General features: G+C 37.6%; 37 protein-coding genes (2 of these 37 running past the window's edge). 19 read left to right on the forward strand and 18 right to left on the reverse strand.

Translation table 11 applies throughout. The annotated features are described in order from the left end of the window. The 5 genes from BHE19_RS18575 to BHE19_RS18595 all read left to right on the forward strand — a co-directional run. Positions 1-604, forward strand: the final stretch of a protein-coding gene (locus BHE19_RS18575; RefSeq protein ID WP_070908324.1) for a TonB-dependent receptor. The gene continues 2,273 nt to the left of window position 1, outside the view; the window shows 604 of its 2,877 coding nt (coding positions 2,274-2,877); the start codon falls outside the window, past its left edge; its stop codon occupies positions 602-604. 146 nt (positions 605-750) lie between these two features. Continuing rightward, positions 751-2,034 carry a DUF5690 family protein gene (locus BHE19_RS18580; RefSeq protein WP_165607936.1) on the forward strand — a complete coding sequence of 428 codons (1,284 nt, stop codon included), beginning with the start codon at positions 751-753 and terminating at the stop codon, positions 2,032-2,034. A gap of 179 nt (positions 2,035-2,213) precedes the next feature. After that, positions 2,214-3,371 (forward strand): TIGR03364 family FAD-dependent oxidoreductase, encoded by a 1,158-nt coding sequence (locus BHE19_RS18585; protein ID WP_070908326.1) that lies wholly within the window; start codon positions 2,214-2,216, stop codon positions 3,369-3,371. Positions 3,372-3,528: 157 nt separating this feature from the next. Then, on the forward strand, positions 3,529-4,209 hold the full coding sequence (locus tag BHE19_RS18590; protein ID WP_070908327.1) for a phosphonatase-like hydrolase: 681 nt from the start codon (positions 3,529-3,531) through the stop codon (positions 4,207-4,209). 164 nt (positions 4,210-4,373) lie between these two features. Next, entirely contained in the window at positions 4,374-6,056 is a 1,683-nt protein-coding gene (locus BHE19_RS18595) for a DUF4983 domain-containing protein (RefSeq protein WP_070908328.1), read from the forward strand. Positions 6,057-6,279: 223 nt separating this feature from the next. On the opposite strand, the gene BHE19_RS18600 is transcribed toward BHE19_RS18595, so the two are convergent. From BHE19_RS18600 to BHE19_RS18610, 3 genes are all read right to left on the reverse strand, one after another. Beyond that, positions 6,280-6,864 carry a helix-turn-helix domain-containing protein gene (locus BHE19_RS18600; RefSeq protein WP_017495688.1) on the reverse strand — a complete coding sequence of 195 codons (585 nt, stop codon included), beginning with the start codon at positions 6,862-6,864 and terminating at the stop codon, positions 6,280-6,282. A 323-nt stretch (positions 6,865-7,187) separates the two neighbouring features. Further along, positions 7,188-7,748, reverse strand: coding sequence for a tetratricopeptide repeat protein (locus BHE19_RS18605; RefSeq protein ID WP_070908329.1), 561 nt, complete (start codon positions 7,746-7,748; stop codon positions 7,188-7,190). A gap of 211 nt (positions 7,749-7,959) precedes the next feature. Continuing rightward, positions 7,960-9,066 carry a PepSY-associated TM helix domain-containing protein gene (locus BHE19_RS18610; protein ID WP_070908330.1) on the reverse strand — a complete coding sequence of 369 codons (1,107 nt, stop codon included), beginning with the start codon at positions 9,064-9,066 and terminating at the stop codon, positions 7,960-7,962. 456 nt (positions 9,067-9,522) lie between these two features. On the opposite strand from BHE19_RS18610, the gene BHE19_RS18615 reads away from it, so the two are divergent. Beyond that, the gene (locus BHE19_RS18615; protein ID WP_070908331.1) at positions 9,523-11,910 is read left to right on the forward strand and encodes a TonB-dependent receptor; all 2,388 of its coding nucleotides are present in this window, start codon (positions 9,523-9,525) and stop codon (positions 11,908-11,910) included. Positions 11,911-12,095: 185 nt separating this feature from the next. Here BHE19_RS18615 and BHE19_RS18620 read toward each other — a convergent pair whose 3' ends face one another. The 8 genes from BHE19_RS18620 to BHE19_RS18655 all read right to left on the reverse strand — a co-directional run bounded on the left by BHE19_RS18620 (position 12,096) and on the right by BHE19_RS18655 (position 23,383). After that, on the reverse strand, positions 12,096-13,484 hold the full coding sequence (locus tag BHE19_RS18620) for an AMP-binding protein (RefSeq protein ID WP_017495692.1): 1,389 nt from the start codon (positions 13,482-13,484) through the stop codon (positions 12,096-12,098). 17 nt (positions 13,485-13,501) lie between these two features. Beyond that, positions 13,502-13,744 (reverse strand): acyl carrier protein, encoded by a 243-nt coding sequence (locus BHE19_RS18625; RefSeq protein ID WP_017495693.1) that lies wholly within the window; start codon positions 13,742-13,744, stop codon positions 13,502-13,504. Between the two features lie 161 nt (positions 13,745-13,905). Next, positions 13,906-15,312, reverse strand: a complete 1,407-nt coding sequence (locus tag BHE19_RS18630) for an MATE family efflux transporter (RefSeq protein WP_070908332.1) — start codon at positions 15,310-15,312, stop codon at positions 13,906-13,908. After that, positions 15,312-17,144 carry an IucA/IucC family protein gene (locus BHE19_RS18635; protein ID WP_070908333.1) on the reverse strand — a complete coding sequence of 611 codons (1,833 nt, stop codon included), beginning with the start codon at positions 17,142-17,144 and terminating at the stop codon, positions 15,312-15,314. The genes BHE19_RS18630 and BHE19_RS18635 overlap by 1 nt, the downstream gene beginning before the upstream one ends. A 263-nt stretch (positions 17,145-17,407) precedes the next feature. Further along, on the reverse strand, positions 17,408-18,760 hold the full coding sequence (locus tag BHE19_RS18640) for a lysine N(6)-hydroxylase/L-ornithine N(5)-oxygenase family protein (protein ID WP_070908334.1): 1,353 nt from the start codon (positions 18,758-18,760) through the stop codon (positions 17,408-17,410). Positions 18,761-18,777: 17 nt separating this feature from the next. After that, entirely contained in the window at positions 18,778-21,219 is a 2,442-nt protein-coding gene (locus BHE19_RS18645) for a GNAT family N-acetyltransferase (protein WP_070908335.1), read from the reverse strand. Beyond that, positions 21,197-22,717 (reverse strand): pyridoxal phosphate-dependent decarboxylase family protein, encoded by a 1,521-nt coding sequence (locus BHE19_RS18650; RefSeq protein WP_070908336.1) that lies wholly within the window; start codon positions 22,715-22,717, stop codon positions 21,197-21,199. The genes BHE19_RS18645 and BHE19_RS18650 overlap by 23 nt, the downstream gene beginning before the upstream one ends. Before the next feature lie 33 nt (positions 22,718-22,750). Beyond that, positions 22,751-23,383, reverse strand: coding sequence for a nitroreductase family protein (locus BHE19_RS18655; protein ID WP_070908337.1), 633 nt, complete (start codon positions 23,381-23,383; stop codon positions 22,751-22,753). A gap of 694 nt (positions 23,384-24,077) precedes the next feature. Here BHE19_RS18655 and BHE19_RS18660 point away from each other — a divergent pair. From BHE19_RS18660 to BHE19_RS18695, 8 genes are all read left to right on the forward strand, one after another. Next, complete coding sequence (locus BHE19_RS18660; protein WP_070908338.1) at positions 24,078-24,455, forward strand: hypothetical protein; 378 nt, start codon at positions 24,078-24,080, stop codon at positions 24,453-24,455. 83 nt (positions 24,456-24,538) lie between these two features. Continuing rightward, positions 24,539-28,918 (forward strand): CusA/CzcA family heavy metal efflux RND transporter, encoded by a 4,380-nt coding sequence (locus tag BHE19_RS18665; RefSeq protein ID WP_070908339.1) that lies wholly within the window; start codon positions 24,539-24,541, stop codon positions 28,916-28,918. A 4-nt stretch (positions 28,919-28,922) separates the two neighbouring features. Continuing rightward, the gene (locus BHE19_RS18670) at positions 28,923-30,053 is read left to right on the forward strand and encodes an efflux RND transporter periplasmic adaptor subunit (protein WP_070908340.1); all 1,131 of its coding nucleotides are present in this window, start codon (positions 28,923-28,925) and stop codon (positions 30,051-30,053) included. Between the two features lie 179 nt (positions 30,054-30,232). Next, positions 30,233-32,221: a GAF domain-containing hybrid sensor histidine kinase/response regulator gene (locus tag BHE19_RS18675; protein WP_070908341.1), complete on the forward strand. Its 1,989-nt coding sequence runs from the start codon at positions 30,233-30,235 to the stop codon at positions 32,219-32,221. Positions 32,222-32,310: 89 nt separating this feature from the next. Continuing rightward, positions 32,311-32,676 carry a response regulator transcription factor gene (locus tag BHE19_RS18680; RefSeq protein ID WP_070908342.1) on the forward strand — a complete coding sequence of 122 codons (366 nt, stop codon included), beginning with the start codon at positions 32,311-32,313 and terminating at the stop codon, positions 32,674-32,676. After that, entirely contained in the window at positions 32,676-33,890 is a 1,215-nt protein-coding gene (locus BHE19_RS18685; RefSeq protein WP_070908343.1) for a YaiO family outer membrane beta-barrel protein, read from the forward strand. Before BHE19_RS18680 ends, BHE19_RS18685 begins: the two co-directional genes overlap by 1 nt. Position 33,891: 1 nt before the next feature. Then, positions 33,892-34,713, forward strand: a complete 822-nt coding sequence (locus tag BHE19_RS18690) for a hypothetical protein (RefSeq protein WP_070908344.1) — start codon at positions 33,892-33,894, stop codon at positions 34,711-34,713. Positions 34,714-34,725: 12 nt separating this feature from the next. Next, entirely contained in the window at positions 34,726-36,159 is a 1,434-nt protein-coding gene (locus BHE19_RS18695) for a glycosyltransferase family 2 protein (RefSeq protein ID WP_070908345.1), read from the forward strand. Positions 36,160-36,587: 428 nt separating this feature from the next. On the opposite strand, the gene BHE19_RS18700 is transcribed toward BHE19_RS18695, so the two are convergent. The 4 genes from BHE19_RS18700 to BHE19_RS18715 form a co-directional block, all read right to left on the reverse strand. Further along, positions 36,588-39,803 carry a TonB-dependent receptor gene (locus BHE19_RS18700; RefSeq protein ID WP_070908346.1) on the reverse strand — a complete coding sequence of 1,072 codons (3,216 nt, stop codon included), beginning with the start codon at positions 39,801-39,803 and terminating at the stop codon, positions 36,588-36,590. Positions 39,804-40,096: 293 nt separating this feature from the next. After that, on the reverse strand, positions 40,097-41,464 hold the full coding sequence (locus BHE19_RS18705; RefSeq protein ID WP_233431398.1) for a HAMP domain-containing sensor histidine kinase: 1,368 nt from the start codon (positions 41,462-41,464) through the stop codon (positions 40,097-40,099). Between the two features lie 146 nt (positions 41,465-41,610). Continuing rightward, entirely contained in the window at positions 41,611-42,294 is a 684-nt protein-coding gene (locus BHE19_RS18710; protein WP_070908347.1) for a response regulator transcription factor, read from the reverse strand. 31 nt (positions 42,295-42,325) lie between these two features. Beyond that, positions 42,326-43,243, reverse strand: a complete 918-nt coding sequence (locus tag BHE19_RS18715) for a bestrophin family protein (protein ID WP_070908348.1) — start codon at positions 43,241-43,243, stop codon at positions 42,326-42,328. A 424-nt stretch (positions 43,244-43,667) separates the two neighbouring features. Here BHE19_RS18715 and BHE19_RS18720 point away from each other — a divergent pair, with 424 nt between their 5' ends. Further along, positions 43,668-44,153, forward strand: coding sequence for a JAB domain-containing protein (locus BHE19_RS18720; protein WP_070908349.1), 486 nt, complete (start codon positions 43,668-43,670; stop codon positions 44,151-44,153). Between the two features lie 95 nt (positions 44,154-44,248). On the opposite strand, the gene BHE19_RS18725 is transcribed toward BHE19_RS18720, so the two are convergent. Together BHE19_RS18725 and BHE19_RS22655 are read right to left on the reverse strand one after the other, a co-directional pair. Next, positions 44,249-45,100, reverse strand: coding sequence for an outer membrane beta-barrel protein (locus BHE19_RS18725; protein WP_070908350.1), 852 nt, complete (start codon positions 45,098-45,100; stop codon positions 44,249-44,251). Positions 45,101-45,153: 53 nt separating this feature from the next. Next, on the reverse strand, positions 45,154-51,246 hold the full coding sequence (locus BHE19_RS22655) for an HYR-like domain-containing protein (RefSeq protein WP_089059930.1): 6,093 nt from the start codon (positions 51,244-51,246) through the stop codon (positions 45,154-45,156). A gap of 87 nt (positions 51,247-51,333) precedes the next feature. Here BHE19_RS22655 and BHE19_RS18735 point away from each other — a divergent pair, with 87 nt between their 5' ends. Further along, a complete protein-coding gene (locus tag BHE19_RS18735; RefSeq protein WP_017495715.1) occupies positions 51,334-52,353 on the forward strand; it encodes an SAM-dependent methyltransferase in 1,020 nt (339 codons plus the stop codon). Position 52,354: 1 nt separating this feature from the next. Here the strand turns inward: BHE19_RS18735 and BHE19_RS18740 are convergent, their stop codons facing one another. Next, the gene (locus BHE19_RS18740; protein WP_017495716.1) at positions 52,355-52,909 is read right to left on the reverse strand and encodes a phage tail protein; all 555 of its coding nucleotides are present in this window, start codon (positions 52,907-52,909) and stop codon (positions 52,355-52,357) included. 759 nt (positions 52,910-53,668) lie between these two features. Here BHE19_RS18740 and BHE19_RS18745 point away from each other — a divergent pair. The 3 genes from BHE19_RS18745 to BHE19_RS18755 form a co-directional block, all read left to right on the forward strand. Then, positions 53,669-54,226 carry an RNA polymerase sigma-70 factor gene (locus BHE19_RS18745; RefSeq protein ID WP_070908352.1) on the forward strand — a complete coding sequence of 186 codons (558 nt, stop codon included), beginning with the start codon at positions 53,669-53,671 and terminating at the stop codon, positions 54,224-54,226. A gap of 220 nt (positions 54,227-54,446) precedes the next feature. Further along, positions 54,447-55,367 carry a FecR family protein gene (locus BHE19_RS18750; RefSeq protein WP_070908353.1) on the forward strand — a complete coding sequence of 307 codons (921 nt, stop codon included), beginning with the start codon at positions 54,447-54,449 and terminating at the stop codon, positions 55,365-55,367. Between the two features lie 186 nt (positions 55,368-55,553). Further along, positions 55,554-57,671, forward strand: the 5' portion of a protein-coding gene (locus BHE19_RS18755) for a SusC/RagA family TonB-linked outer membrane protein (protein WP_070908354.1). It continues 1,272 nt past the right edge of the window; 2,118 of the gene's 3,390 nt are visible here — the first part of the coding sequence; the start codon lies at positions 55,554-55,556; the stop codon falls past the right edge of the window.

Consider the following 57,671-nt stretch of genomic DNA (forward strand, 5'->3'; position numbering starts at 1 on the left):
CGCCGGAGTATTCTACAAATCGATTACAGATCCAATATTTGACGATACTTATCAAGGGACCATTAACGGAATTCCTGATATAGAAATCAGTTCACCTGCTAATGGAGGAAATGCATGGATTGGTGGAGTTGAATTTGGAATTACCAAGAGATTCAGCTTCTTGCCGGGATTCCTGAAATATTTTGGAACTCAGATCAATGCAACTCTTATGGACTCTGAAATGACTTTAGGAAAAAATGCTAACAATCCTAACGGAAGAAAAGTATCAACACCTTATCAGGCAAAACAATTATACAATTTGCAACTGTTTTATGAGAGCGGCAAACTGAATGTGAGAGCTGCCTTCAACCACAAAGGGGCTTATGCCACAAGTTTTGATGCCAATGCTAAAAATACAGACATGAATGATATTTATTACGGTAAATACAACTCGCTTGATTTTTCTGCTTCCTATAAAATTGGAGATCATTTTACCATTTTCAGTGATGTAAATAATGTATTGAATGAGCCTTTGATGTACCATTTTGGAGAAACACCAAACCGCCCAAAACAGGTAGAATATTACGGAATGAAGTTTAACCTTGGTTTAAAATATAATTTATAAACAACTATAAGTTAACCCGTTGGATGTGCGCAGATTTTATTTTTACAGTTTATTTTTTTTTAATCTGCTGCAATCAACGGGTTTCTAAAACAACCGTACCTATTTCACATTGATCACAAACCCATCACGTTAAAACTTAAGAACTAATGTCTAAAAAAGCGTCTAATTTCAGGTTCATACTCAAAACGTCCATAGCGGCATTCGGCACTTATTTTTGTATGTACGCCTTTAGAAAACCTTTTACGGTCGCTACTTTCGATCAGTTGTCTTTTTGGGGAATAGATTATAAAATTCTGCTCATTTTAGCACAGGTTTTAGGCTATACTTTTTCTAAATTTTTAGGAATCAAAATCATATCCGAATTAAAGTCGGCCAGGAGAATTTTATACTTAATTAGTTTTATCGCCATTTCAGAACTAGCTTTGCTGGGCTTTGCTTTGGTACCGGCACCTTACAATATTCTATTTTTATTCATCAACGGATTGCCTTTGGGAATGATTTGGGGAATCGTTTTCTCTTATATCGAAGGCCGAAAGACAACTGAATTACTGGGGGTAATTTTATGCTCGAGTTTTATCGTTTCCTCAGGAGCGGCAAAATCTGTCGGAGTATTTGTTCTGAAGGTTTTGGGGTGCAATGAGTTTTGGATGCCTTTTGTTTCGGGATTACTTTTTATTGTTCCGCTAATCGTATTTTCATTGTTTTTGGAAAAAATCCCAAATCCGGATGACGAAGATCTAGTCATGAAATCCAAACGCAGACCTTTAGATAAAAAAGAACGGGCATCATTATTCCGACAATTTGCTTTTCCGTTGACCATACTGATCATTTTTTATGCCATGTTAACGGCAATGCGTGAATTCAGAGATAATTTTGCAAGAGAATTATGGGATTCTTTGGGATACAAAGAGAGTATTTCGATTTATATGTACTCCGAAATTCCGATTGCGATATCAGTTTTGGTCATTTTAGGATTTTTAGGAAGTATGAAAAACAACTACAAAGCCTTCAAAAATTATCATTTGGTATTGCTCCTGGGTTCTGTACTTATAGGGATCACAACTTTATTGTTTCAAAAGCACTTAATGTCGCCACTTCTTTGGATGATGATTTCCGGATTTGGAATGTACGTTTGCTACATTCCGTTCAACGGTTTGTTTTTTGACCGTATGATTGCCACTTATAAGATAGATGGAAATACCGGATTTTTAATTTATATCGCCGATGCTTTTGGTTACCTAGGAAGTGTATTGGTATTGTTTTTTAAAAATTTTGGCGACAAGAATATTTCGCTGTTAAGCTTTTTTACCACCTGCATTTATCTGCTCTCTTTTGTTGGGATCATCACTACCATCATGTCCTTTAACTATTTTAAAAGGAAGTTTAGAAAGACTGCTAAAATTCATGCGGCTATGAGTTATGAGTTATGAGATGTGAGTTATGAGATGCAAGATGCAAGATGTGAGATGTAAGATTTGAGATGCCGTGGGAAACCTGAAACCTGAAACCTGAAACTTGAAACTTAAAACTTGAAACCTGAAACCTGAAACAACAAACCATAAACCAAAAACAAATAAACAGTAAAACAAATAAAAACACAAACACAAACATGAAAGAGAAGTATGATTTAATAATTGTCGGGTCAGGAGTTTTGGGCACATTTCACGCTTACCATGCCCTGAAAAAAGGAATGTCGGTTGCCATTCTGGAAAAAAATAGTAAACCAGAAGGCGCGACCGTTAGAAATTTTGGACAGGTTGTACCGTCCGGAATGGATCTAAAATGGCAGAATTTTGGAAAAGAAAGTTTAAAGATTTATAAAGATATTCAATCGCAGTTTGACATTAGTATCCGTCAGAACGGAACTGTTTATCTAGCTTCAAATGAAGAAGAATTACAATTGATTGAAGAACTCCATCAGATTAATATTTCGAACGATTACGAATCTAATTTGCTGACTAAAGAGCAATGCCTGAATAAATATAACGGTTTACGTGCTGACTATTGTAAAGGAGGATTGTTTTTTCCGCAGGAAGTTACCGTTGAACCTGATACAATGATTCATAAATTGCACCAGTTTATGACAGCTAATCTTGGACTTGATTTGTTTATGAACACTACTGTCGTAGAAACCCAAGACTTAAACGATGAAGTAATAGCAAGAACTGCGGCAGGTGTAGTATATAAAGCTTCAAAAATTATTATTTGTAACGGAAGTGATTTCAAAATATTATATCCTGAGATTTACAACAACAGCGATCTGATTGTTTCTAAACTACAGATGCTGCAGACGAAACCTCAGAATAACTACAGATTAGACGGCTCTATTTTAACGGGATTGACCATCAGAAGATATGAATCGTTTGAAGAATGTAAATCGTATCAGACCATCAAAGCAAAAGAAAATCCGGATAGTTTTGAGAAGAAGTATGGCGTTCATATCCTGTTCAAGCAAGCCCTTGACGGCTCCGTGATTTTAGGAGATTCTCATGAGTATGCTCCCGCAAAAGATATTGATTCTTTGGGATTTGATCTGAATATGGATATCGATCATTTTATGATTGAAGAAGCCAAAAAGATAATCGATTTGCCTACTTATGAAATCCAGAACAGATGGTTTGGAATGTACTCACAATGCAAGACCAAAGATATTTTCGAATACACCGTTGACCAGAATATTCACATTATAACCGGAATAGGAGGAAAGGGCATGACGGGAAGTGCAGGATTTGCCAAACATAATATTGATACAATTTTTAATGCATAGGGATTGTAAGTTTTGAGTTATGAGTTATGGGAAATTATTAATCATAGTTTATAATCTACATTTATAGTGCTTTCTAGAGCAATAAACAATAGATTTTAGACCATCAACCATTAACCACCAACCAAAAACTATAAATTTTTTAAAATAAATACACAAAATGAAAATTAATGAAATTGAAATGGTTGTTTTTGATATGGCAGGAACAACAATTAATGAGCAAAATATAGTTTACAAAACATTGCATAAATCCATCAACAACTTCGGGATCGAGGTTTCTTTGGAATCGGTATTGTCATTAGGAGCAGGAAAAGAAAAACATCAGGCGATCCGGGATATTTTAGAATACAATAACATCACAGACGAGAATAAATCAGATGTAATATTCGAATATTTTAAAGAAACACTGGACAATGAATATCTTTCAGCTTCCGTTTTACCTATTGAAGGCGTTGAAAATGTTTTTGAAAATTTAAAAAAGGACGGTGTAAAAGTGGTACTAAACACTGGTTACAGCAGTCATGTTGCGAATACCTTATTAGAAAAGTTAAACTGGAAGGAAGGAAACCAATACGATGCCTTAATCACCGCCGATGATGTAGTGCTGGGACGTCCATTTCCGGATATGATATACAAAGCCATGCAATTATTTGCGATTACAGACGCTTCAAAAGTACTAAAAGCAGGAGATTCTGCGATAGATATTGAAGAAGGTAAAAATGCTAAATGCGGCGTAACAATAGGCGTTTTATCCGGCGCACAAACCAGACAGCAGCTTGAAGCAGCCCAGCCCGATTACATATTAAATTCGCTGGCATCGCTTTATAGTGTTATGAAGTGAGGTGTTTGATGTGAATAATGTTAGAAGCAAGAAGTTAGAAGCAAGAAGAAAGAAGTAACAATTAACAATTAACAATTATCAATTAACAATTAGTAAAAACAATATCCCTGCAGGAAAAGTTTCAAACAAGTAAATAAATAGTAACCATAAAACAATTCAACCCAATGAAAAAGATTTTTAGATTAAGTTACATTACAATTCTTGCAAGTGTGCTTTTAGTCACTTCCTGTACCAATGATTCAGCGCTTGTGAAAGACGAACAGGTAGTAAATGCTAAAACAAACTCTAAAACCGGCAAATCTGCTTTAAGCAGTGGCACCAGAAAATTGCTTATTATAGGAATCGACGGCTGTCGCGGGGATGCCCTAATGGGGGCCAATACTCCTAATGTTCATGGTTTATTACCGAATGCGGTTTACAGTTTAGATGCATTGACCGAAGCACCTACGTGGAGTGGAAACGGCTGGTCGACGATGCTTACCGGTGTGACCCATTTGAAACATGGCGTAACCGATAATTCATTCTCGAGTCCGAATTTTACCTCGTATCCTAGTTTTTTGAAAAGACTTGAAACGTATAATTCGGCTTTAAAAACTATGTCAATCGTGCATTGGGCACCGATCAATACCTACATTGTGGATGGGATTGATGTAGAGAAAACGTTCACTACCGATTTGGCTGTTAAAAATGAAGTGGTAGCAGCACTTACAAACGACAATCCGGATGCCTTGTTTTTGCACTTTGATGACGTGGATCATGCAGGACACAGTTACGGATTTTCGCTTAATGTGCCACAATATAAATCTTCAATCGAAACCACAGATGGTTACATAGGTGAAATTTTAACGGCTTTAAAGAGCAGACCTAATTACGCCAATGAAGACTGGCTGGTTGTGGTAGCGCCGGATCACGGAGGTATTGTTACAGGTTCCAGCGGATCTCATGGCGGAAGTTCTTACGAAGAACGAAACATCTTTACTATTTTCAACAATAAAAACTTTACTTCAACTAAAATCGAAAAACCGGTGGATCCCACTACAACGATAACGGGTAAGTTTGTCAATTTTAATTCCAATTCTATTTATGCTTCAACATCCAATGCACTTTACAATTTCGGAACTTCGAGTTTTACAGTGGAATGCCGAGTAAAAACATCAGGATATAGCAGTGATCCTTCGCTGGTTTCGAATAAAAACTGGGTGAGTGGAAAAAACCGTGGCTTTGTCATCTGTGCCAATACCGGAGGAACATGGAAGGTAAATATTGGGGACACTCAAAGTCGTGTGGATATTTCCGGTGGGACAATCAATGATGGGAAATGGCATCACTTGACACTTGTGGTAGACCGTACAGCCAAATTGGTTAAAACGTATCAGGACGGTGCTTTTGTGGGGCAGGCTGCTATTGGCGCCAGTTTTGGAAGTCTGACTTCCGGACTGCCTTTCGCGATAGGACAAGACGGAACGCTCACTTATGGTGCCAATGTAAACGGAAATATTGCTGAGGTACGTGTATGGAACAAAGCCTTATCGGAAGCTTCGATTTTAAATTATACCTGTTCTTCAGTTACTGCTTCACATCCGGATTACTCCAATCTTATTGGATATTGGAAAGGAGATAACGGATCAGGAAATAGTTTTACCGATTCAAGCGTTCAGCAGGTAAACCTTGCTTTTCCAAATACTCCAACATGGATAAGTAGTACAGCTGCCTTAAAATGTGGTACCGCAACAGGAGCAGTTCCAAAGATGGTAGATATCGCCTATTCTTCGCTACAATGGTTTGGTGTACCCATCAATACAAGCTGGTCATTAGACGGCCGTTCATGGCTTCCGACAGCGAACTAAAAAATTTGTGTTTTTTGTTTTTTAAAGGGTTATCTTCTTTTTTGAAGGTAGCCTTTTTGATTTTAACCGCAAAGAACGCTGATGATTTTAACCGCAAAGAGCGCAAAAGATGTTACGCAAGGTTCGCGAAGTCTTATTTATAAAGCTTTGCGGACTTTGCGTTTTTAAAAAGACTCAGCTTAAAAAAAACTTTGCGCTCTTTGCGGTTAAAATACGGTTAAATCTAACTATTACTCTCAGAATAAAAGTAGAGCACCAGCATTACACAGTTTTCTGTTGTTCGGTTTTGAGGCACGTGCGGATGCCTTCCGTTGAAACATAGTGAATCACCTTCATTGACAACCACTTCTGCATCATCTATAATATAAGTTACACTTCCTTTAATGATGTATTTGAACTCCCAGGCATCTGTAATTACTTTTTCGCGTTTACAGTTGGGTTCCACGTCAAGAATTACAGCTTCAAAACCAATAGAGTTAATGCTTTTACTGAAAATATGATAATAGTTAAAACCGGTAGTTTCAGCACGGTCCTCTTTTTCTATCTTTTGATAATCTTCTTTTTTAATATGAATGTACTTTGCATTCTTGGTATTTTCAACGCCTTCAAAAAAGTAACTCACATCCGTATTTAAGGATTGTATCAATTCAATTAGAACGGGTAGGGAAGGAATTGTTCTTCCGTTTTCAATTCTGGAAATCAAACCGTTGCTAACTCCGGCTCTGTTGGCTACTTCGTGTATGGTTAATGCATTTTTCTTCCTGATCTCTTTTAATCTCTTTCCAATACCAATTAAAAAATCTTCCATAATAAAAACTTCAGTTTAGTATGGTAAATATAATACAATTAGCGTGTGAGTTGCAAAAGCAGGGAAGCCTTTGCGTTAATTTTGCATTTTTTATAGTTTGGATCATGGCACATGGATGATACAGATTCGCTAGGTGAAGACGCGGATCTGCACGGATTTTTTTTGTTTTATCCGGGATAGGATTATTTTATCATGATTACGCATTTTATTCTTCTAAAAATCCGTTTTCATCCGCGTTTTTGTGAAACGAATCCGCTTCATCCGTGTACTTTTTTAGTACGAACTTTAAAACTAAAAAGAAGCTTTTTAAAATAGGACAAAAATCAATTTACAGTGACATTTCTAACCTTTGCTTTTTTAATGAGGTTGAGAGAATCCCTGATTAACGATTTTATTTCTAACGATGGAGCTTTGCGAATTTCATGTCTGTTTTGAATTGGGCCTTCGATGTCCATTTTAGCAGCCTGTAAATGGGCTTCGAACGCTCTGAGTACCTGATTTTCGATAGTTGAATGTTTCTTGTAGTAATAGATTGCATTGTGCAAATCCTCTATGTGGCCCGTAAAATCTAAGATTGCTCTTTTGGATACCGCCCGATTGTAGTAAATAGAAAACTCTAAAGGATCAGTTTCAATGGCTTTGTCGAAATCCTCAATAGCATTATAATGGTAATCCAGTTTTTGAAGACAAGTTCCTCTTAAGGCATATACCCCCTGATCAAATCCGGAATTGATCGCACAGTTTAAATGCAGCAGGGCATCCTGAAACCGATTCGACAAATAAAACTGTCTGCCCTTTTCCAGATGAAGAGAACCATCATTAGAAACGGGTTTTGAAAGTCTTTCCGTAAACTTTTTTATTACTAAAGTGTTGAACCATTTCATGCTCTTGAGATTTTAGCCAACAGATTAAACAAGTCTTAAAAAGATTTATTAGAAATGGGGGATTAAATTTAAGTAAATTTTTGAAATATAACAACTTACGATTATTTTTATTTCGAAAAACAGAGCAAAAGGACCCTGATTACCTGATAGGTAAGAAAATTTTTCCAAAGAAATACAACAACTGAATAAGGCGATTTGTTTTGTCAAAAAGCTACTTTTTCTTTCTGCCGAGCCAAATTATTAGTCCTGTAATAGGTAATGTCGCAGCAAAAAGACATACCAAAAAAGCAATTATTTTAGTAGTTAATCCATAAACACTTCCGGTATGAATAGGATACATCAAACGTTTCAGTTTGTCACCGTTTGAATAGGATTTATAAGGTCTGTTTTCAATGTTTTCCGCCGTATACTTATCAAAATAAGCCGAGCTGGATTGATGTGGAATGATTCTTTCGAGATCTTCCTTCAGAACCGTAATGCTATTGATTGTATCCACCGGCATTCTAATTTGGATATTTCCGGTATAAGGAAAAATACTGTCGGTCTTATTGTAAATACTTTGATAAAAAGCAGTATTATTGAGCTTAGGATCTATTTTTGTAGGATTCTCTACTTTTAAAGACAATTTTTTACTGGTTGTTCCATCAGCCAGTAAATAAAGACCATTTTGAAACCAGTCGAAGGCGAAGGAAAGACCGGTTAGCGAAATAATAAGTAAAGCTAAAAAGCTGTAAAAGCCAAAAGTAGAATGAAAATCCCAATTGATTCTTTTGAAGGAACCGCTCCATTTTACCTTTAGCCGTTGTTTTAAATTTTTAATTTTTTTCGGCCACCATAACACCATACCTGTGATTAGCATCAGAACAAAGATAATACAGGAAGATCCCATAATAAGCTGACCGGCATCACCCATTAGCAATTGTCTGTGGAGTGAAAGTACTACTACAAAAAATCGACTTTCCTGAGGTGTTGTGGCGAGCACTTTTCCGGTATAAGGATCAATAGAAAAAAACTGTGCCTTTTTATCAGCATCCTTTGCCAGAATTTGGAAGGTACGCGAAGGATCATTAAAGGTATAAATTCGGGTGATTTTTTTGATGCCGTATTGTTTCTGAAGAACGTCTGTACAATAATCAATCGTTTTTTTGGTAGTTCCTACAGATGAAACCTGATAGTATTGAGGATGTAAGAATGAGTCAATTTCTTTTTCAAAAACTAAAATACTGCCGGTTAAGGCCGCAATGAAAACGATTAAACCTGAGCCAAGCCCCAGCCATAAATGTATTTGTCTGATCGTTTTTTTTATTCCTTTCTTCATTTAGTAGCTTATTTGGTTTTATTGGCACTCCGGTTCACACCGTAATAGCATCATTTTCTGTTGGAATTAAACTTGAATCCACAGAAAATGCGTCGCAAATTTATACTTATTTAGACTAAATCTTTATTTTTTAAATGAAAAAAAGAACCGTAAAACCTCAAAAATGCTCATTTATTAACTTTTGAATGGAGTAGTCTTAAACTTTGAGAAGAGAAAACTTACAGATTGATTTTGAATCGTTTTGTGACATTCGTACAATTTTTTAAGCTGCCGCAGTTGCAATATTGCTTTTTTATCAAGAAACTGATTTATTTTCTGACAAAGGCGCATGAATTATTAAATATTCTATAGAATAAATCGAAATAATACTTGTTAAACAATTATTAATCTTTATTTTTGCGCTGTTTTTATTAATTCTAAATAAGAATAAAATCACTAACCAAAAAATTAAAATCAATGAAATATCTTAGTTTAAGAACATCAAAGTTTTTATTTATTATCAGCCTCTTATTTTCAGTCTTTTCTTCTTTTGCACAACAAAATGGTGGAAAAATTAAAGGACAAATCACAACCTCTGACGGAAAATCGGCTTCGGGAGTTATTATTACACTTAAAAATTCAAAATATAAAACTATTTCAAATATTGACGGCAGCTTTAGACTGAACAAAATTGCAGAGAATATTTATACACTACAAGCTTCATTATCGGGTTACGAAACGATTGAACAGGAAGTTACGGTTGCCAACAATGAAACGACCAATGTGACTTTGCAATTGAAATTTAATGGTAAAGAAACCAGAGCTTCTGAAGACAATGGTGACCAACTCGATGAAATTATCGTTTCAGCGAGCAGAAAAGTAGAAACCTTATCAAAAACACCTTCTTCGGTAACCGTAATCAACGCTAAGGATATTGAAGACTTATCAATTGTAAGTTCAAATATTGCCAATACTGTGGCATTTGCAGTTCCGGGTTTGGGATCGGGTACAAACAATACAGGGAATTACGGTCAGACACTTCGCGGAAGAAATCCCTTAGTTTTGATTGATGGGATTCCGCAATCGACACCGTTGAAATCTGCAGGACGTGAACTGCGTTCTATAGATCCTTCGGTAATTGAACGTATCGAAGTCATTAAGGGAGCAACTGCCATTTATGGGAATGGTGCTGACGGAGGTTTGATTAATTACATTACAAAATCAGGTAAAACTCAGAAGAAATTTGCCGGATACAGTGAGGCAGGAACTAACGGAAATATAAAAGGTGACAGTACATTAGGATACCGATTCAATCAGCAGTTTTACGGAAAAATCAGTAAGTTTAACTATATGGTAGGCGGAACTTATGAAAAAACGGGTGTTTTTCGTGATGGAGGAGGGAAGGTTATTTCTCCTGAATACGGATTAGGAGAAACTAAAACGTATAATGTGTTTACCAAAGTAGGTTACGATTTAACTCCTAAGCAAAGAATTGACTTTATGTACAATTACTTCAGTTCGAATCAGGATTCGGATTTTATCCTTAAAAATGGAGTATACGGAGTAAGCCCGGCAATTGGAGTATTGGGTAACAGGCCTGGTGTAGACGAAGGAAATCGTTACAATCACAACGCTAATCTTCAATATGTAAACAGAGGGATTTTTGGAAGCACTTCACTTACAGCTAACTTGTATTTTCAGGATTTCCTGACGGCATTTTCTAACTCTACTTTTTTCTACGGAAGTGGACAATCACAAACAGCATCTACCAAAAAAGGGTTAAGAGTATATTTGAATTCTCCTTTTGTAATTTCGTCAAACTTCACGGGTGATGTGACTTACGGGTTTGATTTACTGAACGATAAAACGAATCAAAAACTGGTAGACGGACGTGTTTGGGTTCCGAACATCGATATGGTCAATCTAGCACCATATGCACAATTATCGACACAGTTGTTTGGTGACTGGAATGTAAAAGCAGGTTTACGTGCAGAAAATATTAAAATCAATATCGACGATTACAATACTCTTGCTACCGGTGCAAATGGGGCGGGAAGTATTGCTGTAAAAGGTGGTGAACTTAATTATGATGCTTTTGTTTTTAATACAGGTATTCGATATTCAAGATTTAAATTCTTCAATCCGTTTGTGAGTTTTTCTCAGGCTTTTTCTGTATTTGATTTAGGAAGGGTTTTAACCAATGCAAAACAGGATGCCATCTCTAAGTTAGAGACAGAACCAATTATTGTCAACAACTATGAAGGAGGTTTTAGCAGTCAGTTAGGGAAATTCAATTTAAGTGCTTCTTATTATTTGAGTACATCAAAATTAGGAACCAATTTGATTCAGGTAGACGGGTTTTTAGTAGCAGAACGTTTGCCGGAAAGAGTTTGGGGATATGAAGTTCAGGCTGATTACCAAATTCTTAAGGAATTGACAGTAGGGGGTAACTATGCAAATGTACAGGGAAGAGGGGATAAAGATTCTGACGGGAACTTTTACGGACCAAACGATATTTATTTGAAATCAAACCGAATTCCTCCGGTTAAAATTACAGGTTACGCAAAGTATGGCGGTAAAAGATTAAATGTTGAATTGTACTGGATGTACGTTGGTGATCGTGATGTTTTCAAACCAAATGCAAAAGGAGCTTATGCCATTGGCGAAGGACCAATTCATTCGTTCAATTTATGGAATCTGGCATCTGCTTATAAAGTGACAGATAGCATCCGTGTTAAGCTTGGAATTGAGAATATATTCAATACCGATTATTATCCAACGACTTCGCAGTTTTTCGGTACAAATGCCAATTATACAAGAGGAAACGGTACCAGATTTAATTTAGCACTGGGATATAGCTTCTAAGAGATAGCTTTTCAAATAGTATTATTTTGTTTTTTTATTTAAAAGGTTCCTGACGCGGTTTTGTCAGGAGCCTTTTTTGTTTTGGAAGGATATAAAAAAGTCACAGTTTACAGTCTCAGTAATCAGTAAACACTGAAACTAGGTAATACGACTGTAAACTGCGACTGAATACTGCGATTGCAAGCCTATAAAGCCCCTTCTAATTCCAGTGACTCCTTAAGCAAAGGATAGTTTACTTTTCCGTTTGGTGTAAGCGGAACGTCTTCTATATGCATCACTTTTAAAGAACTGGCGTGAAGATTTAGTTTGGCTTTTAGCACTTTCAGAATCAATTCTTTGTTCAGATTTTCGTCGGTGTACATTACGGCCAGATGTTTATCGTTTATTCCGATACAGATAAACGTTTGTCCGCCCAATGCATCTTTCAGCAATAATTCAGTTTCGTCAAGATTGAGACGTACTCCGAACAATTTCACGATTCGTTTGATTCGGCCTACAATATAGTAGTAACCTTCTTCGTCTTGTCTGGCCTTGTCTCCGGTGTGGAGTCTTTCCTGTTCTTCATAAAACTGAAGATCCGCTCTCACATTGGCATAACCGCCGTAGACATTGGGACCAATATAAATCAATTCCTCTGTTTCGTTATCGATCTCAAAACGTCCATTTTTAACTGGTAAACCAATAGAAGTTCCTTTTCGTAGCAGATCTTTCGGAGGCAGATAAGCCATACGACCGGAGGCTTCCGTTTGACCATACTGAGCAAAGAATTGTTTGCCGAATTTCTCACTAAAATCTGAAATTGCCTCGATTAGTTTGTGATTCAGCATTCCGCCCGTATGAGTCAGGTAACGTAAAGAAGGATGATCTTTCTTGAAGAATCCGATACTGTATAACATCTCATAGAAATACGGAACTCCACCTAAGGTAGAGTATCCGTAGTTTTTGAAATCGGCCCAGAATTCTTTTTGAAAAGCATCTTTATCCGTACAAACAATTTGACTGGCTTTGATACAATTGGTGGTAAAAATCGACAAGCCATACACAAAATTAATAGGTACATTTAAAGGCACTACATCATCTGACCGGATTGGCATATACTCCATAATCGATTTTGCATTGTGCACCAGGTTTTCATCAGAAAGCCTAACAAATTTAGGCGATCCTGTAGTCCCGGAAGTACTTAGCAAAAGTTTTATTTTGGCATGTATCGGGTAAATTAAATTTACGTTTCGTTTAAACAATACTATCGTTTCTGAGGCATTTACAGCCGTGTAGCCTTCTATTTCAGTTCGCGTAGGGTCGTAGATATAATAAGGAGTATATTTCTGTTCCAGATTTTCCTTAAAATTTTCAAGTAAACCCATTCCCAACAAAGCAATCGTAAACCTGCTCTGGTAAAAATTTAGAAGCGTTTCAATAGCCGGTAACTGATTGTCATTGTAAATAAAAACAACTGAACGGATGTTTTCGATTTCCAGTGACTGATCCATTTCTGCAATAGTTTTTGAAACTCCGGTACTGGCGTCGGTAAAAGTCAGTTTTTCATTTTTTCTGATTAAATCGTATAGTTCCATAAGTTTAGTGGTCTATTCTAATTGATTTCAAATCCGTATTTTTTAAGAATGTCTTTAATTTTTGCTACACTTCCCATCTCCAGAATGTCTTCCATTTCGATTGAGATTTTATAAGTACTTTCAAGTTCTTCTACTAATACCAAATGACTCATCGAATCCCATTCGGCTATAGCCTGATATTCCAATCCGTCGTTTACTGATTCAACTGGAATTTCAAAAGCTCTTGCAAATACTCCGTGTAATTGTTCTATTGTACTCATTGTTCTATTATTTAATATTAAATTGATATTTATTATTTGTGTTACTCTTTCACACAGATTCTGCGGATTCAGGCAGATTCCGATTTGATTTAATAATCTGTGTACATCTGCTCAATCTTTTTAAAATCTGCGTGAAACAATTTTTTTGAATTTTGATTTTATTAAACCTTTGTATGTTTCCATTTTCCTTTTCGGAAGACGACGATACAAGCCACGGCCAATATAATTTCTGAAACAAGGATGGCTGTAAAAACGCCATTGGAGCCCAGGTCAAAAGAAATTCCCAGAGCATAGGCGAGCGGAATCTGTATGACATAGAACATCAGGATGTAAAGCCAGGTCACCACTTTTACTTCACCGGCCGCATTAAGAGCTCTTGAAATCACCATCGTATAACCTAATAAGATGTAGGCTATCGAAATTAGATGAATGTACATGGTACTAAAAGAGATCACCTCGGGAATATCCGTAAAGATTTTTATGACCGGAACAGCAAGGAATATCCATGAAATTCCAATTAAAACCAGAAATCCCATGTTTAACATTCCCGCTCTCCAAACCGATTTTTCGGCACGTTCGGGCTGTTTGGCTCCCAGATTTTGTCCGGTTAAAATTCCTGCTGCGTTTCCAAGACCCCAGGCCGGCATCGTAGCGATAGAAGTGACTCTTTGTGCCAGAATGTAACCTGCAAGAGCACTTTCGCCAAAATGCGACATGATTTTGATCATGAACACCCAGCTTGATGCCGGAATGATGAATTGTACGGTACCGCCAAAAGCCAGTTTCAGGACTCTTTTGAAAATAGCAAGATTAAAGACCATTTGTGCCAGACCAATTTTTAACATGGTTTTTGCCCTTATCAGATACCAGGCCTGATACAGCACTCCAATTACTCTTGCAATTAAAGTGGCCAGTCCAACTCCCAATAAACCGTATGCCGGAACAGGCCCCCAGCCATAAATAAATACCGGACACAGTATAATGTTCAACGCATTGGAAAGCCACAGTATTCTCATGGCAGTCGAGGCGTCTCCAACACCTCGGAAGATCCCATTTACGACGATTCGAAGAATCAAAAATCCGCTGGAAGCAAACATGACGATGCCGTAAGTTCTTCCTTCCTCAACCATAGCATCCGAAAGTCCCATGGCACTCATAATATCGGTAGTCCAGATGGTGCAGACAATACTAATCAGGGCGGCAATGGGTACTGTAGCATAAATCACCTGCATGGTGGTCTGACCTGCCGCTTTGAATTTTTTCTCGCCAATTCTTCTGGAAATCATCGCTGAAGCCGCTATCCCCAAACCAATGGAAACGGAGTAACAAAAAGTGATGAAAGTAGTGGTCGCTCCCGCAATTGAAATAGCATTCGTACCCAATCGGCTAACAAAGAACAGATTGGAACATACAAATAGTGATTCCATCAGAAGCTCAACCACCATTGGAACTGACAGTAAAAGAATGGTTTTGTTAATGCTGCCCGAAGTGAAGTTTTTTTCACTTCCGGCAAGAGAACGCCTTAATAAACCAAAGAAGGAGCGTGTTTTTAAAAGGGCTTCTTTCATTAGTTTTCTTTTGCTGTTACTATTTCTTCATGGATTAACTGATGTAACGGATTCGGTACAAAACCACTTTTCTTCATGTGTGGAAATCCGGCCGTTTCTTCATAACCATTATACAAACGTCGGCTATTGAAAATAAGACGTTTGAATTCAGGTATGAACATATTATACTTGTCGAAGATTTCCTGAAGCTCAGGATGTTCTGCCTGATATTCGGTGATAATATCGTAAACACAATTCCAAAATTCCTTCTCTGTATAGTTAGCGTTTGTAATCATAACGTGACTCAGGTATCTAAAGAAGGCATCAAAAATGGCGATAAGTATCGTTAACGGTGCATTTTCCGGATTTGGAGAGGCATTAAACAGGTTATCAATAAATTCCTGTGGCAATTTTTTCTTTGCTTCTTCATTAATTAAAATATCTCCCACAAAATCCTGCAAGGCAATACGTGTTGGCACATAGTCTTTTAAAATCAGAATCACATTTTGTCCATGTGGATCGATAGATAACGAATGCTGGTAATAAATCTGAAGCACAGGCTTAAGATACGCAGTCATATAAGCTTTGAGCCATTGTTCTGTAGAAAGACCTGACTTTTCTATAAGTTCTTGTACCAGACTTTTTCCGGTGTTGTCTACATATAATAATGCCGCCATTGTCATTAAATTCTCTCCTTCTCTAAGGGAATTTATAGGACTTTCGCGCCACATAGCACCCAGATATTCATTGTACTGGTAAGGAGGATTATCAATTTTACTATAACTAGGGTGGGCATAGGTAACCGAAACGACTTCGCCTAAAAGTACAACTCCCATTTTTTGCAAGTGCTCGTCTTTTTTAAGAACATTTTTCAGATACTCAGTCAAACGTGGCGCTATCAATAATTGTTTAGGAGACAAACCTCTGACATGACTGGTGTTTAAAATAGACATTGATGTTTTTACATAATGTTTATGAGGTGCACTTTCGTTGAAAAAAGTACGGATGCTTTGTTGAGGACTGTAAATGTCTTCGGTTAATTCTAATGGGATAAGATGTTTGGAAGCAATATCATTAGAAAATTGCATCACGAGTTTATTTTGCCATTGCCATACATGCACCGGAATAAAAACATAATCATACGGATCTACATTTAATGTCGCTAACTTGCTTCTAAAGGCATCCAGTTTTTCTTTTCCAATTTCATTTTCATAAAAATCCTGATCGTCCACATCGGTCTGTAAACGCAGATTAGCTCTGTTTTTATGAGCAGCAATCCAAATTAAACGTGTTCTTTGATCAGACTCGGGATTGTATTTCGTATAATCTTCCGAGTCAAAACCAATACGCCCCTTGTTTACAATTACCCACGGGTGGCCATCGAGACTGTGTTCGATCGTTTGAAAATCAGCATCGGCCAGTTCCGCGGCAGGCACACGACGGTTTGACTGAATGTAAGCATCAGCGTATAAGGTATGCAGTAACTCTTCGATATAATGGGCCAGGGTAAAAGAGTTGATACCAAAAGTTTCCTGAAGTTCGATAAAGAAATTAGGGACATCGATATGCTCTAATTTTACTTCATGCTCCACTTTACAAAGGCTGTCTTTAACGATATGCCAATAGTTAAGAAATCTCGGATAAGCCGAAAAAGTATAGTAAATACTCGTTGTGTCGGTTTCTAATCTGAAATGAGTAAGACCATCCTCATCTTTAGTAGTTATTTGTGGGTTTGCGACGTCTTCACGCATCAATTCCGAAATACTTTTGGCGAGTAAGTTTCGATTGACCTGATTCCAAATATCGGCGTTGAGGTGCTGAGCGTCTTTAAAGGTATTTTCTGGGGTTATCATCTTAGTTGATTTTTAGTATGATCTAATGGTTGACTGTAATTATTTTTTGTGACTAATGTGCCGCAAAAATGTTTTTTGCCACTGATTTTGCAGATTCATACAGATTTGATACACAATTATTATAGTAATCTGTGTGAATCTTCTAATCTGTGGCTATTTTTAGCATCATGTTAGTAGTCATGGATAGTTCTATTATTTTTTAACACATAGAAACATAGGTTCTATGTGTTAAGTGTTTTTTAATTACATCAAATGGGTTAGATCTAATGGTTTACTTGCTCGTTTACTAATTCCAAAACATTCGCTGATGAAAATTCAGGAGTTGCTCTTTGTACTCCGAATTGTTGAAAAGCAATGCGTTTTTCAACCTTATACACTTCACGATTAGCGATTTGGTTAATGATGTACGAATTTCGATAAGCACCCATTCCCAAATCCGGAGTCGAAAGTCCATGCGTATGTAATTCAGCATTCTGAACAAAAATATCTGTACCGTTTTTGTCAATAGTATAATTGCGATGTACTTTGAATAAGCCATTTTCCAGTCGGCCAATTTTGTCCTGAATTCCTGAAAGAATAGCGGGCTCTTTGTATTTGTAACCTGTTGCCAGAATCACATAATCGGTTTGATCCTCGAAAGGCTGCTCCAATTCTGTCTGTACAAAATCAAGTAAATGCGAACCATCCGTATCTTCTTTTACCGAAGTCAGACGCATGTTCGAACGCAATTCTACATTTAGTGGAGTGTCTTCTAAGCTCATCTCGTACAAGCTGTCGAAAATCTCGTTAATCAATTCGTGATCAATCCCTTTGTATAGCCCATGCTGACTGTCTAAAAGCTGTTTTCTTTTTTGTGCCGAAAGACTGTGAAAATGATCTACATATTCCGGAGAAGTCAACTCCAAAGTCAGCTTAGATTTATTGTCAAGCGGGAAGAAGTGTGACGAGCGGGTGAACCATTTCAATTGTAATCCGTCTTCCGTATCCGGTAAAAGATCACGGAATACCTCGGCAGCACTTTGTCCTGAACCAATGATTGTTACCGACGCATTTTTCTGAATCTGAGGTTTGAAATACAAATATTGAGAAGCATGAATCACATTTGGAAGAGCTTCGGTGTCAATAAAATCAGGAACATGAGGCGAAGTTCCCGTACCTAAAACTATTTTATGCGTATAATAAACAGTCGTAACACACGTCTGAGTATGGATCACCGTAACTTTGTACACATCATCAACAGGGTCAATTGAAATCACCTTGTGTGAAAATTTAAGGTTGCTTAACTGAGCAGCCGCCCATTTGCAATATTCATTGTACTCTCTTCTGTAGATAAAGAAATTTTCACGGATGTAAAATTTATAAGCACGTCCGCTTTGTTTGATGTAATTTAAGAAGCTGTATTTATTCGTAGGATCGGCCATTGTAACCAAATCGGCTAAAAACGGAACCTGTAAAGTGGCATTGTTTAACATTAAACCCGGGTGCCAGTCAAAGCCTTCCGCCTGATCAAAAAACAGTGCTGATAAATCTTCAATGGGTTCGATAAGTGCGGCAAGTCCAAGGTTGAAAGGACCAATTCCAATTCCGATTACCGAATATATTTTTTCTGTATTCATTGTGGTTATTTTGTGAATTAAACTTGTGGAGCTGAAACGATATTTTTTTGAAACTCTTCGGCAGCCGGGAATTTAGCCCAGTACCATTCTCTGTAACAAAAGTTCAGATTGGCTTTTTTATGAGGCATTTCGATTACTTTTTGAATTTTAAATCCAACGTGAGCTTTGTTCATCATCGAAGCGATAGAATCTACAGAACCTTCACCTACCATTTTGCCTACTTTTGATTCGCTCAATACAAAATCCATCATAGATTGTGTTGCCGGTGAACCGTATTTTAGTTTCGGATCTGTTGGCGCGATAAACTGATGTGTTCCATAATCAGACGGAAGTACGTCATAGTATTCTCCCACAATGTCACGGCTCGCCCAATACACTTCGATATTAAATGTAGGAACACCATTAGCCTCTCCAATGTAACTGTGAGAATGACCTCCCGGAAGTAAGGTGCGGTAAAACACCTCCAAATCGCGAATAGGCCAGTTCATCTGCCAGATTTTCAAAGCATGTTCGCGGTGAAACCACTCGTGAAGCATCTCCAAATCTTTGTCGACATCTACCGGACGCAGAGTAATCGTTACATTTTCTTTCTCAAAATAACGGCTGAAAACAGTAGTGTTTGCTTGTGGCTGAATTAATTTTTTAGAGAAAAAGTGTCTGTTTAAAGGATTTGGGAAAGTTTTGTACACTGCCGGATTGGTTCTTGGTGCACTGGCCTCATCCATATTGTTTAAACTGGTTAGTAAATTTCCTTTTACGATTAATTTGACACTTTCAGTGAAATGTGAAACTAAGCCGGTTACATCTGATTCTCCCTCTTTTTTGATCGCTTCGTAAATCAGGTTAAGCAGTGTATCTTCGTCAGCAAGTTTGTTTTTACCCAAAGCACTCACAATTCCAAGCAAGTGATTGATTAAGAAATAATACCCCCAGAAATCAATAATTCTTTTTTCGGCAATAAAAGAACGGCTGTCTTTACCAAATTCCGGAATCAAACGTTCCAGTTCTTCTACTTGTCCCTGACGGAAAAAGTATCCCTGATTGTCTCTGAAATAGAATTTTGAAGGGAAAAGATTTTCATCGAATTCGACCATTACATTCTGTTGGTGAAATTCTGAACCAAATCCGTATTTGTTAAAGATGCCAATTAACGGCGTAAGGCTAATATTCAGGTATTGTTTGAACCAGGCAATAGCAGTGTCTGCTACGGTCAAATCCTGTCTTTTGGCCGATTCTTCAATCAGAGTTACGATTCTTGGGAGTTCAGTCAAAATGTTATCCTGTGTCAAAGAAGCTACCAGTGTCACATTTTTATTAGCGTTGGCTCCATGAAAAGGATTTTGACGAATGCTGGTACTGAAACCGTCAATAATTTTATCTTCATAAACCACTGTAATGAACGCAGGATCAGTAATAAGCTGAATTTGTGGGTAATCTTTTTGAATGCCTTTTCCCCAATCCGTTTTCATCAGCTGCGCGGCATCATAACCACGGTTAAGTTCGTGTAGATAATTGACACGGAAGGAATTAGTGATTTTTACATGCAGAGAGAATTTATACATCCATTCGCTGTCGGCATTGTAAACGGTACGAACAGATGAAGTCGCCGCATAAGAAGGTCCAAATTGCCCCAAACTGAAAAGAAGCTGTTTAGACTGCATTTCTTTAACCTCTTTTTGCTCCAACAAATAAGTCGCTTCCCAAGGGTGAACCGGTACTATTTTGTATTGCGAGTAGAAATCCAGTAATTCTTTTGCATTTTTATCAGCAAATTGCGAAACCTCTTTTCTTAGATAGTCGGTAATCAAATAGTCTTCGGCACTTTTTTCGGCTACATTTTCCGGATGGATCAGGAAATAGTGGAGTGGGAATTGTCCTTGGGTTTCAGGAGAATATTGAATCAATTCGTCTTTTGTAAATCCCTCTCTGCTTTTTGGCAACGGATGCACGGTATGTCCAAGGATCAAAGATTGTTCAGAAGCTATAAAGGACTGTTCCGGATTGTTGGCTGTACGATCACTGTTTTTGTAATGTTCCAGATAAAGTGCCAGATTCTCGATGCTGTTTTGCATGCGTTTTTGCGTAGGAACAGGATCAATATCAGGGTTTTCTGTTTTAGAATAAGCCGCAACAAGTTCCGTAAATTCGATCGGATTTATTTCTCGGAATGCATCTGTTGCAATAGTGCGTGACACTACGGGAAATCCGAAAGCATGTACGCCACTTTCAGAAAAATAAATCAAAGGAGCAAAAACTTCCTGACCAATAGCAGTGAAATCAAATTTAAGAAAAGAGCTATGATCGATAGTTTTCATAAATTCGGCCAAAGCAGGGTCGTATTTCGGAACACCTTCGTATTGGATCCAATTGCTAAATTCTCTGCAATAGCAATTGAGCAGGGATTTGTAGTTTACTTGTTCTGCCAGTTGGTAAAAATTAGTTGAGTCTGTGGTATTCATCTCCGTTTTGTTTTATGAGGTTAAGAATGTTTTTAATATCATTTAGGGTGGTAAGAGGATTTAAAATGGTGAATTTCAGGTAGAATTCCCCATTTACTTTGGTGCTGGCAACCAGTACTTCTCCGCCATAGAAAAGCTTCTCTTTGATGTATTTGTTGACGTCACAAGAGTTTGATTCAACGGGTCCGTCCAGATAGCGGAACAATAAAATACCAATATCAGAGTGGCATAACAGTTCAAAATTCGGATCGGCTTCAATGTAGGCAGCAGTTTGTTGAGTGATTTCAATTAAGGCTTCAGTAAATTGTCCAAGCTTTTTCTTGCCCATATAACGAAGCGTAAACCAAAGTTTCAAAGCATCAAAACGGCGTGTGGTCTGAACAATCGATTTATTAACCTGAGCCGGAAGCACATCGTAATTTTGTTCTTTTGGATTCAAATAATCCGCGTGATGCTTGATAATGTTGAGCTGAAGTTTGTCTTTTACAATAAAAGCACTGCTGCTCACTGGCTGGAAGAACGATTTGTGGTAATCGATGGTTACAGAATCGGCAAGTTCGATACCGTTTAATAAATGCCTTTGTTTTTCTGTCAGTAATAATCCACATCCATAAGCTGCATCTACGTGAAGCCATAAATTATAGCGGTTGGCAATATCAGCAATGGTTTTTAGAGGATCAACATTACCGAAATCGGTCGTACCTGCTGTTGCGGTAATAGCAATTGGAATGTTTCCTCTTCTAATTTCGTCCGCAATCGCTTTTTCCAGTTTTTCAGGATCCATACGGTATCTTTGATCTACTCCGACGTTTACGATTGCCTGTTCTCCAAGACCTAAAACCCAGGTAGTTTTATGATTGCTGAAATGCGCCTTGTCCGAAACAAAAATTCTGTATTTGTGTGCATCCGGAGGAAGACCTTCCAATTTGATATTCCATTTCTGATACTGCAAAGCATAGTAATCTCTCGCCAATAGCAGCCCCATTAAATTACTTTGAGAGCCTCCCGCTGTAAAAACACCATCGCCCTGAGTATAGCCAATCTGCTCGCTTGTCCAGTCAATCAGTTTTCTTTCGATAAAAGTTCCACCGGCGCTTTGGTCGTAAGTATCTTGTGAGGAGTTGATGGCACTGATCAGAATTTCTGCTGCTAGTGCAGGAATAACAACGGGACAGTTTAGGTGGGCAATATATTCCGGAAGGTGGAAGGCAGTAGCATGGTTAACATATAGCTCGTCTACTTCGTTCAGCAGACTTTCGTAATCGGGTAGTGGAGTGTCAAAATCTATCTCTTCAACTTTGGCCCTGATTTCTTCAGGTTTGATTCCGCTGAAAGGTTTTTTGTTATTTTTTAGGAAATTCGAAACGCGTTCCTGTGCTAATTTCATGGCCTGAGCGTATTCTGTTCCGGAGTTTTGATGGAAAATGTCTTTATAAAAATCCTGGTCCTGCTGGACTCCTTTTTCGGTGACTTCTGTACGGATCAATGTGGTATTCATAAAATAGTTGTTTTAAGGGGTTAAAGTTATTTTTCAGTCGAGGTAGACGACTTTTTTAGATAAAGGGGTTCTCTTTTTTTTGGAAGGTTTTAAGGCTTCGGGATAATATCCCAGATAAAGAAGCCCTAGTGATTTTTCATTTTCTGAGAGACCAAATTTTGCCACATAATCTATAGCTACTCCTTTGGTACTCCAGTAACTGCCCATTTTATGAGCATGGCAGGTAAGCGCAATATTTTGTACAGCTGAAGAGACTGCAGCAATTTCTTCCCATTCGGGCAGGTCAATTTTGGTGTTTTTCACCAGGACTACTCCAATCATGCAGGCTGCATTGAGCGGATAATTTTCGAGATAAGAAAGCTTGTCTTTTTGATCTTCGGGAGATAATTCAGTATAAAAATCTTTGTAATAGTGAGCCATATATTCACCATACTTCTTCAAATATTTGCCCCTAAAAACGATAAACCTCCAGGGTTCTGTCATTTTGTGAGTAGGAGCCCAGGTGGCATTCGTCAAAATTTCTTCAAGCAATTGATCCGGTAATTCTCCCTTGATAAACTGATTGGCATAGACGCTTCTCCTGTTACGGATGTTCTTCGAAATTTTGTTTAATTTATAAGAAGAGTCTGATAGCTTGATTTTGCTGGGGTTGTTCTTAATTTTCATTTATTTTGGAAATTTTTCTAAGAAAATTCTTTTTTATTTTGGCCAAATAAAAATAAATTTGTAAGTAATTCTTATTTAGAATGAATAAGAATAGTTCGAAACAAAAGTATAAATTAATCTGACAGAAAAAAAAGTTTTTTTTAAAATTTATACGAATGAACGTACACTTGTCTTTAAGTCTTTTGGATTTTTATTATTTAATATGTTGATTTTAAGTAATTTATGTTTTAGTGTTTAAAGTCTTTTTACAGCTATTATTAAATTGTAAAAAAGAAGTTACGTGTAATTTTTACAGATAAAAAGAGAGGTGAAAACACTTGTTTTATTTTGGATTCTTACAAGAAGTTAAGTGAGGAGAGCAAACCAGCAGGGAAGTAGCATTTAGCCTGGTTTTAGGAACTTTTCAGCAAATTTTAATGGAAGTATTCTCGTCCATTTTGAAATAGAAAAGGGTTATGAATTTTTAGAATTTTGAAGCTTTTTTTGAGTTGAAATAATTTAGGATGGAGCATCTTAATTTTAAATTGAGAATAGTTGTTTTGAATTAACTTTTAAATAAGATGAAATTCTTTAAATTTTAGTTTTTAATGTGATAATTGTAATTTTTGTTGCTATAAATAAGTAAAGTCATAAAAGTTAGTAGCTTCTTGTTGTAAGTGTAAAATTATTTTGCGACATCGTTTAAATTTGTGAGGTGCGAAAAATCATTATATATCTCTTTATCTTTTTAATTGTATCCAATATTGGGTTCTTTCAGCAGTTTTATAAATTGCCGATATTGCTGGAGCATTTTAAGGAACATCAACAAAGACATGATATCAGTTTTTTTGATTTTTTAGAAATGCATTATTGGGGAGAAGATTTAAAAGACAACGATTCTGATCGTGATATGCAGCTTCCGTTTAAGAACATATCCGGACCTTACGTACAGCTGGTGTTTGTTCCGCAGGACAAACCCGTATTTTACATTCCTTTTACCGTTGGATTTTCACCATCGGGTACGACTCCTTATACCTCAGATTTGTATTCAAATCCTTCCTTGTTTTCGGTATTTCGACCTCCTGTAGCCTAATTTGATTTTATAGAATTTTTATTGTGGTTAAGACATTTTTGATGTTTTAGCCCTGGCATTACTATATTCAAATAAATTAAATTATGCTTAATAAGATCATACAGTTCTCCGTTAAAAATAAACTGGTAATTGGGATCTTCACGTTGCTATGGATTATCTATGGCGTGTTTGAAGTAACCCGTTTACCTATTGATGCGGTTCCTGACATCACCAACAATCAGGTACAAATTATTACAACAGCCCCGTCTTTGGGGGCAGAAGATGTAGAGCGTTTAATTACATTTCCAATCGAACAGGCGATTAGTAATATACCACAGCTGAAAGAAAGCCGCAGTATTTCGCGCTTTGGACTTTCGTTGGTTACGATTGTTTTTGCAGACGATACAGATGTGTACTGGGCACGTCAGCAGGTGGCAGAACGATTGCAAAAAGTAGAAATTGCAGAGAACGCGAGTATTCCTGAAATGGCACCCGCAACTACAGGTTTGGGCGAGATTTACCAGTATGTTTTGAAACCGCAACCCGGATATGAAACGAAGTATTCTTTGGAAGACCTGCGTACTATTCAGGACTGGACGATAAGAAGACAGCTTCTGGGAACTCCCGGAATTGCCGATGTCGCTACTTTTGGAGGCAAACTAAAACAATATGAGGTTGCCGTTAATCCGTCGCGACTTAAAGCGCAGAACCTGACTATTAAAGAAGTTTTTACGGCCCTGAACAGTAATAACGAAAATACGGGTGGGGCTTATATTGAAAAAGGGCCAACGGTACTTTACATCCGAAGCGTTGGACTGACCCGCAATATAAAAGACATTCAGAATATTATTGTCAAAAACACACAGGCCGGAACTCCAATTCTGATTAAAGATATTGCAGAGGTAAAAATGTCTTCTGCGATACGCTACGGAGCATTAACGACAGATGATATTGGCGAGTCGGTTGGTGGAATTGTGATGATGCTTAAAGGAGAGAACGCCAATAATGTGATCGTAAAGGTTAAAAAACGGGTTGCTGAAATTGAGAAGATTTTGCCAAAAGGTTTAAAAATAGAACCTTTTTTAGATCGGACTAAGATGGTAGATAATGCGATTGGCACGGTAGAGAAGAACCTTATTGAAGGAGCACTGATCGTGGTACTGGTGCTGGTACTTTTCCTAGGGAATTTAAGAGCAGGTTTTATTGTAGCCTCGGTAATTCCTTTGGCCATGCTGTTTGCCATTATCATGATGAATACGTTTGGTGTGAGTGGGAATTTAATGAGTCTGGGTGCGCTTGATTTTGGTTTGATAGTCGATGGTGCCGTAATTATTGTCGAAGCCATTTTGCATCATATTCATTCCTCCAAAAAATACAAAGAAATCGATTCTATTTCACAAGAAGAGATGGACAAGGAAGTCACGGGATCAGCAGGACGCATGATGAATGCTGCGGTATTTGGACAAATTATTATTCTGATTGTATACCTTCCGATATTATCACTGGAAGGCATCGAAGGAAAGATGTTCAAGCCAATGGCACAAACAGTGGCCTTTGCCATTTTAGGAGCCTTTATACTGTCGCTTACCTATGTTCCTATGGTAAGCGCTTTGTTCATTAGCAAAAAAATAAATCATAAACCGAATTTATCGGATCGAATAATGACAAATCTGGAGTCTTACTATGAAAGAGTTTTGTCACGAGCATTACAAGTTAGAAAAGGGATTGTGATTTCAGCTTTCGTTTTGTTTGGTATCGCCTTGTTGCTTTTTAGCCGAATGGGCGGTGAGTTTATCCCACAACTGGAAGAAGGCGATTTTGCCGTAGAAACTCGATTATTGTTGGGAACAAATTTGTCGACAACCACAGCTACCATTGAGAAAATTTCGACAGCATTAAAAAATTCCTATCCGGAAGTAGAAAAAGTCGTTTCGAGAATCGGGAGTGCCGAGATTCCAACAGATCCTATGCCTATAGAAGGAGGTGATATGATTATTGTCCTGAAGGATAAATCAGAATGGACCAGTGCTTCTTCGTTTCCTGAATTAGCAGATCAAATGACCCAAACCGTTAAAGAGGTTGCACCGGGAGTTACGACTGGTTTTCAGTTTCCGGTTCAGATGCGTTTTAACGAATTAATGACAGGAGCAAAGCAGGATTTGGTTTGTAAAATTTATGGCGAAGATTTGAATAAACTGGCTCAATATGCCGAGCAGTTAGGCACGATTAGCACTACTGTAGAAGGTGCTACGGATCTTTATGTGGAGAAAGTTACCGGAATGCCACAAATTGTTATTGACTATGATTGGGCAGAAATGGCGAAGTACGGTATTTATGTTTCAGACATCAATCAAACCGTAAATGCCGCATTTGCAGGAGCTGTAGCAGGCAGTATTTATGAAGGAGAAAAAAAGTTTGATATGGTGGTACGCGTGGAAGCTAATGGACGGAAAGATATTGAGGATGTTCGAAATTTACTGATTGCAACCCGTTCCGGAATGCAGATTCCGTTGTATCAGGTTGCTTCGGTAAAAGAAGTGGAAGGCCCGAACCAGATTCAGCGCGAAGATGCCAAAAGGAGAATTATTGTTGGTTTTAATGTAAGAGGACGGGATGTTGAATCTATTGTAGAGGAATTGCAGAAAAAAGTAAACAGTCAGATCAAATTTGCTCCCGGATATTACATTACCTATGGAGGGACTTTTGAAAATCTGCAACAGGCCAAATCGCGTCTTGGAATTGCGGTCCCGGCAGCTTTGTTTATGATTTTGGCGCTGTTGTATTTTGCTTTTCGATCTTTTAAAGAAGGCATTATCATTTTTACTGCCATTCCGTTATCGGCAATTGGCGGTGTTTTTGGACTGGCGTTGCGAGATATGCCGTTTAGTATTTCGGCCGGTGTTGGTTTTATTGCCTTGTTTGGCGTAGCTGTTTTAAATGGAATTGTTTTAATCTCCGAGTTCAATCGGATACAAAAACAAGGTGAAATTACCGATCCGCTTCAAATTATCATTACCGGAACCAAAAACAGGTTGCGTCCTGTATTGATGACAGCTGCTGTTGCTTCTTTAGGATTTTTACCGATGGCTTTGAGCAATGGCGCAGGAGCGGAGGTACAGCGTCCGCTGGCCACGGTCGTTATTGGCGGACTGATTACGGCTACTTTGCTTACGCTCTTTGTACTTCCTGCGATTTATTTAATGACGTATCATACCAAAGTTTTTTCTAAGAAAAATAAAAAACATAAGATGGATAAACTGACTTTACTAGTGCTGGCTTTGTTTCTTACGGCTTCGGTTCAGGCACAAGATGCATCTATTTCGCTTGAAGAATCTTTATCAATAGCGATGCAGCACAACAGAAGAATTAAATCTTCTCAATTGAATGAGAGATCAAAAGAACAATTAGAAAAATCGGCTTTTGATATTCCTAAAACAGCTTTTACTGCCGATTATGGTCAGTTTAATAGCGCTGTAAACGACACCCGTTTTGGTATTAGTCAGACTTTTGCTTTTCCAACAGTATATACGAATCAGAAAAAAGTATTGATAGAACATCACAATGCCGCAAAAGCAGAATCGCAGCTAACAGTGCAACAGGTTAAGTCGAATGTGAGGAACTTATTTTATTATTACATCTGGCTCAACAGTAAAAAGGAATTGCTGACTTATGCCGATTCGATTTACAGATTAATGGAACAGAAATCAGAGCTGCGCTATAAAACAGGAGAAGCTAATGTTTTGGAAAAAACAGCTTCTCAATCTGCACGGCAGTTTTATATGAACCAGCTTGCAATGGTGAATAAAGATATCGCCATCACGCTTAAAACGTTTAATACGGTTCTTCAGGACAGTATGGTTCATGTACCCGCTTCAGAGACTGTAAAAAATGATTTTATGGTTTCATTACATCAAAATAAAGATACTGCAGAGCTTCCTCAGGTACAACTTTCAATGTACGAAGCAGAAGCGGCAAAATGGAGATGGAGAACGGAACAGTCCAAAATACTACCTGATATTACCATTGGCTATAATAATTTAAGCATTATTGGAACACAAACAAGCACTGTAGGTCAGGAAGTTTATTACAATGGTAGTCAGAGATTTAATTACGTCAATTTTGGGTTGTCAGTCCCTCTTTTTTTGGGCAGTCAGTCCGCGCGTAATAAAGCTGCCAAAGTAGATTATGAAGCATATAAAATGCAAGCAGAAACTACAAAGATTGAATTGAAGACAGAGATTGTCAATGCGGTAAATGAAATCGAAAAATACAAAGAAAGCCTTTCCTATTATGAAAATGAAGGATTAAAAAATGCGACAATAATTATCGATACAGCCAACAGTCAATTGGAAAATGGAGATATCGATTACCTGCAATGGGTTTTAGTGGTCAATCAGGCGATCACCATAAAAAATGAATATTTAGACCGAATTAATGATTACAACAAAGCTGTAATTAATTGGCAAACCCTTAATAATTTATAAAATAATGAAAATATATAGCAGTATCATTTTTGTTTTTCTATACCTGGTTTCCTGCCAGAGCGACAAAAAAGAATCACAAAGTAAAAAAGTACTAACACCTGAAAACAGTATTCAATTAAGCGATGCACAGATCAAAAATGCAAAATTGGTTGTTGGTTATCCCGAAGAAAGAACAGTAAAAGGAATATTACAGCTTCAGGGGACCGTAACGGTGCCTCCAAAGAGTGTGGTTACAGTAAGTATTCCTCTAGGAGGTTACATCAAAAAAACGGATTTAATGGCAGGTATGCATGTTAGAAAGGGACAAGTATTGGCGGTAGTTGAGGACATGCAATACATACAATTGCAACAGGATTATCTTACCGCGAAAGAAAAATTTCAGTTGGCCCAAAGTGAGTTTAACCGACAAAAGGAACTTAATGCCAAGAAAGCAAGTAGTGATAAGCTGTTTGAACAGACCGCAACTGAGATGCAAACACAACACATTTATATGTCATCGTTAGCCCAAAAGCTGGGGTTGTTAGGGATTAATGTCAAAAAACTCACCGCTTCAACGATAAGCAAAACGGTTGTGATTCGTTCACCAATAAATGGGTTGGTGGCTAAGATTAACGTGAATGTGGGAAAATACATTTCAGCGACCGACATGCTTTTTGAGCTGATTGAAATGAGTGACATTGTCCTGACGATGAATGTTTTTGAAAAAGACATACAGCAACTTTCGGTAGGGCAAACCGTTACGGCTTTTACCAATGCGAATCCGTCTAAAAAGTACAAAGCAAAAATTGCTTATATCAATCAAAGTCTTAATGATGATCGCGCGGCAGAGGTGATTTGTAAAGTGAATCAGTATGAAAGTTCATTGATACCTGGACTTTTTATTAATGCTGAGGCAGAATTTAATAATGAAAAAGCCATCACGGTTCCGGAAGATGCCGTGGTACGATGGCAGGGTAAATTTTTTGTTTTTTCGGTAAGTACAAACGGAATCTATAAGATGGTTCCGGTAGAAACCGGATCTTCCGCTAACGGATACCTACAGATAAAGTCACCAATTATAGATCAATCTTCGAAAATTGTAATCAAAAATGCTTATACACTTTTAATGAGCTTTATGAATAAAGGAGATCAGTAACACAAAGGGCAGCTTAAAAAAAGCTGCCTTTTGTATTCGTTTTGTTTTAAGTAATACACAATTGATTATTACGTTCCTGTATTTGATTTTACGCATCATATTCAAACGATCAGTCGTAAAAAAAAGAACATTTTATCTCAAATTATTTTTATATTTATACAAGTTTACCACTAGCTGCAATGAAAACTTCCAAATTTCCAATACCGGTCAACGAATCAGAGCGTTTAGCTGCTCTAAAACGTTACAATATACTTGACACACTTCCTGATCATGCTTTTGATGATGCAACCAAATTAGTATCCTATATCTGTGATGTACCAATAGCTCATATTTCCTTTATAGACGAGAGCAGACAATGGTTTAAATCTGAAATTGGAATCGGCGTTTCTGAGGTGCCTCGCGAAATTTCTTTTTGTCAGTACACTATTTTAGAATCTAAAATGGTTGAAATAAATGATACTTTTTTAAATGAGAGATTTAAAGACGATGCTAATGTTACGGGTGGTTTTAAAGTTCGATTTTATGCCGGTATACCGCTGACAACGCCGGATGGTTATAATATTGGAACGTTATGCGCCATTGATCATGTTACAAAAGAACTGAATGAAGATCAGCGAAATGCACTCAGAATTGTAGCAAAACATGTAATCAGCCAGCTGGAATTGGGAACAAAGAATATTGAGCTTGACAAACAGAAGAAGATTGCGGAGAAAGCCGTTCTGGCAAAAGACAGCTTTTTGGCTAATATGAGTCACGAAATCAGAACGCCTTTGAACGGTATTATTGGTTTTACGGATCTTCTTGCACAGACCAAACTCGACACTGTTCAGCGGGACTATATCAACAGCGTGCAGATAGCAGGAGAAAATCTGCTTTTAATTGTCAATGATATTCTGGATTTGTCTAAAATGGAATCCGGTAATCTGACAATAGAAGCCATGCCTTTCAATTTAAAAAGCACTTTAAAGCATATTTATAATTTACTTAAAATAAAGGCTTCTAAAGATGTGGAATTCAATCTTTTTCTGGATGCTGATATGCCGGAAATTGTTATTGGAGACGAAGGAAGATTAAATCAGATATTGGTTAATTTAATAGGCAATGCACTTAAGTTTACTCAGGAAGGAGAAGTGACGGTCTCGGTAAAAGTGATGGAACAAACAGAGGATTATTACTCGCTTAAATTTTCCATTAAAGATACAGGTATCGGAATTCCTCCCGAGAAACTGAAAACTATTTTTGAACGTTTTACTCAGGCAGAGGACAGTACCACAAGAAGATTTGGAGGGACTGGTTTAGGACTTAATATCGTAAAACAATTAATTGAATTACAAGGTGCTGAAATTAATGTAAAAAGTCAGGAAAACAGAGGATCGGAATTTTTCTTTGTTATTAATTACAAAAAAGCAGATTATATTCAGGAAACTGACGAGAAAATATCAGGAGAAAGTTTGGGGAAACTAAAAATATTGCTTTGCGAAGACAATGTTTTAAACCAGAAACTGGCCAAAAGTGTCATCTATAATTTTGGTTTTGAATTGGAAATAGCAGAAAACGGAGAAGAAGGCATCGAGCTTTTATCGAAAAATGAATACGATTTGGTATTGATGGATCTTCAAATGCCGGTTAAAGACGGATATCAGACTACTGATTATATTCGAAATGAAATGAATTCGAGTATTCCGATTATTGCCATGACCGCACATTCGCTCGTAGGCGAACAAGAACGTTGTTATAATGTAGGGATGGATGGTTATGTACCGAAACCGTTCAAACAGCCGGTACTTTTAGAAGCCATAAGAGCAGTAATGACTCCGGAGTATAAAGTAACGCGCAAGAGAAAAGTAAATTTATCTCTTATTGATGAGATGGCATGTGGTGATTTAAATTTCAGACAGGACATGATCAATCTTTTTATCGAAAAAATACCAAATGAAGAAGTTTTGCTTCAGGAAGCATTTAAAAATAATGATTTTCTAAAAGTAAAAAACCTGACCCATAACATGAGATCCAGTTTAGACTTATTTATGTTGGATGATCTCAGTAATTGTTTAGCTGTAATCGAAGAAGAAGCCAGGACTGAAAAATTTACAAACGACGCAGCAGATAAGGTAAATATTTTTCATTGTGGCATAATTGAAGTAATTAAATATTTAAAAGAACTATGATAAAAGCGAAATATCACGTAGCTTTACAGTAGTTTTTAATTTTAGAATATAGAATTATCAATTCCCCCCCAAAGACAAATTTTGAACCTATGAGAATAGTTTTAGCTGAAGATAATGATATCCTACGCAAATCATTATCATTTTTCTTAGAGTCGAAAGGATATAACGTTGACCAGTTTTCTGATGGTAAAGACGCACTCGGAGCTATTAAAAGCAATAGCTATGATCTGATCCTTACAGACATAAATATGCCCGGCATAAGCGGAATGGAAATTACGCAGTATGTGAGGCAAACTCTTAATTTAGATATTCCGGTAATTATACTTACTTCTTCAGGGGTTGAGCAAACAGAGCTTGATTCTTTTAACATCGGAGCAAACGAGTTTATTGCAAAACCTATAAGCCCTGCCGTACTTTTGGTAAGAATTAATAAATTACTAAATGTACGTGCTTAATGAGATGGGTATACTATCTGGCTGCCCTGTTGTTTGTCTCGATTACTGCTGTGGGACAGGAAATGAATATCGATGAAACTCTGACAAGTGCAAGGAGCGAAGCAGAGCAGGGTCGTTATGATAAAGCGCTATCACTAATTGATCCTTTGCTTAAAACATATCCTGAAAATGAAGATATAAAAACTTTCTCAGGACGTATTTACAGCTGGAAAAAAGAGTATAAAACAGCGATACAAAGATTGTCCCCAATGGCAGACAGGGGCAACCCAAATCCGGATGCTCTGCTAGCCATTATAAATGTGTATTACTGGACAGAAGATTTTGAGAAATGCATATCCTATTGCGATCGTTATCTGGCAGTTGATGCTACGAATGTTGACGTCTTAAAAATAAAAGTGACCTGTCTTGAAAAACTGGACAGAGACAAAGAAGCACTGGAGATTATCGAAAAAGCATCCGTAAACGAAAATAGTACTCAGGCCTTTAAAGCGCTACGTACACTTATTGATCGTAAGACTAAAAATGCAGTTTCGGTTTCTTATTTAAACATTTCGACTTCAAACCCGGGGCAGGCGCCATTGCATTACGGTTATGTTGAGTATACACGTAAATTCAGTAAATCAGCTCTTGTAGGACGTGCTAATATGGGGCATATCGGGAACGATACTCAGGCATTGTTTGAAGCAGATTATTATCAGACTTTTGCCAAAAAAGATTATCTGTATGTAAATGCAGGAGTTTCGACAGGAGAAACTATATTTCCGGTGGCAAAATTTGGTGCCGAATATTATTTCAGACCGCAAAAAAGATTCGACTATGCTTTGGGAGGGAGATACATGCATTTTGAAACCGATGATGTGACATTGCTTACCGGACAAATTTCTTATAAAACCGGAGCAAACACAATTGCTTACAGACCTTATTATGATACAGGAAATACGTTATTCTCTCATGTTTTAAGTTTTCAGCATACTAATGAAGAAAAAGAACGTGTCATAAGATTCGAAGTTCAATACGGAAATGTGCCATATTTATATTTGTACAGCGATTTTGTACAGCCTTTAAAAGCATATAGGGGAGGAGTGCAATATCAGCACCGTTTGGGCAATTCATTTTTTGTACGCCCAATTTTTTTGTATGAATATGAAGAATATCTGCCAAACGAATACAGAAACAGGTTTAACGCTCAGATAATTATCACGAAACGATTTTAAGATGACTGATCTATGGGAATTTTATAAAAGAGGGACATGGGTTGAACCATTTTTAACCTTTTCAATAGGCCTTTTTGTATTGGCCTCGTTATTCTTTTACCTTTTAATTATTCAAAGCCGTAATAGAAAAATTAAAGAAGAAAGACGTAGAGAAAGATATGATGCATTTATTGATAAACTGTTGTTTTCTGTCGTTTTTGAAGATATTTCTTTTTCTGATGTCTTGAAGAATAATGATTATACGTTAATGGCTGAAAATAAGTTTTTCAGAGAAGTTATTACAGAATCTCTTATCAATCTTCATAAAAACTACCAGGGTGTTTATGCACAAAAGCTCGAACAGTTTTATCAAGATTCAGGACTTATAAATGATTCTTTGAAAAAACTGAAAAGTTTAAAATGGGATGTCAGAGGTAAGGGAATCACAGAACTGGCAGAAATGAATGTTTATGACGCTTTTGATACCCTAATAACATTCTCAAATGCCCGTAATAAAGTACTGCAGATTACAGCTATAAACGCCTGTATTAAACTGGCGGGAACAAAAGGTATTGTACACCTTACAGAACATACCAACCCTATTGACGACTGGACTCAGGTGAATATTATTCATGCCTTCAAAAAACATGATATCGGAGATACAAAAGGTATCGAACTTTTATTGGAATCGCAAAATACTACAGTGGTTACACTTGGTTTAAAACTTATTAAAGAACTTAAACTGACACAAAAGCTAATTTTTGTAGAACAATTAGCAGAAAGAACTTCAAATACATCAGTGAAACATGGAGCTCAGCATGTAGTGTTGGCATTAACCGTTTAAAAATCGCAGCTAATGACTTTTTTTAATCAAGAAATAGCATTTTTTGTCCATACTTATTTAATTCTGATATTGGCTTATGCGATATTGATTATGTCGTCTTATCTTATATTGGCCTATCTCTCCGCAAAGGAATTAAGAGATTATTTAAAAAGAAACAGTTTTATAGATTATGATGTACTCTTAACGAGTGGATTGGCTCCTAAACTTTCTTTAATTGCTCCTGCATACAATGAAGGTTTTACTATTGAAGAAAATGTAAAATCACTACTTTCCTTAAATTATAATCAGTATGAGGTAATTGTGGTGAATGACGGAAGTAAAGACAATTCGATGGAGTTGTTAATTCATACTTACGATCTTGTTCTTACAGAGCTTTTTTTTCATCAACAGATTGAAACAAAGAAAGTCAGAGGACTTTATACTTCCAGAAATGCAGCTTTTAAAAAGCTGATTGTTGTGGATAAGGAAAATGGAGGCAAAGCTGATGCGCTTAATGCCGGACTGAATATTGCACAAAATCCATATGTAGTTTGTATTGATGTGGATTGTATTCTCGACAAAGATTCGCTTCTTAAACTGGCAAAACCATTTTTAGAGTCCAACGAACAGCGTATTATTGCAACGGGCGGCGTCGTTCGGATTGCAAATCAGTGTATTATTAAAAACGGACGTTTGATTGAAGTGAATGTTCCGGATGTTATGTTGTCCAGAATACAGGTTTTAGAGTATTTAAGAGCTTTTCTCTTAGGAAGAATGGCTTGGGGAAGATTAGACGGTTTGCTGCTTATCAGCGGGGCTTTTGGTGCTTTTGATAAAGAAATTGCTTTACTGTCGGGAGGTTACAGTACCAAAACTGTAGGGGAAGACATGGAACTGGTCGTAAGAATGCGCCGTTATATGCTCGAAAACAAATTGCCGTATTCCGTGCGATACATTCCTGACCCGCTTTGCTGGACAGAAGCTCCGGAAGATTTCAAAATATTTAAAAAACAACGCAGCCGCTGGATGAGAGGAACAATTGAAACCTTAAGTTTTCATAAAAAAATGTTCTTAAATCCTAAATATAAATTGCTGGGAATGCTAAGTATTCCATACTGGACTTTGTTTGAATTTTTAGCTCCCGGTATTGAATTTACAGGTCTTGTTATTACTATTATATTTTTTGCATTTGGACTGCTCAATTGGCATTTTTTCTTTTTACTGTTATTATTTGTGTATGCCTTTGCCATTTTCTTTTCGGTTATTGCTTTGTACAGCGAAGAAAGAACTTATCATAAATACCCAAAACAAACCGATTTTTTCAAACTTTTGATGGCTGCTTTTATCGAACCTTTTTATTTTCATCCTTTAGCGGTTTACGCTGCTTTGATTGGTTACAAAGAAAAAATTTTAGGTACAAAAGGCTGGGGAGAAATGACCCGAAAAGGTTTTACAAAAAAAGAATAAAAAATAGAGTATATTCTTCTTGATCTGATGCTTAATGATTATTGGAATTATTTGCTTTTGCCCCTTCAGGGTAATGCGTGAGATTAACTTATTTCGTAGTGTGATACACTACGCTAATTTTTTTTAGACTTTCAGCCTATTTTTATGAGGATTTGAAAAATATCATTGAAAATTCGTAACCTTTCTCTGAAAGAGCACTAGCAATAACATAGTGCGGAGCGCTATGAATAAAAAACAAGATCTTATAAGCCCTGTAAGGGTGTAAAGCCTAATCTCAATTTATAAAATACTACAAAAAGGCAAAATTTGGATCGCTTAAATTTATGACCATTAGATTTGTCTTCGTAATGAAGTTCAGGTTCTTAAAAAAATCCCCCAGTTCCATAGGGATTGAAACTGGGGGATAATAAAAAAATAAAACACAATCTTTAGAACGTATACCTCACTCCAAATTGTCCCTGGAATCTTGAGGCTAACTGATCTACAGTATAAGGTGATGTCGAAGGTTTCTGGAAGGTATAAGTTGGATCGCCAGTAGCAACTCCGCCTAAGTTTCCTGATTTTGTTAACCCAAGATTTGCTGTTGAATTGTAGGTGTTCGGAACAAAGTAACTTCTTCCCCAATCTTTATTAATCAGGTTTCCGACATTTGCTATGCTGAATGAAAGCTGTAAAGTACCTGCTTTAGCAATTTTGATTTCATCCATTAGTTTCAAATCAGCTTGTATGTTCCATGGTGTAGTGGCGCCGTTTCTTTCTGTGAAGCTTCCTCTTCTGCTTTTCAAATAATCATTTCCATTAATAAAAGCTTCGTAATCTGCTACTTGCTGTGCTGCTGTAGCCGATGGAACTCCTGCTGCATTTACACCTATGTATTTCGCTGCTTCTGCTGCATCTTTGAAGATATAAGCCAATCCTGCTGCCTGACCCGTTCCTGCAATAGTGGAGTTTACAAATCCCCATGAAAACGGATTTCCGGATTGAGCATTGAAATATACATTTGCGGAGAACGTATTGTTATCGGCCACTTTTACTGCATATCCAACATTAGAAACAATTCTGTGCTTGATGTTGAAGTTGGATGTTGCTAACTGAGGATTATTTGGTGTTAACGACTGATTCATCTGGAAATTACTTTCCATCGAGTTACGAATTCCGTTAGTAATATCTTTAGAATTTCCGTAGGTATAAGCCACCATAAAGTTAAGACCAAAATCATACGTTTTTGAGATCATCTCCGTAATACTGTATCGGTATCCTTTGTTGGTGTTTGATAATAAATAAGCATTTGAAAAAGCAGGATTTATATTGGCTGCATAAATAGGCATCTGATGATTGGTATCATAAGAAAAATAAGTCGGGTTATCAGTCTTATTCACTTGTTGAAATTCGAGATCACGAATTACTTTGGTATAAATACCTTCAGTAGTAAATTTATAACCGTTGATGATTTTATCGATGGCAAGTGAGTTTCTCAACACTGCCGGCATTTTAAATTTGTTGTCCACTAAATCGGCCTGTACTTTTGGCGTTGCATCGTGATATCCGTTTAAACCGTTTGCAGCCAAAGGATCTCCAGCCGTAGCAACCTGTGCCGGAGTAAGGTTGTTTTTGTCATAACTTCCGTAACCTACACCATCATTGTAGTAAGCGTATCCCAGCCATGCAAATGGAATTCTTCCCGTAAATACCCCGGATCCGCCGCGAATAACAAGTGTTTTGTCTTCGTCTACATTGTACGTAAATCCAATTCTTGGAGAAACTAATGCTGTACTGAAAAAGTTGTTTTTAATCTGGCTTAACGGAGTGTAGGAGTAAGTGTTACCGTAATTTGGATCCGCCGGAGAGTTTTGTACTTGCGGGCTTAATTTTGGTTTATTAGGCAAGTCTGTGTAGTCTATTCTCACACCTGGAGTAACTTTAAGTTTGTTGCCAATTCTAATTTCATCCTGGACATAAACACTGTAAAGATTTACTTTGAACTGTGCATAAGGATTGTTAAAGATTTGGTCTCTTGAAGAACCGTCGAAAGGATAGGTTCCGCGAACACGGGTAGGAAGTTTGTTGTAGAAATCTGCCAGAGATTTGTAGGATACTCTTCCATTAAGAGCATTTACGAATCCGTAATTGATGTCGTAGAATTCATTGTGTGTACCGAACAATAAGGTATGGTTTCCGGTTTTGTAGGTAAGGTTATCTGTGATTTCGGCAGTATTTTGTTTCATGTTGAATACTGTTGCTTCACGATCATTCCCTAAAAAGATGGTTCCGCCGTTATATCCAATTTCGGTTTGCGGAAACATGATATTACCTGATTTTGGATCGCGATAATCTTTGATAGCCGAGTAACTTGCAATGAATGAGTTAGACCACTGGCTGTTAAAATGACTTTTAAGTTCTAAAACGGTACTGATAGATTGGTTTTTTTGCGTGAAATCCATGCTGGAGAATCTGAAATTTGCCGCATCACGCTCTAAGTTGGAAGCTTGCGAGATCACGGTATTGTTTCGCAACGATAACGAATGTTTTTCGTTAATTTTCCAGTCTAATTTGTTGAAGAATTTTTGGCTTTTTGCAAAGTTGTTGTACCCACCGAAAGTTCCGGTATCAAATCCGTAGTTTGTTTTTACGAAGTCTGATATTTGCTGTGCGGTAGTATTGTCTACCAATGAAGTCAGTTTTCCGTTAGAATCGGTTTGTCCTGCATTGTAAAATATAGGATCAGTTCTTTCGGCATATTCCATATTCGTAAAGAAGAACAATTTATCTTTTACGATCGGTAAACCTAATCGGAATCCAATTTGATAATCACCAAAAGAATTTGGCATTTTAGAACCGTCGCCGGCATTGTTACGGCCTGTAATAGCTGCGTTTCTTCCGTAACTGTAAATCGATCCCGTAACATTGTTGGTACCACTTCTGGTAACAGCATTAACGCTTCCTCCTAAAAAGTTACCTAATTTAATATCGTAAGGAGCAATATAAACCTGAATATCCTGTATAGCGTCAAGACTTATAGAGTTTGAACGTGTACTGCTTCCGGGCATTCCTGAAGTTCCTGATTGTCCCCCTAAAGACGGGCTAAAACCGATCGCATCATTGTTGATCGAACCATCGATCGTGACGTTGTTGTATCTGAAATTGGTACCGGCAAAAGAGTTGTTGGAGCTTTGGGGAACTAATTTTGTCACATCCTGAATCCCGCGATTGATTAACGGAAGACCATTGACCTGTTTTTCATTAATATTCGTTCCGTTATTTTTAGAAGAGGGTTTAGAACTTGTAATCACAACTTCTTCCAGTACATTGTTGTCTGCTTTGCCAACCACTATCACCGGCAGGTCATTATCGCCAAGTGCTAAGTGTATTTGTGCATTAGAGTAGTCTTTAGTAGCAGAACTTTTAATTTCTAATTCGTAAGGTCCGCCGGCATTTAAATTTTCGAAACTAAATCTACCTTGTTTGTCAGTTACAGCTTTGTACACTGCATTAGTAGGTAAATGAGTTAAAGTAACATCTGCACCCGTTAGCGGGCTTGTACCATCATTAACTTTTGCAGATAATGAAGAGGTGGTAATCTGAGCAAAAATGTTTCCCATAACAAGGAGCATTACAGCCGAAAAAATGAGTTTTAGTTTTGTCATTGATTTTTTAGTTTTTATTTGACAAAGAAACTCAGTTTGCTCCGATCGGATTTAATGCTTTTGTTAACTTAAAATGATAAAAATAGTTAGTGTTAATTTAAAATTATCAAGCTGTTAGGTTTGTAGAATCTTTGAGGTCTTTAAAATCAACGATTTGTGTAAATTGTTAAAAACAAACGGATTAGAGTTGTATTTAAAGTAGATTAGAGAAAGATTAGAGTGTTAAGTAAAGGTTACCAACTGCAAAAACAGACCGGATTAAGGCTTACTAAAACAACAGAAAACAAATCAAATTATGGAAAAATTAAGGTGACAGAAGTACCTTTTCCAACTTCAGAATCTACTCTAACATGAATATGATGCAGTTTGAGTATCTGCATGGTAATGAAGAGACCTAAACCTTGTCCCTGTATGTGGCGGGTATGGTCGCTTCTGAAAAAAAGATCAAAAATAGATTCTTTGTCCTGTTCTGAAATCCCGGAACCCTGATCTGTAATTTGTATTAAAAGTTTATTGTGCTCAGAGAAAGTTAAAACATTTACCGGTTTTGGAGATGAAAACTTGATAGCATTGTCTAAAATATTGTAAAGGGCTATAAAAAGCATATGTTTATTGGCATGAACCGAAAGTAAATTTTCGCGATCGGCCAAAGCGCTTAGATCTACCGATACTTTAGATTCGGGGTATTCAATTGCTTTTTTCTCCAATACATTCCATAGTATTTCATCAATTCTTATGGTTTCCATTTGCTGAGGTTCAGACAGCTGAAGTCCCGATAGTACCAGAAGACCATCTAAGGTTGATTTTAAATGCAGGGTGTCTTTTTTAAGAGATTTTAAAATTTCTTCATATTGCTCGTTGGTTCTGGGTTGTTGCAGGGATACGTCAATATCACCTATGATGATGGTCAAGGGAGTTTTGAGCTCGTGTGAGGCGTTTTTTAGAAAATTTTTCTGCGTCATCACACCGGTTTCAAGCCTTTCTAAGAGATAATTGAAAGTAGTTACAAGTTCTTTAATTTCATCTTTCTCCTGAGCTTGCTGCACTTCTAATCTCGAATGCAGATTTTCGGTGGTGATGGTATTTACTTTTGCAATGACTTCTTTAAAAGGACGGAAGGTTTGTTTGGCTAAAAATGTCCCCAAAAGATAGTTTAGAGGAATACCTGCCAGATAAAAAAGGATAAACATTAAACCCAGAATCTCAAGCTGTCGGTTACCCGTGTGATTGATACCAGAGACTACGATTATAAAATCGCCCTGATTGTCTTTGTAAAATAAACCTACAAACTGCCTGTTTTTTATGGTAAATGATTCTATTTTGTTTTTTACAATAGTATTCAGTTCATGGTCGCTAAGCTCAATATCAATTGAATCTTTTAAGTATAATTTTTTGGTTTTGGCATCGTAAACCCGAATGGATTCATTGTTGATTCGGTGGTACTGAACTTCAATCTGATGATAACGTTCGTTTGTAAATTCTTTTATTTCATCTTTCTTAAAATAAAATAAAGCAGCAGTCAGGGCATGATCTTCAAGATTATCATAATAAAGATCTTTCATATGGCTTCTGAAAAGCAGGAATGATCCGGTCATGAGTAATCCGACGATAAAAGCAAAAAGCAGGGTCGAATTTACCGCTAATTTATTTTTAAGATTCATAACGCTTTAGGTCTGTTTTTAATACATTAGGAACATCATTCACAATAAACTGCATAGCAATTTTTTTTCTCGCAGATTTAGCAGATTTTTAATCTTTAATCTTTATTCTTTACTCTTTGTTCTATTTTCTCACCTCTTTACTCTTTTCAACCCTTCTGCTTCAACATATACCCGGTTCCTTTTATCGTATGAATAAGTGGAGTAGGAAAGTTCTTGTCGATTTTATTTCGCAGATAATTAATATACACGTCAACGGTATTGGAGGTGCTGTCAAAATCAATGTTCCAGACCGCTTGTGCAATGGAAACTCTTGATAAGGCAGTTTCGCGATTTTTCATAAAGAAAATCAGGAGTTTGAGTTCTCTTGACGAAAGGTTGAGCTCTTTGCCGTCTCTTGTGGCACTTTGTTCTTTCATATTGATTTCGATTCCGGCATAGGACTGAAAATCGAGAATTCCGGTACTGAATTCGGCACGACGAAGCTGTGCATTAATTCGGGCCAAAAGTTCTTCAAACAAAAAGGGTTTGGCGAGATAATCGTCGGCTCCGGATTGTAAACCTTTTACTTTTTCCTGTGGTGTATCGAGTGCACTTAAAATAAGTATGGGCACTATAATTTTTCTGCTTCGTAGAACTTCGCAAACTTCAAAGCCGGTAATGTCCGGAAGCATGATATCAAGAATAATGATATTGTACTCGTTTTCCATGACCTCTTTGATGGCTTCAAAACCTTTGGCAATGGTTTTAACTTCATACAAATGTTCTTCTAATCCTCTTGTGATAAATGATGCCACTCTGGGATCGTCTTCAACTAATAACACTCTGTTCATATTCGAAGTATAATTGAGGGTGTAATACCTCTTAAGTAATAAAGTAATTGTTATGATGCGTTACCGGATTTATTTTTTTATCGTTTAATTCTAATAAGGTGTTCTCGATCATTTCAGACATTGCATCAAGGGCAAGATCGTTAGGCTGCACACCAAATGGATTTTCGAGTTCGTCTGCAATGGCTTCCAACGCTACAAAAGTATAGGCAATAAAAACAATGATAAACGGTGTAATCCAGCCCATAGTTTCGACAAAACCAAAAGACAATAAAAAGCAATAAATATAAACCGTTCTGTGTAATAATACACTGTAGGTATAGGGGATAGGTGTACCGGCAATTCGCTCACAACCGCCAACAATATCAGACAGTTTATTTAGATTTTCTTCAAAAGCCAGTTGTGTAACACTGTCTATTTTATTTTCAGTTTTGGCGTCTTTTACCCAAAGTCCTAATTCTCTTAAGAGAAGTATTGGTTTATAGCGAGTTTCTTTTAATTGGCCGGCGAACTCTTTGGGGAGTAATCGACTCATATCGGCATCAGAATTGGTTTCCCGAAGCTGATGTTTGAGACTGTATACAAATGCAATAAGCAGATTAGTGAATTTTTCGCGTTTGGCATCGTATTCTTTGTCTGGGACAAGAGTGATGCTTTGTCGGGCAAGAGATCGGGTATCGTTGAGTAATGCACCCCAAAGTTTTCGTCCTTCCCAAAAACGATCGTAACTCACACTGTTTCTGAAACCGAGGAAAATGGCCAGCGCAATTCCAAACAATGTAAAAATAGCAGGATTGATGTGTAGATTATACTGAAGGAGCCAGGGTTTAAAATAAACGACAATAAAGGAAAACAGCAGTAATAATAAAAGTCTAGGGAGAAGCTGTGGCAAAACGGAACCTCGCCATTCAAAGAGCATTTTAAACCAGGTATTCTTTTTCTTTATAATCATTGACGCTGATTAGATTTAATACCATAAAAGTAATTAAAAGTGCGCCCTCAAACAAAAAATGATAGAAATATATAAGGATCAAACGAGATGTATAGATTGGAGTTTGATCTTTCGCCCTTACAGGGCTTTGATAGATGGTTTATTTATTCCATAGTGCGTTGCACTATGTTGGTGCTTTGGCTCTTTCAGAGCTAATACAAGAGAGTAATTCTGCCTTGTTTAAGGTAAACCAATTCTAAAATAAATGTAATAATATATTAAAAGTGCGTACTTTCGACCGCACTTTAATTTTTGAAATTACTTTTCTTTGCTAAATGTTGTTATTGAAAAAATCAGCTTTGGGAAAAAGATTCAGGTTACAATATTCATTTACGTAATGGCTGTCTCTTAAGCATGTGTTTAATAATAGTATTAATTAATAACTATGAGAGCAAGGAAAGAAAAACAAGATTGGAAAATTGCTTCCGAAATTGAATTGATTTATAAGAATAAAGTAAGAGTTTCGGAACGACCTTATCTTTCATCCTCTAAAACAGCTTATGAACTAGCTTTGAAAGTTTGGGACATGGGGAAAATTGAGTTCTTTGAACAATGTAAAGTTTTTTTGCTCAATCGTTCAAATAAGGTACTAGGGGTTTACGAAGTATCTTCGGGGGGTACATCGGGAATTTCGGTAGATCTTAAATTATTGTTTGCTTCAGTAATTAAGGCAAATGCATCTGCTTTTATTATGATTCATAATCATCCTTCGGGTAAAACGCTGCCTTCAATTGCTGATCGATTATTTACAAAAAAAGTTAACGAAGCAGCTGCTCTTTTAGATATTAAATTGGTTGATCATTTAATTGTTACTTTGGAAGGTTATTATTCTTTTGCGGATAACGGTAATTTTTTTGAAGATGGTTTTTAATCCATAAAAAAAAAAGCCGATTTCCCCCAAGAAACCGACTTTTTTAATTTTTCCCGAGCGGGAAAAGTAGTTATTTAATATTTTTTATTTGATAATTAACGTAAAGCAAATCTCAGTTTAAGTCCGTAAGAAACTAGTCTGACATTGTGTACGGATGGAGAATCTAATACGCTGTTGTATTGCAGCTGTACAGGAAGATCGGGATTGTACTGTACCAGACTTTTGTCTCCATTTTTATTGTAGATGTTATTTAGACCATAATCGATGTAAGCACCAAGATAGAATGAAGTTCTGTTTCCAATCTTTTGTTTTACACCTGTTTCAAAAGTAGCAGAATAGGACACTTTAGTATCTAAATCCTGTTCGCTTGTTTTTACATCATTAGTACTTGCAAAACCGGCAAACGCAGGGTTAAATAGTTCTACATTGTATTGCGGATAGTAACCGCTTGTAGTAAGGTTTTGAAAGGTACTCTGATAACATCCTTTAATCGCAAATCCTACTTTGGCACCCGCAGCAACATACAATTGGGTAGTTCCCTTAGTTTCAAATTGAATTGCGATTGGAACATTTATGTAACTCAGGCTTTGTTCTTCTCTGAAGTTAGTGGCTTTGTATCTAAACTGAAAGGTTTCATTTTCGGCATCTTTAGTAACATATTGGCCACTAAAAGAAGCGTACTTTGCATCAGAATTGTAGGATTGGTACTCAGCTCCAATTCCAATGCTTAAGCCTTCGTTTAAATAATAGGAGTATCTGATTCCTGCACTAATTCCGTTTCCGGGTACGATCGTACCACCGCCACTGTACTTTAGAAAGGAGCCGGGTCCTGCGACGGAGATCGATATTTCCTGTTTTTTGTCCTGACTATAGCCCTGGAGGCAAATCGCTAAAAACGCCGTAACTGTAGCTATAGATTTTATAGAGGTACTGATATATTTTTTCATCTTAAAGTTGTATTAGCCAGTACCATTTTGAAGTGGTACTGGCATGATTTTGATTATTTTACAATTACTTTGAATGACTTTTTGATATTGCCTGACTCAATAACTACAAGAACCATATTACTTTCAGTACTTGGAGGTAATTGTACCTGTGTTTGAGCAGTAGATGATTTCATTGTTGTAAGTAGTTTACCTGTAACAGAGTAAAGACTTATTTGCATGTTTTCTAAATCACCTTCTGGTAAATCAGCATCTACAGTAAGCATTTTTCCTGTTTCAACCGGATTTGGATACAATTTAACCTCAAGTGATTTCTGTGTCTTAATTTTAGAAGGACATGTTTGCAGCACTTTACCATCTTTAGTAGTCATTTTCACGCTATAGTCGGCTGTTAAATCCAATGTATTGGATTGAGCCTCACCTGCTGAAAAGTATTGATTAGTTCCAATTACTTGTCCGTTTTTAAACCATTGGTACGCAACAAACTCGTAACCTCCATTCGTTTGAGGGTTATTGTTTACGATAAGTACATTATTGAATTTTTGGTGTACAATATCATAGAATCCAAATGGTTTTTCTACAGTTATAGCATAAGTAGCGCTAGCACTTCCGTCTTGAGAAGTAATTGTTACATTTTGCGTATAAATTCCAGGTTTAGGTGTATTAATCGTAAAATTAGCTGCAGGAGTAAAGGTTGCATTGGTTGTATTGGTCAATGCCACATTTACATTGTTCTCACCACATGCCATCAGGTAATTAATAGTTTTAGCCGGATTTGGATAAACTTTAGTACCAACGGTAATTTGAGTAACGGTGATGTCATTGTTTTTGATCACCAAAAGCTGTGAAACATCCGGAGCAGGTAAGTAATTCGCATCACCAGCCTGAGCAGCAACAATTGTTATTTCTCCTGATCTTAGCATAGTAACTAAACCGGTTGTTGGAGCAACAGTAGCAGCAGGCAAAGCTGTGGTGTAAGTGTAGGTATAATTTACTGCTAAACCAGAATTGGCAGTAGCCCCCAGATTGAAAGTATTTGATCCTCCAAGTGTTTTGATTCCCAATATTGGAAAAGTAATTAGCTGTGCCGCTTTTTGAATAGTAAGCTGTGCAGTAAGCGTAATTGGAGAACAATTAGGTTCGCTTGCTGAAGGAGTTACTACCGCAGTTACCGTATACGTACCCGCATTTGTAGCTGAATTTCCTGTAGATCCGGGTGCTATTGTATAAGTAACCGTAGCTCCTGCAGGTAAATTAGCAACCTGTATTGCTTGTGGGTTTTTGTTGTAGGTTACTGTAGCATTGCTAAAAGTTACTGCTTGAATAGACGAAGGAAGAACTGTAATAGTCTGATTTTGTGTGCTTGTGTTTCCACTAGCATCAGTATACGTCCAGGTTATTGTATAGGTTCCCGGTGTATTATAAGTTAAAGGATTCGTTGTGGTTGCAGTAATATTTCCACTACAATTATCCGTTGCAGTTGGAACCGGAATCTGAGCCGATAAAACAGCACAAGCGCCTGTAATTACCGGAAGAGTGGCCACATTTGGTACTGGTGGTGTTACATCAGGAGTAGTGGTTAAAGTTACTGATAGTGGTGCAGTACAACCATTAGCATCTGTAACTGTCAGGGTATAGGTTCCCGCTGTTAATCCGCTGATGTCTTTAGTTGTTGCTCCATTTGACCACAAGTAAGTGTATGGAGTTGTACCGCCAGTTATAGTAGTAGTAATCGCTCCATTACTTGCTCCATTGCAGGAAATGTTTGTTTGAGTTGCAATAGCAGCAGACAATATAGCTGGTTGGTTGATAACAATATTAGCAGTTTTGGTACATCCATTTCCGTCAGTAACTACTACTGAATAATTTCCTGATGGCAAACCACTTGCAGTTGCTGAATTTCCTCCGGTTGGAGACCAAACGTAAGTATAGCTTCCTGTTCCACCTGTTACATTAACAGTAGCCGAACCATTGCTTCCTCCGTTACAACTAACATTTGTTCCTGTAATTGTAGTTGCGATTGCAGCTGGCTCTAAGATGTTATAAACTTGAGTTTTAGTACAACCACTACCATCTGTAATGGTTAAAGTGTATGTTCCTGCAGCAAGTCCGGTTGCTGTTGCTGCCGTACCTCCCGATGGAGACCATGAATAGGTATAGCTTCCGCCTCCACCACTTACTGTTGCTGAGGCCTGTCCGTTTTGTCCTCCGTTACAACTCACATTAGTTTGTGTAGGGACAACTGTTATAGCAGTTGGCTGAAATACAGTAACATTATTTACTGTTTTTGTACAAGAGTTAGCATCTGTAATGACAACATTATAGTTTCCGGCAACAAGACCAGTTATGGTTTGCGTAGTTGCTCCATTAGACCATAAATAGGTATAATTAGCTGTACCTCCGGTTGGAGTAACCGTTGCAGTACCGTCAGCTTGTCCAAAACAAGAAACTACTGTTGTAGTTGCAGTTCCGTTAAGAGCAGCAGGTTGACTAATAGCAATATTATTTACGGTTTTAGAACATCCGTTAGCATCAGTAATGGTAACACTATAAGTTCCCGCTGGAAGTCCCGTTGCTGTTGCAGCTGTACCTCCTGTAGGAGCCCATGAATAGGTGTAACCAGCTGTACCTCCGGTTGCTGTTACTGTTGCAGTACCATTAACACCTCCGAAACAAGAAACAGCAGTTGTAGTTGCAGTCCCGTCAAGAGCTGCAGCCGGTTGTCCAACAACAATATTACTTATTGTTTTTGAACAAGCGTTAGCATCTGTAATGGTCACGCTATAAGTTCCCGCTGGAAGTCCTGTTGCTGTTGCAGCTGTACCTCCTGTTGGTGCCCATGAATAAGTGTATCCTGCAGTACCTCCTGATGGAGTTACGGTTGCCGTACCATTAGTTCCTCCGAAACAAGAAACGGCGGTTGTAGTAGCAGTTCCGTCAAGAGCAGCGGCAGGCTGTCCTACTACAATATTATTGATAGTTTTTGAACATGAGTTCGCATCTGTAATGGTAACACTGTAAGTACCTGCTATAAGTCCGTTTATGGATTGAGTTGTTGATCCGTTAGACCATGCATAAGTATATCCTGCAGTTCCTCCGTTAGGAGTTACTGTTGCGGTACCGTTGGCTCCTCCAAAACAAGAAACGGCAGTTGTAGCTATCGTTCCGTCTAGAGCTGCAGCAGGTTGTCCAACAACAATATTGCTTATTGTTTTTGCACAGGCGTTAGCGTCTGTAATAGTAACACTATAAGTTCCTGCGATAAGTCCGGTAATAGAAGCTGTTGTAGCTCCTGTAGACCATAAATAAGTATATCCGGCAGTACCTCCTGATGCTGTTATGGTAGCCGTACCGTTAGCTCCTCCAAAACAAGAAACAGCTGTTGTACTTGGGGTTCCGTCAAGAGCAGTAGCTGGTTGACCTACGACAATACCCGTTATCGTTCTGGTACATCCGGTAGCATCTGTAATGGTAACACTATAGTTTCCTGCGGTAAGTCCGGTTGCAGTGGCTGCCGTACCTCCTGTTGGAGACCATGAATAGGTATAGGCAGGAGTACCTCCGGTCGCAGTAACGGTTGCTGTACCGTTAGCTCCTCCAAAACAAGAAGCAGCGGTTGTGGTGGTAGTTCCGTCAAGAACGTTTGATGGCTGTCCCACAACAATACCTGTTACTATTTTTGTACAGGCATTAGCATCTGTAATAGTAACACTATAAGTTCCGGCAGCAAGTCCTGTAGCCGTTGCTGCTGTACCTCCTGAAGGTGACCAAGAGTACGTATAAGCCGGAGTACCTCCTGATGGTGTAACTGTTGCTGTACCATTGGTTCCTCCGAAACAAGAAACGGCTGTGGTAGTAGCAGTTCCGTCAAGAGCTGCAGCAGGCTGTCCCACAACAATACCTGTTACTATTTTTGTACAGGCATTAGCATCTGTAATCGTAACACTATAAGTTCCTGCTGTAAGTCCTGTTATAGTTTGCGTTGTAGCTCCGTTAGACCATGAATAGGTATATCCCGGAACACCTCCTGATGGTGTAACTGTTGCTGTACCGTTAGCTCCTCCAAAACAAGAAACGGCTGTTGTAGATATTGCTCCATTAATAGCTGTAGCAGTTCCTATCGTAATATTATTGATCGTACGCATACAAGAATTAGCATCAGTAATGGTAACACTATAAGTTCCTGCTGTAAGTCCTGATGCAGTTGCTGCGGTACCTCCCGATGGAGACCAAGAGTAAGTATAACCCGGAGTTCCTCCAAAAGCACTTACGGTTGCAGAACCGGTAGCTGCTCCAGAGCAAGAAACTGAAGTTGTACTTATAGATCCATTAAGTGATGCGGCCGGTTGTGCGACAACAATACCGGTAATGGTTTTAGAACATGCGTTATTATCAGTAATCGTTACACTGTAAGTTCCAGCCTGAAGCCCTGAAGCAGTTGCTGCAGTTCCTCCTGATGGGGACCATGAATACGTATAACCTGGAGTTCCTCCTGATGCAACAACAGTAGCTGTACCATTTGATCCTCCAAAACAAGAAACTGCTGTGGTGGAAGTCGTTCCATCAAGAACAGCTGCTGGTTGTCCGACAACAATACCCGTTATCGTTTTTGCACATGCGTTAGCGTCTGTAATAGTAACACTATAAGTTCCGGCAGTAAGTCCCGTAGCCGTTGCGGCTGTACCTCCTGATGGAGACCATGAATAGGTGTATGCAGGTGTACCTCCACTTGGAGTTACTGTTGCGGTACCGTTACTACCTCCAAAACAAGAAGCGGCTGTGGTGGTGGCGGTTCCGTCAAGAGCGGTTGCTGGCTGACCTATAACAATGTTGTTTATGGTTCTAGGGCATCCATTGGCATCTGTAATGGTGACGCTGTATGTTCCGGCTACACGGCCTGTTATAGTTTGCGTTGTAGCTCCGGTAGACCATAAGTAGGTGTATCCCGGTGTACCACCAGTTGGAGTTATTGTTGCTGTACCGTTACTGCCTCCAAAACAAGAAACAGCCGTTGTCGTAGGCAGTCCATTTAGTGCTGTTGGTTGCGTTATAGAGAAGTTTCTGGTAATTTGTGTCAATTCAGCATCGGTAATTGTAACAGTGTATGCATTTGCAGACAGTCCGGTTGCCGATGATCCGGTACCTCCTGAAGGAGACCATGAGTAAGTATAGGGAGTAACTCCTCCAATTACAGTAACACTGGCAGCTCCGGTAGTTCCTCCGTTACAAGCCACATCTGTTTTTGAGGTAGAAGAAGTGGCCAAAGCAGCCGCTGTAACAAATGTTGATTCGGCACCATAAGCTGTCCCGGCAGTATTTTTTGCATAAGCTCTGTAATGAATAGTAGAACCGGGAGTAAGGCCTGTTACGGTATTACTAAAAATTCCAGTTCCAGTTCCGATTTGAAATTTATTATTTGCGATAGTTGGGCTTGCTGTTGTTGCCCAAACGATTCCTCTTTCTACATTGGCATCTCCGCCATCTGCAGTTACATTTCCTCCAATGATTGCTTTCGTTGAACCCACATTCGTAGCGGTTGTAGTAGTTACGGTTGCTAAACTTACGCCATCAACCCAAACAAAATTATCAACTGCAAAATAATCGTAATTGGCGCTTAGCTGAATTTCAAGTTGGTCAATGTTGATATTGGTAAAATTAGAAACTCCGTCTGTTGCGAAGTTAACAGGGATAAAACCATTTCCGGGTAAGGCAGTACCAATATTTGCTCCTGTAGTGTTTTTTACAATAGAGAATTGTGTTACACCGCCAAGTTTTCCGGTTAAAGTAACCGAACCCGGAGCACCATTAGAGGTACTATTAGGAGTCTGACCGGAAGTACCGGTAAGGTAAATCCATAAACTGTTCATTTTAAAGCTTCCTGAGGCAGCGGTAATGAATCCGGTTTGCCCTAAACTTTGTGATGCGTTACCATCTGAGACCTGTATGTAGTTGTTAGAACCGTTATAACCATAACCAGGCGAAGTAACCACCTGAAAAGAAACATAAGTATTGGTTAGGTTAAAAGTTTTACCATTGCTGGTAAAGCTAGGTTGGTTAATTGTCTGAGCTTCGAAGGTCTCTACTGTTTGTGCAGTCAATTGCTGCAGCGTAAAAAACAGTAGAATGAGTAATAAGTAGAGTTTTTTCATAATTAACTGATATTAGATTTATCATTTTGTATTCTTACATTTGTTTTTCCAGTTCAAACTTTAAAGCTTTAACTAAAATTGAGTATCATGTATAAACAAGAGCTTACGATTATTGTTCAATCTATCATTGCGTCAAATACTATTGATGAACACACCACATGTGCGCGAAATCTTTCAGAATTTTATGAAAAAATCGCAACAGTTAACCATTTTGAGAACAATGAAGTTCATGTTAAAGGCGGTGTTGCTTTGTCAAGCTCTGGTGCGGCAGACTGTGTTGACGATTATTTACGCACGGTTTATTTCATAAAAGGCGTTTATAAGGCTCTGACAAAATTGTGTATTGATTTTCCAGAGAGAAGTATTAATGTTCTTTATGCGGGTTGTGGCCCTTATGCAACTTTAATTCTTCCTTTACTTCCTTTGTTTAATAAAGATAGAATTAAAGCCATTTTACTAGATATCAATACTGCTTCTATAGCATCTGTACATCATATTTTATCGGTGACCGGTTTAAACGATTATTCATTAGAATTAATCGAAACAGATGCCATTACGTATACAAAACCGGAGGAGTTTGCAATTGATCTGGCCATCTCCGAAACGATGCATTATGCTCTTACCCGAGAGCCGCAAGTGGCGATTACGCGAAACATTGTTTCGCAGTTGTCTTCGCATGGAATTTTAATTCCCGAAGAAATCAAGATCGATTTGACTTATACATATTCCGATCATGAGCCATCCTTAAAAGATGCTAAATCAGAGGTTAAGGGCCGTAACGAAATACAGCCCTATCCTCATAGTGTATTTGTAGATAGATTATTTACAATAAGCAAAGAACTTTTTGGCAATACAAGTCAGGATTTAGAATTTAAAAGTGACTTTTATAAGCTGCCCGATGATTTTAGTAATCATCCCGATGTGTGTATTTTTACTGAAATCAGGATATTTGAAGACATCGAATTAAAAACTGCGGAGTCTTATATTACAAACCCTTTTTGTCTTGTTTCTATGTACAATCTTACAGAGTATTCTGAAATTCAGTTTTTATACGACTTCAGCGATATACCCAAATGGTCTTATAATGTAAAAAATGCTCTTAAATAGTTTAATTTCTGGAAGGGAAAATTCCTTCTAGGCAAATGATATAAGATAATGCTACATAAGGCTGCATTACTGAGATAGGCAGATTGCTACCAGTGGCACCAGTGGTTACATTGCTTAATAAATCGACACTTGGAGTTGCTGTTGCAAAGCCTAATGTAGGGGTGAAAACTCTCGATACAAGAGCTCCCGGTATTGCTATCGATGCTCCGGCTACCGGTGTTGAATCTGATGCATTTGTTGCACTCACAGAAATTTTACCTGGTCCTGCGTGAACGTGAGCAGGAAGGTTGCTTGTTAAAATTGAAACGTTTGGTGTACCTGCAGCTTGTCCAAGAACGTAAGTTCCTCCAGGTGAAGTTCCTTGTCCAATAGCTGTTGCACCTTGTAGATTTGGTAAAGCGAAAGTAGTCTGACCATTTCCTCCATAGGTTGTACCAAGGATTGAGAATAATGCCGTATTTTGTGCAATTGACAATATTTGTCCGTTACAAAAGGCCCAGCCTCTTGGGGCAAAATTTCCCGCAAAAAGTTTTACAACTCCAATGAATTCTTCCATAGTGTTTAGTGTTAATAGGTTAGTGTTTATATTTGTTTTTGATATTACTTATGTTTTTTACTAAGAAATAAAAGGACAATTTTTATATTTAAACTAAGGTATAAAATATAAAACTCTCAAAAACAGGTGTTTCTACCTGTTTTTCTCTTCTAAAACAGGTTAAAACTAAGAATCTTAGGCACCGAAACTGAAAAATATGTCATGAGGAAGGTTTTTATTGTCATGAAATATCCTTTTAGTGTCGGAAACACTAATAATGAGTGAGATAAATCACAGGGAGTAGAAAAATGAGCCACATCCTTATGTTTATTGGTGTTTTGAACGATTTTACGGTAGAAATATGATAGTTGTAGGAGGTATAGTACAACCAAGGCATTCTGTTTGCATATTATTGTCAAAATAGGGAGAAAAATTTCTGCACTAAAAAAAAAGCATTGTATCAAATTCACAATTGCTTGAAGTATCACTTGCTTTAACAAGTGACACTTTACAAAGCTGATACCTAACAAGATCTCCTATCAATATTGACGTAACATAAAGCATCAGATGTTAATATAATGTTTTATAATCAGGTTAGTTTATTAATGTAAACGTAACCTTCCAGACCTACCCTCAGCTTTAATTTTGAAGACATATTATAAACAACACAATTGTAGTATATGTCATTTTTTAAAATCAGAATACATCGCTGTATAAAGATTGGATCGAAAGTCTTATTTCGAACACTTCATTCGCCAAATCATTCAAAAACGGTGTCTCATGTATAAGAAGTTTACAGATGAGGAGCTTGTTGAGTTATTGAGACAAGGAAAAGATAAAGCGTTTGATGAATTGTATTTCCGATATCGGGATGAATTGGTTCGGTTTGTTTATGTGAGGATGAAGTCGGTTCCGGTTTCCGAAGAGATTGTTCAGGAAGTTTTTACAACGATTTGGGAAAGACGAAAGAGTTTGGTTATTCAAAAGAAATTTTCAGCTTATATCTACACCTCTGTTCGGTATACTACTTTAGATTATATAAAAATGCATACCATCACCGATCAATATGTTAGAGAGGTTATAGACAGAAACACCAATGATTGCGACGGCAGCAACACTACCGAAGATTCTATTTATTATGAAGAACTACAGGAAGCCGTTGATAAGGCTGCGTTATTGCTTCCTAAAAAATCCAAAGAAGTTTTTATTCTCAGCAGAATTAAACATTACACCAACAAAGAAATAGCCGAAGAACTTAATGTTTCGCACGAAACGGTAAAGTATCACATTGCCTACGCATTAAAGTTTATGCGAAACTACCTGGGCGAATTTAACTAATAGCAGATCGCTAATACCGATTGTATATTCAATATAGTCCAATTGCATTGTACTATTTTCATATTACATCGGTATTATATCAGAAAGCATTGGACTACGATATAAGTAAAATTGATATAAATTAAGGTTATGCATTTTTTCTTAACAAAAGCGTAACCTTAAGCGCCTACCTGAAATTACTATTTCTAAGACATACTATTAAAGAGATAAACACATTATAATGCCTGAAAAATCACATCAAGATATAAAACTTTTTTTAGAAGGAAAGCCCTCTTTAAATGGGGAAGAATTATGGAATAACTGGTACGATCATCCCGAAGAAATATTCGACACGATAGCATTGATTACATCAGACCAATCGAAGTTAAAAAAGGAAATTCAAAATATAAAAAAGACGAATAAGGTTATTTCTCTTCCAAATAGAAATTGGGCGGTAGCAGCTTCTTTGTTATTTGTAGTTAGCTTGTCCTGTTTCCTTTATTTATCCTCGCTAAAAACCATCACCAGACAATATGCAACAAGAGCGGGAGAACACGCTAAAATAGTTTTAAGTGATGGAACTCAGATATGGCTTAATGCAGGAAGTCATGTAAAATATCCAGTTACTTTTAAAGGGGATACCAGAGAAATTTATTTAACCGGAGAAGCCTTTTTTGATGTAGCCAAAGATAAAAAGCATCCTTTTATCATTCATACCGATAAAATGGACACCAAAGTACTGGGAACGAGTTTTAACGTGCAGGCTTATCCGGATCAGACTACTCAGGAAGTTTCGGTGCTAACGGGAAGAGTGAATGTTAAATCAACCGTGACCAAAGAAAATGTATATGTAACTCCGGGGCAAAAAGTGGTTTTTAAATCGCACAGCAACAAACTTCAGGCGTTTAAGGATATCCCAATGAACTCAATCTCACTATGGCGAAAGCATATTATTGTTTTTGAAGATGCCCCCTTACCGGAAGTCATTGCAACGATCAATCGGAATTATAACGTAACCGTTCAGATTGCAAACAAAAATTTAAACAACTTAAAAATTAGTGCCTATTTCAAAGAACTTCCGGCAGGACAGGTCGTTGCTTTGGTGTGCAATATTATCAATGCAGAGTACAAAATAGAATCGGGGACTTATGTCATCCGTTAAATTTTAGAAATACGGCCGAGAGAAAATAGCTCGTATAGCGCAATGCGGGTTAGCGGAGTTAAGAGAATTTTTAAAATCTCCAATTCTTGTTTCAATCAGCTGGAATACAATTCCTTTAAAAATCAAATTAAAAAATCTACGTAGAAAACCGTTCCACAATCAAAAACAATTAAAAAAAACACAATCATGAATAAAAAGCAAATGCGGTATGTCGTAAAGGCTCAGAGCATTAAAAAATCGGTACTAACGAAGGCACTGCTTTTCGTGGCTCTATTTTTTATCGGATTAACCGTAAAAGCGGCTCGTTTTGATATCGGTAAAAGAGTAACTTTAAAAGTAGAAAATGAAAGTATAAAGAGTGTTTTTCAGAAGATTGAAAAACAAATCGACGTGCATTTTATGTACGAAACTAATCAGGTCAATACCAATCAAAAGATTAGTTTAAAACTTAATAATGTGCCTCTGGAACAAGCCTTGGATAAAATATGCAGCAATCTCTTGCTGAGATATGAAATGGTCAGCAACAATATTGTGATTAAGAAAAGCATAAAAGTTTCGGACGCCGGTCAGGGTAAAATAAGCATTTCGGGAACTGTTTTTGGCGGTGATGACGGAATGCCATTACCGGGTGTTGGAATCAAAGACAAAGATTCGGATGCGGCAGCTACAACAGATTTTGATGGAACTTTTAAAATCGAAATCAATTCGTCTGCGGCAGTACTTGTTTTTTCTTATGTAGGTTATGTGACACAGGAAATAAAAGTGACACAATCGGATAAAAACATAAGTGTAAAATTGGCAGCCGATATGAAACAACTGCAGGAAGTGGTTGTAATGGGATACGGAAGTGTAAAAAAGAATGAAGTTTTAGGATCAGTAGGAACCGTTTCAATGAAAGAAACATCAAGCAGAACCTACAATAGTGCCACAGAATTACTGCAAGGAACAGTGGCAGGTGTTACCGTAATTAACAATGGTGGTGATCCAACTGCTGAGCCTACAATTAATATAAGAGGTATCGGATCTTTGAACGCCGAAACACCACTGATTGTTTTGGACGGAATTATCTACAGTGGTTCTTTAAACACCTTGAATCCAAACGATATTGCTTCGATAAGTGTTTTAAAAGATGCGGCTTCTGCAGCGATTTATGGAGCAAGAGCTTCAGGAGGAGTTATTCTAATTACCTCTAAAAAAGGAGTTTCGGAACGCATCAATATCAATGTAAATTATCAGGGAGGTTTTCAAAACGTAGCTAAAAAGTTAGACGTTTTAAATGCAGCTGAATATGCCGATGCGATGAACACCGCCAGAGACAATGCTGGTATGCCGAGAATTCCGGCCTTTGATCCGGCTTTTGAACCAACAGCCAGAACCACAAAGACCAATTGGATGGATGAAATTTTCCGTACTGGCCAAATTCAGGATTTGTCTATTTCAGTAAATGGTAAAACCGAGAAATCTAATTTCTTTATTTCCGGAAGTTACCGCAAAAACGAAGGAATATTGCTAAATACCTATGGAACCCGTTATACGGCAAGAGCCAATTCTTCTTTTAAACTGGCACCTAATTTTACAGTGGGCGAAAATCTGTCGTACTCTTTAACAGATGGTCAGGCAGCCAATACAACAAGTGGTTACACAGGAGCCATTTTAGCAGCGATTTTTTATCCGCCAAATGCCACGATCTATAGAGAAGACGGTTCAGGAAAGTTTGGAGGTGTTCCTGAAAAATATATTGGTTCTTATGGAGACGTAATCAATCCGGTGGCCTATTTAAAAAGACTGGACAACCGCAATCCGATTTCGACTGTTTTGATTAATCCTTATGCAGAATGGGAAATCGTATCAGGTTTAAAATTTAAATCGAACTGGGGGTATACCAGAATTCAGAACAACGCAACCGATTTTGCGGTAAAAATAACAGAGCCGGGTAAAATATTTGATTTTAACCGATTGACAAAATCTTCTGCTACCACAACTGACTTATTAAGCGAGCAGACGCTTTCTTACGAAAAATCATTAGGAAAGCACAATTTTAAAGCACTTGCCGGATATACCTATCAGCAAACCAAAAGAGATTTTTATACCGTGCAGGGAACAGGCTTTGATAATGAAGATCCATCACAGCGTTATTTATTAAATGCTAAGTTAGTTCAGCAGGTAGAAGCAGGAATGTCCGAAGAAATCATTTCTTCTTATGTAGGAAGGTTGAATTACGACTTTAATCAAAAGTACTTGATTTCAGGAATTATACGCCGTGACGGTACTTCAAAACTAACTTCAGACAACCGCTGGAAAGTA

This window comes from Flavobacterium tructae (assembly GCF_001853485.1).
Lineage (GTDB): Bacteria > Bacteroidota > Bacteroidia > Flavobacteriales > Flavobacteriaceae > Flavobacterium > Flavobacterium tructae.

Coding starts and splice junctions, on each gene's coding strand:
- BHE19_RS18630 (WP_070908332.1), bottom strand. CDS start 15,312: ATGAAAGAAGCCCTTTTAAAAACACGCTCCTTCTTTGGTTTATTAAGG.
- BHE19_RS22655 (WP_089059930.1), bottom strand. CDS start 51,246: ATGAAAAAACTCTACTTATTACTCATTCTACTGTTTTTTACGCTGCAG.
- BHE19_RS18750 (WP_070908353.1), top strand. CDS start 54,447: ATGCCTGAAAAATCACATCAAGATATAAAACTTTTTTTAGAAGGAAAG.
- BHE19_RS18595 (WP_070908328.1), top strand. CDS start 4,374: ATGAAAAAGATTTTTAGATTAAGTTACATTACAATTCTTGCAAGTGTG.
- BHE19_RS18665 (WP_070908339.1), top strand. CDS start 24,539: ATGCTTAATAAGATCATACAGTTCTCCGTTAAAAATAAACTGGTAATT.
- BHE19_RS18600 (WP_017495688.1), bottom strand. CDS start 6,864: ATGGAAGATTTTTTAATTGGTATTGGAAAGAGATTAAAAGAGATCAGG.
- BHE19_RS18695 (WP_070908345.1), top strand. CDS start 34,726: ATGACTTTTTTTAATCAAGAAATAGCATTTTTTGTCCATACTTATTTA.
- BHE19_RS18680 (WP_070908342.1), top strand. CDS start 32,311: ATGAGAATAGTTTTAGCTGAAGATAATGATATCCTACGCAAATCATTA.
- BHE19_RS18610 (WP_070908330.1), bottom strand. CDS start 9,066: ATGAAGAAAGGAATAAAAAAAACGATCAGACAAATACATTTATGGCTG.
- BHE19_RS18715 (WP_070908348.1), bottom strand. CDS start 43,243: ATGATTATAAAGAAAAAGAATACCTGGTTTAAAATGCTCTTTGAATGG.
- BHE19_RS18615 (WP_070908331.1), top strand. CDS start 9,523: ATGAAATATCTTAGTTTAAGAACATCAAAGTTTTTATTTATTATCAGC.
- BHE19_RS18580 (WP_165607936.1), top strand. CDS start 751: ATGTCTAAAAAAGCGTCTAATTTCAGGTTCATACTCAAAACGTCCATA.
- BHE19_RS18670 (WP_070908340.1), top strand. CDS start 28,923: ATGAAAATATATAGCAGTATCATTTTTGTTTTTCTATACCTGGTTTCC.
- BHE19_RS18605 (WP_070908329.1), bottom strand. CDS start 7,748: ATGAAATGGTTCAACACTTTAGTAATAAAAAAGTTTACGGAAAGACTT.
- BHE19_RS18690 (WP_070908344.1), top strand. CDS start 33,892: ATGACTGATCTATGGGAATTTTATAAAAGAGGGACATGGGTTGAACCA.
- BHE19_RS18705 (WP_233431398.1), bottom strand. CDS start 41,464: ATGAATCTTAAAAATAAATTAGCGGTAAATTCGACCCTGCTTTTTGCT.
- BHE19_RS18655 (WP_070908337.1), bottom strand. CDS start 23,383: ATGAAAATTAAGAACAACCCCAGCAAAATCAAGCTATCAGACTCTTCT.
- BHE19_RS18585 (WP_070908326.1), top strand. CDS start 2,214: ATGAAAGAGAAGTATGATTTAATAATTGTCGGGTCAGGAGTTTTGGGC.
- BHE19_RS18620 (WP_017495692.1), bottom strand. CDS start 13,484: ATGGAACTATACGATTTAATCAGAAAAAATGAAAAACTGACTTTTACC.
- BHE19_RS18645 (WP_070908335.1), bottom strand. CDS start 21,219: ATGAATACCACAGACTCAACTAATTTTTACCAACTGGCAGAACAAGTA.
- BHE19_RS18635 (WP_070908333.1), bottom strand. CDS start 17,144: ATGATAACCCCAGAAAATACCTTTAAAGACGCTCAGCACCTCAACGCC.
- BHE19_RS18675 (WP_070908341.1), top strand. CDS start 30,233: ATGAAAACTTCCAAATTTCCAATACCGGTCAACGAATCAGAGCGTTTA.
- BHE19_RS18685 (WP_070908343.1), top strand. CDS start 32,676: ATGAGATGGGTATACTATCTGGCTGCCCTGTTGTTTGTCTCGATTACT.
- BHE19_RS18745 (WP_070908352.1), top strand. CDS start 53,669: ATGTATAAGAAGTTTACAGATGAGGAGCTTGTTGAGTTATTGAGACAA.
- BHE19_RS18720 (WP_070908349.1), top strand. CDS start 43,668: ATGAGAGCAAGGAAAGAAAAACAAGATTGGAAAATTGCTTCCGAAATT.
- BHE19_RS18640 (WP_070908334.1), bottom strand. CDS start 18,760: ATGAATACAGAAAAAATATATTCGGTAATCGGAATTGGAATTGGTCCT.
- BHE19_RS18735 (WP_017495715.1), top strand. CDS start 51,334: ATGTATAAACAAGAGCTTACGATTATTGTTCAATCTATCATTGCGTCA.
- BHE19_RS18740 (WP_017495716.1), bottom strand. CDS start 52,909: ATGGAAGAATTCATTGGAGTTGTAAAACTTTTTGCGGGAAATTTTGCC.
- BHE19_RS18590 (WP_070908327.1), top strand. CDS start 3,529: ATGAAAATTAATGAAATTGAAATGGTTGTTTTTGATATGGCAGGAACA.
- BHE19_RS18710 (WP_070908347.1), bottom strand. CDS start 42,294: ATGAACAGAGTGTTATTAGTTGAAGACGATCCCAGAGTGGCATCATTT.
- BHE19_RS18650 (WP_070908336.1), bottom strand. CDS start 22,717: ATGAATACCACATTGATCCGTACAGAAGTCACCGAAAAAGGAGTCCAG.
- BHE19_RS18725 (WP_070908350.1), bottom strand. CDS start 45,100: ATGAAAAAATATATCAGTACCTCTATAAAATCTATAGCTACAGTTACG.
- BHE19_RS18625 (WP_017495693.1), bottom strand. CDS start 13,744: ATGAGTACAATAGAACAATTACACGGAGTATTTGCAAGAGCTTTTGAA.
- BHE19_RS18700 (WP_070908346.1), bottom strand. CDS start 39,803: ATGACAAAACTAAAACTCATTTTTTCGGCTGTAATGCTCCTTGTTATG.